The 56646-nt window shown below is 70.6% G+C and carries 50 protein-coding genes and 2 pseudogenes (2 of these 52 running past the window's edge); 24 read left to right on the plus strand and 28 right to left on the minus strand.

Going from position 1 to position 56646, the window contains the following annotated elements:
* The 4 genes from ABD230_RS15850 to ABD230_RS15865 all read left to right on the plus strand — a co-directional run.
* Window positions 1-24 carry the end of a zinc-dependent alcohol dehydrogenase gene (locus tag ABD230_RS15850; RefSeq protein WP_344376569.1) on the plus strand. It extends 996 nt beyond the left edge of the window, so only the last 24 of its 1020 coding nucleotides appear in the window; the start codon falls outside the window, past its left edge; the stop codon is at window positions 22-24.
* Between the two features lie 108 nt (window positions 25-132).
* On the plus strand, window positions 133-1155 hold the full coding sequence (locus ABD230_RS15855; RefSeq protein WP_344376572.1) for a sugar ABC transporter substrate-binding protein: 1023 nt from the start codon (window positions 133-135) through the stop codon (window positions 1153-1155).
* Complete coding sequence (locus ABD230_RS15860) at window positions 1152-2717, plus strand: sugar ABC transporter ATP-binding protein (RefSeq protein ID WP_344376574.1); 1566 nt, start codon at window positions 1152-1154, stop codon at window positions 2715-2717. The genes ABD230_RS15855 and ABD230_RS15860 overlap by 4 nt, the downstream gene beginning before the upstream one ends.
* A complete protein-coding gene (locus tag ABD230_RS15865) occupies window positions 2717-3763 on the plus strand; it encodes an ABC transporter permease (RefSeq protein ID WP_344376577.1) in 1047 nt (348 codons plus the stop codon). Before ABD230_RS15860 ends, ABD230_RS15865 begins: the two co-directional genes overlap by 1 nt.
* 72 nt (window positions 3764-3835) lie before the next feature.
* On the opposite strand, the gene ABD230_RS15870 is transcribed toward ABD230_RS15865, so the two are convergent.
* The gene (locus tag ABD230_RS15870; RefSeq protein ID WP_344376579.1) at window positions 3836-4621 is read right to left on the minus strand and encodes a GntR family transcriptional regulator; all 786 of its coding nucleotides are present in this window, start codon (window positions 4619-4621) and stop codon (window positions 3836-3838) included.
* Window positions 4622-4809: 188 nt separating this feature from the next.
* On the opposite strand from ABD230_RS15870, the gene cofG reads away from it, so the two are divergent.
* Genes cofG through cofC form a run of 4 tightly spaced genes read left to right on the plus strand, consistent with a single transcriptional unit; the run spans window position 4810 to window position 10386 of the window.
* The gene (gene cofG / locus ABD230_RS15875; RefSeq protein WP_344376581.1) at window positions 4810-7176 is read left to right on the plus strand and encodes a 7,8-didemethyl-8-hydroxy-5-deazariboflavin synthase CofG; all 2367 of its coding nucleotides are present in this window, start codon (window positions 4810-4812) and stop codon (window positions 7174-7176) included.
* Window positions 7173-8648 (plus strand): flavin-containing monooxygenase, encoded by a 1476-nt coding sequence (locus ABD230_RS15880; RefSeq protein ID WP_344376582.1) that lies wholly within the window; start codon window positions 7173-7175, stop codon window positions 8646-8648. Before cofG ends, ABD230_RS15880 begins: the two co-directional genes overlap by 4 nt.
* Window positions 8645-9667 (plus strand): glucose-6-phosphate dehydrogenase (coenzyme-F420), encoded by a 1023-nt coding sequence (gene fgd / locus ABD230_RS15885; protein ID WP_344376584.1) that lies wholly within the window; start codon window positions 8645-8647, stop codon window positions 9665-9667. Before ABD230_RS15880 ends, fgd begins: the two co-directional genes overlap by 4 nt.
* Window positions 9664-10386 (plus strand): 2-phospho-L-lactate guanylyltransferase, encoded by a 723-nt coding sequence (cofC, locus tag ABD230_RS15890; RefSeq protein WP_344376587.1) that lies wholly within the window; start codon window positions 9664-9666, stop codon window positions 10384-10386. The genes fgd and cofC overlap by 4 nt, the downstream gene beginning before the upstream one ends.
* A 30-nt stretch (window positions 10387-10416) precedes the next feature.
* Here the strand turns inward: cofC and ABD230_RS15895 are convergent, their stop codons facing one another.
* On the minus strand, window positions 10417-11640 hold the full coding sequence (locus tag ABD230_RS15895; RefSeq protein ID WP_344376590.1) for an MFS transporter: 1224 nt from the start codon (window positions 11638-11640) through the stop codon (window positions 10417-10419).
* Window positions 11641-11947: 307 nt separating this feature from the next.
* On the opposite strand from ABD230_RS15895, the gene ABD230_RS15900 reads away from it, so the two are divergent.
* Complete coding sequence (locus ABD230_RS15900; protein ID WP_344376593.1) at window positions 11948-12709, plus strand: GntR family transcriptional regulator; 762 nt, start codon at window positions 11948-11950, stop codon at window positions 12707-12709.
* Window positions 12710-12742: 33 nt separating this feature from the next.
* Here the strand turns inward: ABD230_RS15900 and ABD230_RS15905 are convergent.
* Window positions 12743-13609: pseudogene (locus ABD230_RS15905) on the minus strand (sugar phosphate isomerase/epimerase family protein).
* Window positions 13610-13859: 250 nt separating this feature from the next.
* On the opposite strand from ABD230_RS15905, the gene ABD230_RS15910 reads away from it, so the two are divergent.
* Window positions 13860-14816: an LLM class F420-dependent oxidoreductase gene (locus ABD230_RS15910; protein WP_344376596.1), complete on the plus strand. Its 957-nt coding sequence runs from the start codon at window positions 13860-13862 to the stop codon at window positions 14814-14816.
* Window positions 14817-14933: 117 nt separating this feature from the next.
* Here ABD230_RS15910 and ABD230_RS15915 read toward each other — a convergent pair whose 3' ends face one another.
* Entirely contained in the window at window positions 14934-15407 is a 474-nt protein-coding gene (locus ABD230_RS15915) for a heme-binding protein (RefSeq protein WP_344376599.1), read from the minus strand.
* 328 nt (window positions 15408-15735) lie between these two features.
* Here ABD230_RS15915 and ABD230_RS15920 point away from each other — a divergent pair, with 328 nt between their 5' ends.
* Window positions 15736-16764: an LLM class flavin-dependent oxidoreductase gene (locus ABD230_RS15920; protein WP_344376602.1), complete on the plus strand. Its 1029-nt coding sequence runs from the start codon at window positions 15736-15738 to the stop codon at window positions 16762-16764.
* Between the two features lie 192 nt (window positions 16765-16956).
* Here the strand turns inward: ABD230_RS15920 and ABD230_RS15925 are convergent.
* Both ABD230_RS15925 and ABD230_RS15930 read right to left on the minus strand, forming a co-directional pair.
* A pseudogene (locus tag ABD230_RS15925) lies at window positions 16957-17139 on the minus strand (RNA polymerase sigma factor); the annotation flags it as partial.
* A 107-nt stretch (window positions 17140-17246) separates the two neighbouring features.
* On the minus strand, window positions 17247-18341 hold the full coding sequence (locus tag ABD230_RS15930) for a transaldolase family protein (protein WP_344376606.1): 1095 nt from the start codon (window positions 18339-18341) through the stop codon (window positions 17247-17249).
* A 122-nt stretch (window positions 18342-18463) separates the two neighbouring features.
* Between ABD230_RS15930 and ABD230_RS15935 the strand changes: the two genes are divergently transcribed.
* The 4 genes from ABD230_RS15935 (at window position 18464) to ABD230_RS15950 (ending at window position 22609) form a co-directional block, all read left to right on the plus strand.
* Window positions 18464-19225, plus strand: a complete 762-nt coding sequence (locus ABD230_RS15935) for a GntR family transcriptional regulator (protein ID WP_344376611.1) — start codon at window positions 18464-18466, stop codon at window positions 19223-19225.
* Window positions 19226-19387: 162 nt separating this feature from the next.
* Window positions 19388-20773: an ABC transporter substrate-binding protein gene (locus ABD230_RS15940; RefSeq protein ID WP_344376614.1), complete on the plus strand. Its 1386-nt coding sequence runs from the start codon at window positions 19388-19390 to the stop codon at window positions 20771-20773.
* Window positions 20774-20852: 79 nt separating this feature from the next.
* Window positions 20853-21698 (plus strand): carbohydrate ABC transporter permease, encoded by an 846-nt coding sequence (locus tag ABD230_RS15945; RefSeq protein ID WP_344376618.1) that lies wholly within the window; start codon window positions 20853-20855, stop codon window positions 21696-21698.
* Window positions 21695-22609 carry a carbohydrate ABC transporter permease gene (locus tag ABD230_RS15950; protein ID WP_344376620.1) on the plus strand — a complete coding sequence of 305 codons (915 nt, stop codon included), beginning with the start codon at window positions 21695-21697 and terminating at the stop codon, window positions 22607-22609. The genes ABD230_RS15945 and ABD230_RS15950 overlap by 4 nt, the downstream gene beginning before the upstream one ends.
* Before the next feature lie 131 nt (window positions 22610-22740).
* On the opposite strand, the gene ABD230_RS15955 is transcribed toward ABD230_RS15950, so the two are convergent.
* From ABD230_RS15955 to ABD230_RS15990, 8 genes are all read right to left on the minus strand, one after another.
* The gene (locus ABD230_RS15955) at window positions 22741-23769 is read right to left on the minus strand and encodes a Gfo/Idh/MocA family oxidoreductase (RefSeq protein ID WP_344376623.1); all 1029 of its coding nucleotides are present in this window, start codon (window positions 23767-23769) and stop codon (window positions 22741-22743) included.
* Between the two features lie 165 nt (window positions 23770-23934).
* Window positions 23935-24936, minus strand: coding sequence for a proline racemase family protein (locus ABD230_RS15960; RefSeq protein WP_344376625.1), 1002 nt, complete (start codon window positions 24934-24936; stop codon window positions 23935-23937).
* 1 nt (window position 24937) lies between these two features.
* Complete coding sequence (locus ABD230_RS15965; RefSeq protein ID WP_344376631.1) at window positions 24938-25864, minus strand: dihydrodipicolinate synthase family protein; 927 nt, start codon at window positions 25862-25864, stop codon at window positions 24938-24940.
* 1 nt (window position 25865) lies between these two features.
* A complete protein-coding gene (locus tag ABD230_RS15970; protein ID WP_344376634.1) occupies window positions 25866-27341 on the minus strand; it encodes an FAD-dependent oxidoreductase in 1476 nt (491 codons plus the stop codon).
* The gene (locus ABD230_RS15975) at window positions 27338-27715 is read right to left on the minus strand and encodes a (2Fe-2S)-binding protein (RefSeq protein ID WP_344376637.1); all 378 of its coding nucleotides are present in this window, start codon (window positions 27713-27715) and stop codon (window positions 27338-27340) included. The genes ABD230_RS15970 and ABD230_RS15975 overlap by 4 nt, the downstream gene beginning before the upstream one ends.
* Window positions 27712-28911: an NAD(P)/FAD-dependent oxidoreductase gene (locus ABD230_RS15980; RefSeq protein ID WP_344376640.1), complete on the minus strand. Its 1200-nt coding sequence runs from the start codon at window positions 28909-28911 to the stop codon at window positions 27712-27714. The genes ABD230_RS15975 and ABD230_RS15980 overlap by 4 nt, the downstream gene beginning before the upstream one ends.
* Window positions 28912-29035: 124 nt before the next feature.
* Window positions 29036-29710, minus strand: a complete 675-nt coding sequence (locus ABD230_RS15985) for a GntR family transcriptional regulator (RefSeq protein ID WP_344376641.1) — start codon at window positions 29708-29710, stop codon at window positions 29036-29038.
* Window positions 29711-29829: 119 nt separating this feature from the next.
* A complete protein-coding gene (locus ABD230_RS15990) occupies window positions 29830-30756 on the minus strand; it encodes a lytic transglycosylase domain-containing protein (RefSeq protein WP_344376644.1) in 927 nt (308 codons plus the stop codon).
* Between the two features lie 209 nt (window positions 30757-30965).
* Here ABD230_RS15990 and ABD230_RS15995 point away from each other — a divergent pair, with 209 nt between their 5' ends.
* On the plus strand, window positions 30966-31352 hold the full coding sequence (locus tag ABD230_RS15995) for a TIGR03618 family F420-dependent PPOX class oxidoreductase (RefSeq protein ID WP_344376651.1): 387 nt from the start codon (window positions 30966-30968) through the stop codon (window positions 31350-31352).
* Window positions 31353-31372: 20 nt separating this feature from the next.
* On the opposite strand, the gene ABD230_RS16000 is transcribed toward ABD230_RS15995, so the two are convergent.
* Complete coding sequence (locus ABD230_RS16000; protein ID WP_344376657.1) at window positions 31373-31756, minus strand: bleomycin resistance protein; 384 nt, start codon at window positions 31754-31756, stop codon at window positions 31373-31375.
* Window positions 31757-31869: 113 nt separating this feature from the next.
* Between ABD230_RS16000 and ABD230_RS16005 the strand changes: the two genes are divergently transcribed.
* Together ABD230_RS16005 and ABD230_RS16010 are read left to right on the plus strand one after the other, a co-directional pair.
* The gene (locus tag ABD230_RS16005; RefSeq protein ID WP_344376663.1) at window positions 31870-32349 is read left to right on the plus strand and encodes a MarR family winged helix-turn-helix transcriptional regulator; all 480 of its coding nucleotides are present in this window, start codon (window positions 31870-31872) and stop codon (window positions 32347-32349) included.
* A gap of 65 nt (window positions 32350-32414) precedes the next feature.
* A complete protein-coding gene (locus ABD230_RS16010) occupies window positions 32415-33392 on the plus strand; it encodes a zinc-binding dehydrogenase (RefSeq protein ID WP_344376682.1) in 978 nt (325 codons plus the stop codon).
* Between the two features lie 24 nt (window positions 33393-33416).
* On the opposite strand, the gene ABD230_RS16015 is transcribed toward ABD230_RS16010, so the two are convergent.
* The 5 genes from ABD230_RS16015 to ABD230_RS16035 all read right to left on the minus strand — a co-directional run bounded on the left by ABD230_RS16015 (window position 33417) and on the right by ABD230_RS16035 (window position 39602).
* Window positions 33417-34262, minus strand: coding sequence for an aldo/keto reductase (locus ABD230_RS16015; RefSeq protein WP_344376731.1), 846 nt, complete (start codon window positions 34260-34262; stop codon window positions 33417-33419).
* Window positions 34263-34354: 92 nt separating this feature from the next.
* Window positions 34355-36448: an alpha-L-rhamnosidase-related protein gene (locus ABD230_RS16020; RefSeq protein WP_344376737.1), complete on the minus strand. Its 2094-nt coding sequence runs from the start codon at window positions 36446-36448 to the stop codon at window positions 34355-34357.
* A gap of 3 nt (window positions 36449-36451) precedes the next feature.
* Window positions 36452-37282, minus strand: a complete 831-nt coding sequence (locus tag ABD230_RS16025; RefSeq protein ID WP_344376756.1) for a carbohydrate ABC transporter permease — start codon at window positions 37280-37282, stop codon at window positions 36452-36454.
* Entirely contained in the window at window positions 37279-38214 is a 936-nt protein-coding gene (locus ABD230_RS16030) for a carbohydrate ABC transporter permease (RefSeq protein ID WP_425546248.1), read from the minus strand. Before ABD230_RS16030 ends, ABD230_RS16025 begins: the two co-directional genes overlap by 4 nt.
* 65 nt (window positions 38215-38279) lie before the next feature.
* On the minus strand, window positions 38280-39602 hold the full coding sequence (locus ABD230_RS16035; RefSeq protein WP_344376776.1) for an ABC transporter substrate-binding protein: 1323 nt from the start codon (window positions 39600-39602) through the stop codon (window positions 38280-38282).
* Between the two features lie 232 nt (window positions 39603-39834).
* Between ABD230_RS16035 and ABD230_RS16040 the strand changes: the two genes are divergently transcribed.
* Window positions 39835-40860 (plus strand): LacI family DNA-binding transcriptional regulator, encoded by a 1026-nt coding sequence (locus ABD230_RS16040; protein ID WP_344376782.1) that lies wholly within the window; start codon window positions 39835-39837, stop codon window positions 40858-40860.
* Between the two features lie 50 nt (window positions 40861-40910).
* On the plus strand, window positions 40911-43592 hold the full coding sequence (locus ABD230_RS16045; protein ID WP_344376786.1) for a family 78 glycoside hydrolase catalytic domain: 2682 nt from the start codon (window positions 40911-40913) through the stop codon (window positions 43590-43592).
* Between the two features lie 173 nt (window positions 43593-43765).
* On the opposite strand, the gene ABD230_RS16050 is transcribed toward ABD230_RS16045, so the two are convergent.
* A complete protein-coding gene (locus ABD230_RS16050; protein WP_344376789.1) occupies window positions 43766-45970 on the minus strand; it encodes a beta-glucosidase family protein in 2205 nt (734 codons plus the stop codon).
* A gap of 319 nt (window positions 45971-46289) precedes the next feature.
* Between ABD230_RS16050 and ABD230_RS16055 the strand changes: the two genes are divergently transcribed.
* Window positions 46290-46616: a YciI family protein gene (locus ABD230_RS16055; RefSeq protein ID WP_344376792.1), complete on the plus strand. Its 327-nt coding sequence runs from the start codon at window positions 46290-46292 to the stop codon at window positions 46614-46616.
* A gap of 12 nt (window positions 46617-46628) precedes the next feature.
* Here the strand turns inward: ABD230_RS16055 and ABD230_RS16060 are convergent, their stop codons facing one another.
* The gene (locus ABD230_RS16060; RefSeq protein ID WP_344376793.1) at window positions 46629-47579 is read right to left on the minus strand and encodes a LysR family transcriptional regulator; all 951 of its coding nucleotides are present in this window, start codon (window positions 47577-47579) and stop codon (window positions 46629-46631) included.
* Between the two features lie 77 nt (window positions 47580-47656).
* Between ABD230_RS16060 and ABD230_RS16065 the strand changes: the two genes are divergently transcribed.
* On the plus strand, window positions 47657-49405 hold the full coding sequence (locus ABD230_RS16065) for an L-aspartate oxidase (RefSeq protein ID WP_344376795.1): 1749 nt from the start codon (window positions 47657-47659) through the stop codon (window positions 49403-49405).
* A gap of 19 nt (window positions 49406-49424) precedes the next feature.
* On the opposite strand, the gene ABD230_RS16070 is transcribed toward ABD230_RS16065, so the two are convergent.
* From ABD230_RS16070 to ABD230_RS16080, 3 genes are read right to left on the minus strand one after another with little or no spacing between them, the layout of a single operon-like run.
* Complete coding sequence (locus tag ABD230_RS16070) at window positions 49425-50105, minus strand: SDR family oxidoreductase (protein WP_344376798.1); 681 nt, start codon at window positions 50103-50105, stop codon at window positions 49425-49427.
* Between the two features lie 22 nt (window positions 50106-50127).
* Window positions 50128-50658 (minus strand): hypothetical protein, encoded by a 531-nt coding sequence (locus ABD230_RS16075; protein ID WP_344376800.1) that lies wholly within the window; start codon window positions 50656-50658, stop codon window positions 50128-50130.
* 53 nt (window positions 50659-50711) lie between these two features.
* Window positions 50712-51452, minus strand: a complete 741-nt coding sequence (locus tag ABD230_RS16080; RefSeq protein WP_344376802.1) for a Pr6Pr family membrane protein — start codon at window positions 51450-51452, stop codon at window positions 50712-50714.
* A 377-nt stretch (window positions 51453-51829) separates the two neighbouring features.
* Here ABD230_RS16080 and ABD230_RS16085 point away from each other — a divergent pair, with 377 nt between their 5' ends.
* The gene (locus tag ABD230_RS16085; protein ID WP_344376804.1) at window positions 51830-52660 is read left to right on the plus strand and encodes a hypothetical protein; all 831 of its coding nucleotides are present in this window, start codon (window positions 51830-51832) and stop codon (window positions 52658-52660) included.
* Window positions 52661-52669: 9 nt separating this feature from the next.
* On the opposite strand, the gene ABD230_RS16090 is transcribed toward ABD230_RS16085, so the two are convergent.
* On the minus strand, window positions 52670-53155 hold the full coding sequence (locus ABD230_RS16090) for a nucleoside deaminase (RefSeq protein ID WP_344376806.1): 486 nt from the start codon (window positions 53153-53155) through the stop codon (window positions 52670-52672).
* Window positions 53156-53312: 157 nt separating this feature from the next.
* On the opposite strand from ABD230_RS16090, the gene ABD230_RS16095 reads away from it, so the two are divergent.
* Entirely contained in the window at window positions 53313-54806 is a 1494-nt protein-coding gene (locus tag ABD230_RS16095; RefSeq protein ID WP_344376809.1) for a PxKF domain-containing protein, read from the plus strand.
* Window positions 54807-54869: 63 nt separating this feature from the next.
* Here the strand turns inward: ABD230_RS16095 and ABD230_RS16100 are convergent, their stop codons facing one another.
* Window positions 54870-55511, minus strand: a complete 642-nt coding sequence (locus ABD230_RS16100) for a response regulator (protein ID WP_344376813.1) — start codon at window positions 55509-55511, stop codon at window positions 54870-54872.
* Window positions 55505-56646, minus strand: partial view of a sensor histidine kinase gene (locus ABD230_RS16105; protein ID WP_344376818.1) — the 3' portion only. Its footprint extends 337 nt past the window's final position; 1142 of the gene's 1479 nt are visible here — the last part of the coding sequence; the start codon falls outside the window, past its right edge; the stop codon is at window positions 55505-55507. The genes ABD230_RS16100 and ABD230_RS16105 overlap by 7 nt, the downstream gene beginning before the upstream one ends.

Here is a 56646-nt window from a genome sequence, read left to right on the forward strand (position 1 = left end):
AGTGATCATCACTCGACCGTGTGACAATGTCTTGACATATGAACAAGGCGTGGTGATACTGGTCGTCATGGAGCGAAGTGGCTCCCCAACCGAGAAGAGGACAACGTGAGTCCAGTTCGCAAGTCACAGCAGATGATGCGAGGCGCGGTGCTCGGCAGCGCTGCGCTGCTCAGCATCGGGATGGCCGGGTGCGCGTCGACCGGCCAGACCTCCGGCTCGGACGGAGACGGTGACGTCGTCATCGGCATGTCGGTCGCGAAGCTGACCGACCCGTTCCAGCTCGCCATGATCGACTACGCCGAGCAGTTCGCCGACGAGGAGGGCGCGTCGATCATGTCGCCCACCAACGCGGACTCCGACCCGGCCAAGCAGACCACGGACATCCAGACGACGCTCACGCAGTCGCCGAGCGCCATCATCGTGGCGCCGGTCGACGCGAAGGCGATCGTGCCGTCGATCACCAAGGCGAACCAGCAGAACGTCCCCGTCATCTCGATCGACCAGGCGCCCGGTGGCGGCGAGGTCGCGATGGTGGTCCGTGCCGACAACGAGGGCATGGGACGGACGGGCTGTGAGGAGATGGGCCGCCTGCTCGAGGGCAGCGGCACGGTGCTCGAGCTCCAGGGCGAACTGAGCTCCGCCAACGGCCTCGACCGGTCGACCGGGTTCTCGGAGTGCATGGCGGAGAACTTCCCCGACATCACCGTGGTGCAGAAGCCGACCGACTGGCAGATGGACCGAGCGACCGACGCGGTCCAGACCGTCGTGAGCACCCAGGACGTCGACGGCATCTTCATGGCCAGCGACTACTTCATCCCGGGCGTCCAGAAGGTCCTGACCTCGCTCGACCGCTGGGTCGCGACCGGCGAGGACGGCCACATCACGCTCGTCGGCATCGACGGCGCCCCCGATGCGCTGCAGCTCATCCGCGACGGGTACCAGGACGCGACCGTCTCGCAGCCGGCGAACCTCTACGGCGAGTGGGCCGTGAAGTACGCCATCGCGGCGGCCGCGGGCGAGACCTTCCAAGCCGGGCCCACCGACCACGACAGCGAGATCATCGAGGTCGAGACCGGCCTGGCCGACCTCCTCCCCGCTCCGCTCGTCACGAGCGAGAACGTGGACGACGACATCCTCTGGGGGAACGCGAAATGACCACCGTCGAGGGGCGGCCGGAGACGCAGCGGACCGCGCTGCGCCTTGAGGGGATCACGAAGCGATTCGGGACCACGCTCGCGCTCGACTCCGTCAGCATGGAGGTGGCCGAGGGTGAGGTGCGAGCCCTGCTCGGCAGGAACGGCGCGGGCAAGTCCACCCTCATCTCGGTCGTGACCGGCCTCCTCACGCCGGAGGAGGGCACGCTCGCCTTCCCCGCCGGCGAGGAGGACGGCCTGCGGTCGGACCAGCGGGTCGCCTGCGTGTACCAGAAGAGCACGCTCGTCCCCTATCTCACGGCTGCGGAGAACATCGTCCTGGACGCCTACCCGAAGAACCGGGCCGGCCTCGTGGACTGGAAGGCCGCGCGCGAGAAGGCCCGGTCGCTCCTCGATGAATGGGGCGCCGAGGACATCGTCGACGCCCTGGTCGAAGACCTCGAGCCGTTGCAGCGGAAGATCGTCGAGGTCTGCCGTGCGCTCGGCACGGGCGCCCGCATCCTCCTCCTCGACGAGCCCACTGCCGGGCTCGACGGGGATGCGACCCGCACGCTCTTCCATCGGATGAGCGAGCTCACTCGACAGGGCATCACGATCATCTACGTCTCGCACTACCTCGAGGAGGTCTTCGAGGTCTGCCGGACCGTGACGATCGTCCGGGACGGCCGCGTCGTGATGACCGATTCGCTGGAGGGCCTGCGCGTTCCGGACCTCGTCGACGCGATGGTCGGCGAGGAGGCGGCCGCACGTGAGAGCCAGGTCCCGGCGCTCGAGCCGGCCGACCCGGATGATGCCCCGATCCTCTCCGTCTCGCGTCTCGGGATCGACGACGTGGTCACCGACTTCTCCGTCGAGATCAGGCCGGGCGAATGCGTGGGACTCGTCGGGCTGGAGGGCTCGGGCCTCTTCGAGGCGGCTCGCGCGATCGCGGGCCTGGATCGGTACGACCAGGGCGCCATCAGCGTCCGAGGACGTCCGGTGCCGCGAGGCGACGTGATGCGGGCCATCAGGGCCGGGATCGGCTTCCTTCCGGAGGACCGGCACGCGAGCGGATTCGTTCCGGAGATGGCGAACGAGGAGAACGCCACGATCAGCGTCCTCAACCGCCTCACGAGTCGGATCGGACTGATCAGGCCGTCGGCCCGGCGCGCCGTCTACGCGGATCTCTCGAGTGCCTGGGAGATCAAGCAGTCCTCGTTCGACCAGTACACCAAGGAGTTGAGCGGGGGCAACCAGCAGAAGGTGGCGCTCGCCCGGGCGTTCGCGTCGAAGCCGGACGTGCTCGTGCTCGCGAACCCCACGGCCGGCGTCGACGTCTCCGCGAAGGCATCGATCGTCGAGTCGATCGCGGCTCGCGTCGCATCCGATCGAACGGCGTGCCTGATCGTCTCGACGGACGAGTCGGAGTTCGAGCCCTGCAGCCGCGTCCTGATCATGTACCGGGGCCGACTCATCGGCGAGCTGGAGGCTCCGTGGACCGAGCACGTGCTCGCCGCCGCCGTGCAAGGCGACCTCGGCGAAAGCCAGGGCGCGTTCGAGAACCCCGAGACAACGGAGTCATGATGTCCTACTCAGCCCTCACGAAGACCGTCGAAACGGTCCCCGCCGCGCCGAAGCCGGTCAGCCGGTGGCGTCAGATCCTCCGCGACCTCGCGCTGATCCCGGTCATCGTGATCGTGTTCATCGTCGGCGCCGTGTTCGTCCCCAACTTCGCGACACCGAACAACATCGTCTCGAACATCCTGAGCGTCTCCGCCGTGCTCGGCGTGGCCGTGGTCGCGCAGAGCATCGTGCTCATCGGCGGGTACTTCGACCTGTCAGCCCAGTCGGTGATCGGCCTGGCGCCGATGCTGATGGTCTGGCTCTACACGACCGACGGTGGCGTCGGCGTGGTCTCGAACCCCTGGCTCGCCATCCTCTCGGCGCTCGTGCTCGGCGCCATCGTCGGCCTCGTGAACGGGCTCCTGGTCGGGCGGCTCGGCATGAACGCCTTCATCGTCACGCTGGCGATGCTGATCCTCCTGCAGGGCTTCACGCTCGGGATCTCCGGCGGCCAGACGTTCACCGACCTCCCGCCGGCCGTGGCCGCGCTGGGGTTCGCGAACGTCCTGGGCATCCCCGTCGATGTCCTGATCCTCGTGCTCGTCGTCGCCATCGCCGCGGTCTTCATGCGCTTCGCCCCGACCGGGCGCAGGATCTACGCGATGGGCGGCAACAAGGAGGCGGCGAGGGCCGCGGGCATCAACACGCTCCGCATGACCATCGGCCTGTTCATCTTCTCCGGCGTCGTCGCGGCCTTCGCCGGCCTGATGCTCTCCGCGCGGATCGCGGCGGTCACCTCGAGCCAGGGCAACAACATCATCTTCACGGTGTTCGCGGCGGCGGTCATCGGCGGCATCAGCCTGGACGGCGGGAAGGGCACGATCATCGGAGCGGCGACCGGCGTGCTGCTGCTCGGCATGATCCAGAACATCCTGGTGCTGTCCGCGGTTCCGTCGTTCTGGATCGACGCGACGTACGGCGCGATCATCCTGGGCGCGCTGCTGATCGGGAGCCCCCAGGTCCGTGGGATGTTCTCGAAGCTGATTCCCGCCAGGATGCGTCGCTGATCCTCGCGGGAGCACGGAGGCGGTGGCCGGACTCGTCCGGCCACCGCCTCGCTCGTCTCGGGCGGAAGACGGTCACCACTCGGCGAGCGTCATCTCGAACGACATGATGTCGGGGCGGTAGCAGACGCGGCCGAATTCGATCGGCTCGCCGACATGATCGAACGCCGCGCGCTCGAGGGCGAGCACCGCGCTCCCGTGCGGCACGCCGAGGTACTCGGTCTCCGTCGACGTCGCCGTCCGCGCGCCGATCCGCTGCCTCGTCTCGTGGACCTCGACTCCACGACCGCGGAGCAGGTCGTAGAGTCCCCGCCTGGCCAGGGCCCCCAGGTCGAGGTCGACGAACCTCGCCGGGAGGGCGTTGTCGAGGATCGCGATGGGGATGCGGTCCGCCGTGCGAAGGCGTCTGATGCGGAGGATGCGGCTCCCGGCGTCCACGCCGAGCGCGACGGCGATCGTGGCATCCGCCTTGCAGATCTCGGTCGAGAGGATCATGGTCGCCGGCGCACGCCCCGATCGCTCGAGGTCGTCGTACAGGCTCGCGACCTCGATGCTGCGGGCGACCGTGCAGTGGGCCACCACGGTGCCGACGCCGCGCTGCCGCCGCACGAGCCCTTGGTCGACGAGCAGGTGGATGGCGCGCCTGACCGTCGCCCTGGACAGTCCCAGCCGACGACTGAGGTGCACGTCGTCCTCGAGGAGCGCGCCGGGGAGGAGCGTCGCCGAGCGGATCGCATCCTCGAGTCGTCGGGCGATCTGTCGATAGATCGGCATCGGACCGCCCCGGTCGAGGTCGAGGAGGAGATCGCTGGACCGGACCGCCGCTCCGCGGTGCGGTCCGGAACCGGTCGAGGATGTCATGAGGTCCCTCTCCCCACGAGACGAGCGCGTCGATGCGCATATTGTCGATACATTCTAATGTGTGTACTAATACCCAGGTCAAGGGACGCGGACGCCTGTCCCGAGTGCTTGACAGCCGCATGATCGCCGGACGTATACTCAGTTCTTACGTTCTAATGTCCGCACAAATACCCGTAGGCCGAACAATGATGTCATCGCGCGTACACGCCCACCTCGCCGTGGACGAAGCCGAACGCCTGCTCTCCGCACGGGGTCGCGAACTCGACGAGCTGCTCGCTCGCGCCGCCCGTTGCCGCGACGAGGGTCTCGTCGCCGCAGGCCGTTCGAAGTCGGTCACCTACTCCCGCAAGGTGTTCATCCCGCTCACGACGCTCTGCAGGGACCGGTGCCACTACTGCGTCTTCGTCGACACGCCCGCCCAGCTCGCGAAGAAGCACCGGCCGGCGTACATGTCACCCGACCAGGTGCTCGCGGTGGCGGCCCAGGGTGCCGCACTCGGCTGCAAGGAGGCGCTCCTCACACTCGGGGACCGTCCCGAGGACCGATGGCCGGAGGCTCGCGCGTGGCTGGACGACCACGGATACGCATCGACCATCGACTACGTCGCCGCGATGGCGGAGCTCGTCACCGCGGAGACGGGCATGCTCGCGCACGCGAATCCGGGTGTCATGAGCGCCGACGAGCTCGCGCGACTGCGCAGGGTCGCACCCTCGATGGGCATGATGCTCGAGACGACGTCACGCGACCTGTTCGAACGGCGCGGCCAGGTCCACTACGGCTCCCCGGACAAGGACCCGGCCGTGCGGCTCGGGGTCATCGAGGAGGCGGGCCGCAGGAAGATCCCGTTCACGACCGGCATCCTCGTCGGCATCGGCGAGACGATCCGCGATCGAGCCGAATCGTTGATCGCCATCCGCGACGCCCACGCCCGGCACGGCCACGTGCAGGAGGTCATCATCCAGAACTTCCGCGCCAAGCCGCACACCGCGATGCGGGACGTCCCCGATGCGGCCACGCAGGAGTACCTCGCCGCGATCGCCGTCGCACGACTGGTCCTCGGCCCCGACATGCGCATCCAGGTCCCGCCCAACCTGACCGATCCGGACGACGTCCGCCTCCTGATCCGCGCGGGTGCGGACGACTGGGGCGGTGTGTCGCCGCTCACTGCGGATCACGTCAACCCCGAGCGCCCGTGGCCGCATCTCGGCGAACTGGCCGCCGTGACGGCGGAGACCGGATACACGCTGCGCGAGCGGCTCACCGCGCAGCCGGAGTTCGTCCGCGCGTCGTCGGAATGGATCGACGAGCGCCTGCACGATGCGGTGCAGCGACTCGCCGATCCGAACACCGGGCTCGCGAGGCTCGCGGCCGACGGAAGCCCGCTGCATCCCGCTCATGGACGCCGGTCCGAGCGGACCGCGGACTCGCCGACCCCCCGTGCGGCGGTTCGCACCGGCGCCGGCGCACCCGCGCAGGCGCTCCGTCGCCTCGTCGATCGGGCCGTCGCCGAGCCTGAATCCGTGGACGACGAGGAGTGGTCGACACTCCTTCGTGCGGACGGCGACGGACTCGATGCGCTGGCGCGGGCCGCCGACGACGTCCGACGGTACACCGTCGGCGAGGCGGTCAGTTTCGTGGTCAATCGGAACCTGACGTCCTCCGGTCTGGGACCCGAGTCCTCGGACGTGGACGGAGCGTTCCGGCTCTCCGACGTGGCGGCGATCGCCCACGACGCCTCCGACCTCGGCGCAACCGAGATCTGCGTCCAGGGTGCGCTGGGCCAGGAGGAGGACCCTGCCGGATATCTCGAGATCGCGCATGAGATCAAGCGCGCCGAGCCGATGCTGCACCTCCACGCCTACCGCCCGAACGACATCGCGGATTTCGCGGTCCGAACGGGCCTGGACCTCGAGGGCGCGCTCGTGGCGCTCCGCAATGCCGGTGTGGACACGTTGCCCGGGACGGGCGTGAAGATCCTCGACGAGCGGATCCGCGAGCGCATCGCACCCGACGACCTTCCGATCGAGCGGTGGAGCGAGATCGTCGCCGGTGCGCATCGACTGGGCTTCCGGACCTCTTCCGTCATCTTCTACGGTCACGTCGAGACCGCCGACCAACGCATCTCGCACCTGCGCCGCCTCGCGCAGATGCAGGCTCAGGCGATCGCCGCCGGCGGCCGAGGATTCACCGAGCTCGTTCCGATCCCGCTCCCGGGAGGCGGTGGTCGACTGGTCCCGGGTCGGGCGCTGATCGACGAGCATCGGGCGATGTTCGCCGTGTCCCGCCTCATGCTCGTCGGGAGCATCGCGCACATCCAGGTGCCGTGGACACGCGTCGGATTCGACGAGGCCGCAGAGCTCCTCAGGTGCGGTGCGGACGACCTCGGCGGAACCCTCTTCGACGGTCGCGTGCTGCCGAGGGCCGGCGTCGAGTTCGGCCGTGAGATGCAGGTCCACGACGCCCGGGTCATCGCCCGGAAGCTGTTCCGACCTCTCCGGCAGCGGACGACGGACTACGGCGAGCCGCCGACGGCACGGAAGGCGGCCCTGCGGTGAACCACGTCGAGGTCGCGATCGTGGGCGCCGGCTTCGCGGGCATCGCCATGGCGATGCGCCTCCGCCGTGAGGGACGGGAGTCGTTCGCGATCCTCGAACGGGGCGCGGACATCGGCGGGACCTGGCGGGAGAACACCTACCCCGGGATCGCGTGCGACGTGCCGTCGCACCTCTACTGCTTCGCCAACCATCCGAATCCCGCGTGGGAGCGTGTCTACGCCCGCGGTCCCGAGATCCAGGCGTACCTTCGGCGCGTCGTGCGCGACGAGGGCCTGCACGACCACCTCGCACTCCGTTCTCCGCTGATCGGTGCAGCGCGCGCGGAGGGAGTCTGGCAGCTGGATGTCGGCGGTGCCGCTCCGCGCCGGATCACGGCCGACAGCCTGATCCTGGCGTGTGGACGGCTGAGCGAGCCGCGGGTGCCCGCGATCGACGGCCTGGAGACCTTCCCGGGTCCCATCTTCCACTCCGCTCGTTGGGATCACTCCGCTCAGGTACGGGGCACGCGGATGGCCGTCGTCGGAACGGGTGCGAGCGCGGTGCAGCTCGTCCCCGAGCTGGTCCGCCGCGGCGCGCACGTGACGCTCTTCCAGCGGACGCCGGCGTGGATCATGCCCCGCGGGGATCGCGCGTACCACGCGGGCGAGCGAGCGGCGTTCGCCTCGGACCCGGGAGCCATCGCGCAGCTCCGCCAATCGCTCTTCCTCGAGGGTGAAGCACGCTACGCCGCCCGTTCGGGCGAGGCGATCGCGGCGCGAGCGGCCCGCGAGATCGCGCTCGCCCACCTGGCCGCGCAGGTGTCCGATCCGGACCTCCGCAGGGACCTCACGCCCGACTACGCCTTCGGCTGCAAGCGGGTCCTCCTCTCCGACGACTTCTACCCCGCCCTCGATTCCGGCGAGGTCGCCCTCGAGCCCACGGCGCTCCACGCCATCCGCGGCCGCACCCTGGTCGCCGCCGGCGGAACTCGACACGAAGCGGACGCGATCGTGCTCGCCACGGGTTTCGAGACCACGCGACAGCCGTACGCGCAACTCGTTCGCGGCAGCGATGGCACGACGCTCGACGACCACTGGGCCACGGGGATGCGCTCGTTCGCCTCGACCCTCGTCTCGGGCTTCCCCGACCTCTACATCCTGAACGGACCGAACGCGTCTCTCGGCCACAATTCCGCGGTCCTGATGATGGAGGAGCAGGCCGAGTTCGTCGTCCGGTGCCTCGCGGCTCGCGATCGCGCTCCCGGCGCGTCGGTCGAGGTCGACCTCGAGCAGGAACTCGCCTACACGGCCGAGATCGAAGACCGGTCGGCGCCGACTCCCTGGATCACCGGCGGATGCCGGAACTGGTACGTGGACGATCGGAGCGGGCGACTGACGCTGCTCTGGCCGGGCACCGTCCAGATGTTCCGCGAGCGACTCGCTCGGGCGGACATCGCCTCCCTGACCCGCGCTCACTCGAGAGGAAGCAGATGAGCACCCCACCAATCAGGTTCGGATACAAGGCCTCCGCCGAACAGTTCGCGCCGGCGCAGCTGCTCGACTTCTCCGTGCTCGCGGAGGAGATGGGATTCGACTCCGTCTTCGTGTCGGATCACCTCCAACCGTGGGTGCACGACGGCGGTCATGCCCCCGCGTCGCTTCCCTGGCTCGGTGCGCTGGGGCAGCGGACGTCCCGCATCATCATGGGCACCTCGGTGCTGACTCCCCTGTTCCGCTACCATCCCGCCGTCATCGCCCAGGCGTTCGCGACGCTCGGTGTCCTGTACCCGGGCCGCGTCGTGCTGGGCGTCGGCACCGGCGAGGCGCTCAACGAGGTGACGATCGGCGCGGAGTGGCCGGAGATGAAGGAGCGATTCGCCCGGCTCAAGGAGTCCATCCAGTACATCGAGGCGCTGTGGGCGGACGAGCGGGTCGACTTCGAAGGCCAGTACTACCGCGCCCACGCCGCGACGATCTACGATCGCCCCTCGGCGGACCAGCGAGTCCCGATCTACATCGGCGCGTCCGGCCCGGCGGCGACACGGCTCGCCGGACGCATCGCGGACGGATACATCACGACGTCTGGCAAGGACCCCTCGCTCTACACCGACACCCTGCTCCCGGCGCTCCATGACGGCATCGAGCGGGCCGGTCGCTCAGCGGATGACGTCGACACGCTCATGGAGGTCAAGGTCTCGTTCGATCCGGACCGCCACCGTGCACTGGACGACACCCGGTTCTGGGCCCCGCTCGCGCTCAGCGCGGAGGAGAAGCGCGAAGTCGACGACCCGATCCAGATGCAGCGTCTGGCCGACGCGCTGCCGATCGAACGGGCGGCGTCGCGGTTCATCGTGTCGGACGATCCCGACGAACACGTCGATCGCATCGGGCAGTACCTCGACCTCGGATTCCGTCATCTCGTCTTCCACGGGCCCGGACACGACCAGGAACGCTTCCTCCGGCTCTACGGGAACGAGATCCTGCCCAGGCTGCGCACGCGATGGGGCGGATGAGTCCCCCCTCGATCACTGCGCGTCTCGGCGAGGGACCGGTGGGCCGCCCGAGTCCGGACTGGACCGTCATCATGCCGGTGAAGCCGCCGAGCCTCGGGAAGACCCGGCTCGGCACGACCGTTCCGGTCCGGGCAGCGCTGTCCCGCGCGATGGCGGTCGACACGATCGAGGCGGTCTCACGATGTCCGGCCGTCGATCGGATCATCGTCGTCACGGAGGATGTCGACGTCGCCTCGGAGGCGGCCTCGGTGGCTCGATTCGTGGACCCGCTGTTGATCGACGTGCATCCGCGGCCGGGTCGGACCGCAGACGGGGCGGAGCCCGCACTCATCGCGGCCGTCGACCGCGGTGCCGAGGTCGCCGGCAGGAGCTGCCATCGGGCCGCCCTGCTGGCCGACCTCCCCTCCCTGGCACCGCGTGACCTCGCGAGGGCGCTCCGTGCCGCGATCCGCGTCGAGCGTGGCATCGTCGCCGATGCCACGACGTCCGGTACCACCCTGCTCACGGCCCGAGCCGATGTCGAGTGGCGCAGTTCGTACGGCCGTCATTCGTACCTGCGACACCTCGCACTCGGCCATGTCGACCTGCCGACCGAGCCGGGGTCGACGCTCCGATTCGATGTGGACACCCGCCGCGATCTCGAGGCCGCCCGGCGACGCGGCGTCGGACCCCGGACCGCGGGCGTGCTCTCGACGGCGCCGGAGGCGGCGTGGACCTGAGCCGAGGACGAGCCCACGCGGCCTCGTCGATCAGCCCGGCGACTCCGCGGCGGGCCCTCGTCTGGCCGACGTCGCGCCGTCGACGACGACCACGAGCAGGATCGCCACGTAGCAACTCACGAGGAGCCATGGGAGCGCGGCGATCCCCTGCCACCCGGCGACCAGTGCGCCGACGACGCTGCCCAGGGCGACGCCGACGTTCCCTCCCATGGCCTGCAGGGCGCCGGCGAGGTGCCGGTTCCTCGGCGAGGCCGTGCGCATGAGCTTGGCCTGGAGGATGCCGGGGATGCCGCCCTGGGCGAATCCCCAGACGGCGATCGCGAGCACCACGACGACCGTCGACGCCGGGACCATGGCAAGGGCGCCGACGGCCACGCCGACGAGTGCGGCGCACGCGACGAAGACGCGTCTGGGAGCGAGATCGGCGAGGGGCGTGGCGATGAGCAGCCCGAGGCCGGAGGCGGCACCGAAGATGAACAGCACGATGGGCAGCGAATGGTCGGCGATCCCCAGTGCTCGGGTCATCCACGGGTTCACGTACGTGTAGAGCGCGAAGTGACCGGCCATCGAGGTCACTGCGAGCAGGCTGACCGCGAAGAGCACCTGGAGCTCGGGGTCACGGAGCCACCACGTCCAGCCGACCCGCGAGCTGGGGGCCGCGGGGCGGGAGTCGCCATCGACCGACGGGCCGATCGCGGGCAGCAGCCGCGCGAGGACCGCCGCGACGGCAAGGAGCGAGGCGGCCGAGAGGAGGAAGGCGGCGCGCCACCCGAGGAGGTCGCCGAGCGCCGCACTCCCGGGGATGCCGAGGATGAAGGTCAGCGTCCCCCCGGCCGTGGTGATCGCCACCGCACGGCCCATGTGCTCCTTCCGCACGATCGAGCTCATCATCGCGACGGTCGTCGCGGCGCACAGGGCGTGCATGGCCCCTCCGATCACCCGCGCGATGAGCAGCACGGTGAAGTCGGGTGCGGATCCGGAGAGGATCGCGGAGCACGCGATGCCGGCCATGGAACCCAGGAGGACCAGCTTCGGCGGCAGGAACCGCGTCGCAGACGCGAGCGGAATGCTGAACACGACGAGCGAGATCGCGAAGACCGTCACCAGCTGCCCGACCGCGCCGACACCCACGCCGAGGTCCTCGGCGATCGTCGAGAGCAGCGCGACGGGGAGGAACTCGCTCGTCGAGGCGACGAAGAGCCCCGCGGCGAGGAGGACGAGGGCCCCTGCGGGGAATCGCTGGATGTCGTGCATCGATGCTCCGAGAGGTGAGGGTCGACTCGACGAGCCGGGGTCGGGGACGACGCAACTGACGGCGGCCGGACCGGTTCTCGGAGTCCGCGCCGCCGTCAGCATGCGAAGCCATCACGCTAATGCCCATCGGACGATCTTGTAAAGACATTCGAACTGCATCCCGCACACCTCGGCCGATCCCGCCGCCGTCCTTCGCGATTCCGTCGCGGACGCGCCGCCTGGGGGGCGGCCTGGGAGGTGCGGATGAAATAATGTCGTACCGACAGGCACGGCGATGACCGCCGCACCGGAACCTCGGAAGGACGGCATGGCGAGCGAAGAGATGGTCTGGCCGGACGAGCTCTTCCTCGACCTGGACCGCAACGGCCCCGTCCCCCTGTACTTCCAGGTGTCCAGCCGACTCGAAGCGGCGATCCGATCGGGCGCGATCCCGCCGGGCTCGCGACTCGAGAACGAGATCGCCATCGGGCAGCGCCTCGGGTTGTCGCGGCCCACCATCCGGCGCGCCATCCAGGAACTCGTCGACAAGGGGCTCCTCGTCCGCCGTCGGGGCATCGGCACGCAGGTCATCCAGGGCCAGGTGACCCGACAGGTCGAACTCACGAGCCTCTACGACGATCTTCGGAATTCCGACAAGGAACCGAGCACGACGGTCATCAAGCACGCGGTCATCCCCGCGACCGACCTCGTGGCGAACATGCTCGGCCTGCCGGCGGGTGCCGACGTGCTGTATCTGCGGAGGCTGCGGAGCACCGACGACGTGCCCGTCGCCGTGCTCGAGAACTACCTCCCCCCGGAGTTCGCGGACATCTCCCCCGAGAACCTCGAAGCGCGCGGCCTGTACCAGATCCTCCGGAGCCGCGGCGTGGGGATCCGGATCGCGCAGCAGAAGATCGGTGCGCGTCGCGCTCAGCGCGATGAGAGCCGCCTCCTCGGCATCGACAAGGGCGGACCCGTGCTCACGATGGAACGCGTCGCCTACGACAACACGGGTCGCGCCGTCGAGTTCGGCCATCACTGCTACCGACCGGACCTCTACGGATTCGAGACGACGCTCGTCGCGAAGTAGTGCGTCCGCGCCCGCCCCAGCGCGCCCGACGCCTCATGCAAGCAGGAAGGCGATCGTGTTCCGAAGGGTTGCCGCGACCGTCGTGTCGTCGAGCTGGGCGATCTTCCGGCTGAAGATCTCCGGACAGTAGTACCCGTCGAAGCCGGTCGACCTGCACGCATCGACCCACTCCTGCAACGGGATGAGGCCTCCCCCGATCCAGACATTGCGTGAACCGGGCTGGTCGGGGACCTCACCGGGTGGGACGGCGAGCCCGTCGCAGACGTGCACCGCGGCGATGAGGTCGGCCGGCAGGCTCGCGACATCCTCCGGCGTGTCACCGGACACCCAGAAGTGCTAAAGTCGACGCACAGCTTGACGTTCGGTCGATCGATCCGATCGAGGACCTGCAGCGCCTGCGACACGCGGTTCACCGGGGACCAAGCCCAGCGGTTCGAGGTAGATCCCCACGCCGTGGTCCGCGGCGATGTCGGCCGCGAGCGCGACGTTGCGCGCGGTCTGGTCGAGGGTGTCCCGCTCAGAGAGCCCGAGGGCGCCCCGATAGCGCGGATCGTCGGCCGCCAGCGTCCCGGCCCGGAACGCCTTCACGACCTCCTCGTCGACCGGCCCCGTGCACATCTGCACGTAGGGCGCACCCAGCGCGCTCGCCGCCTCGGACAGGCGCGTCGCATCCCGCCGGAACTGCTCCTCTGGGGCCTCCTGGATCGCGCCCACGCCGGAGACCGGGAAGCCGTCCAGTGCCGGGAGCAGGTCCTCGGCCGAGTATCCGGCGTCGAGGAACCGGAACAGCTTCGGAGTCTGCAGCTCGACTGCGTCGTAGCCCGCAGCCCTCGCGACCTGGACGTCACGGAGGGTGGTGCCGAAGAAGGCCGCGGTGGAGTTCATCGAGATCTTCGCCATGGTGTCTCCCTGAGTGGTCGAGCACGCCGACGCGTTCCCCGACGGATGGGGTTGGGGGGCCGACCGTCCCACGGCATCGCGCTCCCCCGTCGGCGCGCACGTGCAGTATTGTCATAACATACTCTCATTAGGAGCGTCGTCGCGACGTTCGGCCGGCTTCCTCCGCGTCGGTGCATCGAAGCCCGACTCGGCGAGCGTGGAGGCGCCGGTGCGCCTCGCTGACGCTCCGTTCGGAAGGAAGGTTCGAGACATGGAATTCTGCATCACCACCGAGCCGCAGCAGGGCGCCACCTACGACGACCAGCTCGAGCTCGCCCGCAGCGCCGAGGCCCTCGGATTCACCGGCTTCTTCCGCTCGGACCACTACATGCGGAACGATCCCGGCGACCCGCTGCCCGGACCCACCGACGCGTGGACGACGCTCGCGGGGCTCGCCCGCGAGACGAAGCGGATCCGACTCGGCACGCTCATGACCTCCGCCACCCATCGCGTCCCCTCGATCCTGGCGATCCAGGTCGCGCAGGTCGACGCGATGTCCGGCGGTCGGGTCGAGCTCGGGATCGGCACCGGATGGTTCGAAGGCGAGCACCGCGCATACGGCATCCCGTTCCCCGTGCGGCGGTTCGATCGGTTCGAGGAGCAACTGGAGGTCATCACCGGACTCTGGCGCACGCCGGTCGGGCGCACGTACTCCTTCGATGGACGCCATTACTCGCTCTCGGAAGCGCCGGCACTGCCGAAGCCGGCGCAGGACTCCGTGCCGCTGATCATCGGTGGCCCGGGTACTCGCCGCACACCGGAACTCGCCGCCCGGTTCGCCACCGAGTACAACATCGGCAACCAGCCCGATGACGTCGTCGCCCGCCAGTTCGCCCATGTCCGCGCCGCCTGCGAGCGGATCGGTCGAGACCCGGGGACGTTGAAGTTGTCGGCCGGCATCACGACCGTCGTCGGCGAGACCGAGGACGAGCTGGCCTGCCGCGCCGCCGAAACGGGCGAGACGCCCGAGGACCTGCGGAATGGCGCGTCGCTCATCGGGGACGCCGCCGTCGTGATCGAGCGGGTGGAACGATTCCGCGCGCTCGGCGCGGAGCGGGTCTACTTCCAGTTGATGGATCTGCAGGACGTGGCGCAGGTCGAGTACCTCGGCCGCGAGGTGCTCCCGGCGTTCTCCGCGGATCGCGCCGACCTCACCGAGGTCGGCTGAAACGAGGTCGGATGAGCGCCGACGGGGTGACGCGTTCCGCGTGGGCCGCTCCGCAGTCCTCATCGGGCTGGGGTGCGGTCGGATCCGCGCCACCCCGTCACGGGGCGATCGATCGCGTCAGCGGCGCGCCGCGGTGAACACGTCGAGCGCCGCGACGGCCGTGGCGTGATCCACCGTGTCCGGCTCGCCGGACAGGGTGAGGGTTCCGACCAGCTCGTCCGCGACGTACAGGGGTACCGAACCCCCCGCCGCGCGGAGCGTCACCCCGTCGACGGCGCGTTCCTCGAACGGCGCCCCCTCTGCCTCGTGCCGGAGCCGGACGAGGAGCGAAGGCGCCGCGTACGTGCGGGCGGTGGCGGCCTTCCCGGCGAGCCACGGGTCGTTGTCCGGTCCCGTACTGCCGAGCTTCGCCCGGAACACGAGGTCGCCATGCAGGACCACGTCGACGGCGAGGTTCAGCGATCGCTCCCTGATGAGGTCCACGGCCGCGAGGCCGAGCGCCACGGCGTCCTCGTTGGTCAGCGACTCGAACGCGGCGATCGGGGCGGACTCCAGATCATCCAGGAGTGCCTGGTCGGCGAAGTCGGTCATTCGTTTCCTCTTCTCACTCGAGATCGTCTTCGATCTTTGTACGATTGACTTCACATGAAACCGTGTCGGCCTCGACGCGTCAATGACCTGCGACGAACATGACGACGACCGGGCTCCGATCGAACCGTGGCCATCCGTGTCCGCTCCCGACCCAGCGGAATCATTTCCGCCATATGTCCGGACATTAACTTGACAGGCCTGCCAAGCCCCGTAGACTCGAATCGCGGCGTACCTCGTCCGGGCGGACGGAGTCCGATCCGCACGCCTCGCCGTCGCACCCCAGGCTTCTGGATCTCAGAGCAGAGCAATCCATATGAAAGGGAAGGCCATGAAGGTATTCGTCTCGATCACGAGGTTCACCTCGTCGCGGAGCGCACGAGACCTGCGCAATCTCGTGAAGCGCATCGAGGACTCCGGCGCCGACGGCGTGAACATGTTCGATCACGTGTTCCACAGCTTCCATGCTCCGCGGCAGTATGCGGAGTGGCGACTCAGCGACCCGCTCACCGTGCTCGCCGCGGTCGCCGGCATCTCGGACCGGCTCGAGCTCATGACCGGAATCCTCAACTCCGATTGGTTCAACCCCGGATTGCTGTTCCGCCAGTACTCACAGCTCGCCGTCCTGGCGAGCGGCGACCGCGTGACGGCGGGCATCGGCGCCGGCTGGAGCACCGAGGAGTTCAAGGCGCTGGGCATCGACATGGATCCACTGTCGAAGCGATTGGATCGACTCGAGGAGACCCTGCAGGTCGCGACCCAGCTCTACAACAACGGATTCGCGAACTTCGAGGGCGAGTACCGCAAGGCGGTGAACCTGCCGCTCGCACCGGTGCCGCCGCTCGGGACGAAGCCGAAGCTCGCGATCGGCGGCGGTTCCGACCGGATCATGCAGATGGCCGGCCGCTACTGCGACATCGTCGACATCCACGGCACGCCGAAGCGCGGCGCGATGCGCGGCAAGGGCACCGAGGAGAAGCACTACAACGACGTCCGTCGGCGCGCGATGACCACGATCGACGACGTTGCCGAGCGGCTCGGCGTCGCACGGCAGGCTGCGAGCGAGGTCGGCCGGCCGGAGCGGGACATCACCGCCTCGGCGTTCGTCCTGCGATGGGTCGACGGCTCGAAGAAGAACATCGACCGCGCCCAGGAAGATCTCTGCGAGCACTGGGGCCACATCCCGAGCCAGTCGCTGCTCGACAACCCCTACCTGCTGTTCGGCTCCCCCGCGCACATCGCCGACACGCTGAAGGAGCGCGAGGAACGAGGCGGGATGAGCCGGATCATCATCCACGACGAGCTCGGCATCAACGAGACGCTCGACTTCGTGGAAAGGCTGATGCCGCACATGAAGTGAGTTCGGATCGGCCAGCCCGTATCACGGGCCGATCCATGGGGCGACCATCGGGCGGGGAGTGCATCTCCGCCCGATGGTCGTCTCCGCGTCGCGGACGGCATCCTGACGGGGCGCACCTCACTCGAGGTACTCGCGAAGCGGCTCCGAACGCGAGGGATGACGGAGCTCGGCGAGCGCCTTCGACTTGATCTGGTCCTGGAGCATCCGCCGTTGCACGGCCGCGAGCGTGTTCATGACCTCGACCAGGTGCACCGGGATCCTGATCGTCCGCGCCTGATCGGCCATCGCCCTCGTGATCGCCTGCCTGATCCACCACGTCGCGTCGGTGGAGAACGTCCACCCCTTCGCGTGGTCGAACTTCACTGGTGCTCGCAGGTGCCACGCGGTCGAACGACTCGCGGACGCGCTCCACGCCACGGCCGCCGGTGCGCTCCACGTCGCCGTCGTTCATGCCGCGCTGCATTCCCGCACCCGATCGCCCCCTAGAGCGGCGGCAGAAGGATGTCGCGGACGACCCGGTCGAGCTGCTCGTCGGCCTCGAGGAACTGCCGGAGCGTGCGGACGGTCGCCCCGAACGTGTCGAACTCCTCGACGCTCAGGCCGTCGGGCTCGTATGCGCGGCGGAACTCCGGCACCTTCTCGAGCAGGAGCTCGACGATGCGCGGGTCCACGGGGACGGAGATCCGGTCCTCGGCGCGGAGGTCGTTCTCGTTGATGCGCGCCTGCCAGTCGAACGGCGGCGAGACGACCAGGTCGCCTCCCTGGAGCTCCGACCAGTGCATGTGATTGCGGAACGCGGCGGACAGGATCCGCGACCGGTAGCCGCGCTCGACGAAGATCCCATGGGCACGCTTGAGCGCGGCGACGCCGGCCCATTCGAAGGCACCCGGATCGATGAGGATCCGCTGCTTGGCGGCCCACGCCTTCAGCCAATCGTCGAGGCGGCCGCCCATGATCGTGACGACCGAACCGAACTCGTGGTCCGGCAGGCCATCCGCGGAACGTCGGTCCAGTCCGCGCTCGATGGCCTGCGCAGCGGCGATCGCCTGCGGAACGGTGAACGAGACCGTCACGTTGATGCTGACGCCGCGGTAGACGGCCTCCTCGATCGCCCGGATCCCGACCGACGTCGCGGGGATCTTGACGATGATGTTCTCGGCGAGGCGACTGAACCGGACGGCCTGCTCGACGAGCGCCTCGGCGTCACGATGCAGCCTCGGGTCGGTCTGCACCGAGAGCCGTCCGTTGCGGCCTCCGGACTCGCGGAACGCCGGCTCCAGCAGCTCGGCCGCCCGGACGGAGAGCTCCTCGACCACCTTCCATCCGAGTTCGGACTCGCTCGCAGACGGGAACCGCTCCGCGAGTGCGGCGATCCTCGGGCCCCAGACGTCGAGGTGTGCGGTGATCGCCGCGAGGGCGATGACCGGGTTGCACGTCGCGCCGACCGCGCCGAACTCGATGGATCGAGCGAGCTCGTCCGGGTCTGCCGAGTCGTTCCAGAGGACGGTCGGGAACCGCTCGACCGCATCGCGAAGGGGCGGCACGCGCGTCGTCGTCGTCGTGGCCGTCGGATTCATGACAACTCCTTTTTGTTCGGACATTCGTATGTTAGTTCACAAATGTCTCGTTTCGCACCTGACATGAAGCGAATGCTGTAGTATTGTCCGAACAAACATCCGCTGATGGCATGGGGTGGGACATGGCACAGGCCGAAACGCTGCTACCGGGCGACTTCTTCATCGACATCGATCGGTCGAGTCCGGTCCCGCTGTACTTCCAGGTCTCGACCAAGCTCGAGCAGGCCATCCAGGACGGCCAGCTGCCGGCGGGCTCGCGCCTCGAGAACGAGATCTCGCTCGGCCAGCGCTTCGGACTCTCCCGCCCGACGGTGCGCCGCGCGATCCAGGAACTCGTCGACAAGGGCCTCCTGGTGCGACGGCGCGGGATCGGCACGCAGGTCGTGCACGGGCAGGTCACGCGGAACGTGGAGCTCACGAGCCTCTACGACGACCTCGGCCGGACCGGCCAGAAGCCGACGACGAAGGTGATCTCCTATGAGATCGGCGAGGCGGATCAGGCCGTCGCGGATTCGCTGGGGATCACCGAGGGCGACACGGTGCTGCATGTCCGCCGCCTCCGCAGCGCGGACGGCGTTCCGATCGCCCTCCTCGACAACACCCTTCCGGGCGACTTCGCCGATCTCACCGTCGACGACCTGGAGCAGCGCGGCCTCTACCAGCTGATGCGCGCGCGCGGCGTCACGATGCGCGTGGCCAAGCAGCGCATCGGCGCGCGCACGGCCACCGCGACCGAGAGCCGCCTCCTCCAACTCCCGAAGGGGGCGGCCCTGCTCACGATGGCGCGGACCGCCTTCGACAGTTCGGGTCGGGCCGTGGAGTTCGGGCAGCACTGCTACTCACCCGACCTGTACTCGTTCGAGATCACGCTGGTCGACAAGTGACCCGCGAATCGACCGATCTTGCAACCACCTATTGACGATATGTCATTACATAGTAGGATCAGGAGTGACGAGGGCGTCCCCACGGCCTCGGAACATCAAGCAGTGATACATGAAGCGCCGAGCCCGTGACTCGGGCCCGGCCATAGCAGCAAGGAAGCTCCTATGAATCACAATCCTGTCCCCGATACGCGCCCCACCCGCCTGCGACTCGGCGGCCGGCGAGCCGTCGCGCTCGTGGCATCCGCCGGGCTTGCGGTCTCACTCGCCGCCTGCACCGGCGGGCAGCAGAACACCGCATCCAACGAGCCGGCATCGACCGAGATCCCCACCGACCCGGTGGAGCTGTCCCTGTGGACCGTTCAGATCGGCCCGGCCCAGGAAGCGCTCCAGAACCTGATCGACGAGTACGAGGAACTCCATCCGAACGTCACGATCAACCTCGAGTACACCGAGAGCGCGGCGTTCAGCGACACGTTCAAGCTGAGGATGAGCGAGCAGGACGCCCCCGACCTCATCGAGTGCAGCCAGGGCAACTACATGGGTCCGCTCGTCGAGGCCGGCCTGATCATCTCGCTCGAGCCGTACGACGAGCTGTACGGCTGGTCGGACCGGATCGCGGAGGGCTTCCTCGGACCGTCGCGGATGTCGGACGACGGCCGCAGCCTCGGAGCCGGGCAGCTCTACGGCCTCCCGTTCGCCGGGCAGCTCACCGGTCTCTACTACAACCGGGAGAAGGTCGAGGAGCTCGGCATCGACACGGACTTCGAGACCATCGACGAATTCACGGCCGCACTCGACACGGCCAAGGAGGCCGGCGAGACCGGACTCATGTTCGGCAACCTCGACGGCGACCCCGGGAAGAACGTCTGGGAGCAGGTGCTCTCCGGCTACGAGGACAAGCAGATCCAGCGCGAGTTCGTCCAGGGCAAGGAAGGCACCGACCTCGTGACGGACAAGGCGATCGAGTCGGTCGAGCAGTACCAGGACTGGGGCAACCAGGGGTACTTCTACGACGGCGTCGAGGGCACGAGCCGAGCCGACGGGTACGCGCTGTTCACCGGCGGCGAGGGCGTCTTCGCCCTCGACGGCAACTACGTGCACGGGACCTACAGCGAGGCGATGGGCGACAACCTGGGCTTCACGCTGTTCCCGCGTGAGAACGCGGCCGACGACCCGCAGGCGAACGGCGCCACCGAGAAGCCGTACTGCATCTCGTCGATGTCCGAGAACCCGGATGTCGCAGCCAACTTCCTGGACTTCATCGCCCAGGAGGACAAGGCCCAGGTCCTGTGGGACGGCGGCTTCGTCCCGCTGCTCGGTGCCGACTCCGTGGTGAGCGACCTCCCGGCGGACGAGGAGCTGCTCGCCGCCTGGCAGACGCTCAGTGACGTCGACGGCATGACCTACCACCTCGGATGGGCGACCCCGTCGTTCCAGAGCATCGAGATGCCGAACCTGCAGGAGGTGCTCGCGAACCGGATGGAGCCGGAGGCCTTCGTCGAGAGCCTGCAGCAGAACTGGGAGGAGTTCTACGGCGCCGCGCGATAGAACGCACGACGACCGACGACGAGCAGCGAGGCTGGGTGCAGGTGGAATGAACACGAGATCGAAAGTCAAGAACAACAGGTTGGCGTATCTCTACGTTCTTCCAGCTCTCTCAGCCTCGCTGCTCTTCGTAGCGTTCCCGCTCCTCCAGACGGTGTGGTACTCGCTCCACCGGTGGAGCGGGATCGGAACCCCGGTGTGGGTCGGGCTCCAGAACTACGTGACGCAGCTGTCGAGCCCGCGCGTCCAGTCGGCGCTCTACCACTCCCTCATCCTCATCGTCTTCTTCGCACTCATCCCCGTGTGCCTCGGCCTGATCACGGCGAGCATGCTGTCCTCGAGCCGGCTGCGGGGCCTCGGGTTCTTCCGGACGGTCCTCTTCCTCCCGCAGGTGATCGCACTGACGGTCACCGGGATGGCGTGGCGGTGGATGTACAACCTCGACGGCCCGATCAACGAGACGCTGCGCGCGATCGGCCTCGACTCGCTCGCCAGGCCATGGCTCGGCGACTTCGACTGGGCGCTGTACGCAGTCGGGCTCGTGGGGACCTGGCTCACGGCCGGATTCTGCATGATCCTGTTCCTCGCGGGCATCTCCCGGATCGACCCGGGACTGTACGACGCGGCGAAGATCGACGGATCGGGACCGATCCGCGAGTTCTTCGCGGTCACGCTGCCGGGCGTGAAGCCGGAACTCGGGGTGGCGCTGACGATCACCGTGATCGGCGGCCTGAAGAGCTTCGACGTCGTCTACATGACGACGCGAGGCGGCCCCGGCACCTCGACGACGGTTCCCGCGCTCGAGATCTACCGGCTGGCGTTCGTCGACGGACAGGTCGGTTCCGCAGCAGCCATCGCCATCGTCCTCGTCCTGCTGATCGTGATCGTGGGGCTCGGCATGGCTCGACTCTTTAGGACCAGACAATGAGCATTCTCACCGAACGTCCGGAGGTCGCGCCGGACACCGAGGCGATCGTCACTTCGCGCCCGCCGTCGCGCCGGTTCCGGTCGGTCCGGCGCGCGGGGGTGTCCGGTGTCGTCGCCAAGTACACGATCCTCGGACTGGGCGCCTTCCTGGTGCTCGTTCCGCTCTACAGCATCCTGGCGGTCTCGCTGCAGCCGCGGGGCATCCCCGTCGCCGGCCTGAGCTGGCCTGCCGACCCGCAGTGGTCCAACTACGTCGACGCCTGGAACACCGGCGCGTTCAACGTGCTCCTCTCCAACAGCGTCATGATCGCGCTGCCGGTGGTCGTGATCGCGGTCTTCCTCTCGGTCCTGAGCGGCTACGCCTTCGCGACCATGAAGTTCCGGGGCAAGGAGTTCATCTTCGCGGCGCTGCTCATCGGGCTGATCCTCCCGTTCGAAGGCATCATCGTCCCGCTCTACTACACGCTGCGCGCATTGAACCTGACGAACACGATGTGGGGCGTCGCACTCCCCGAGATCGGGCTCTACGTCTCCTTCGGCACGTTCTGGATGCGTGTCGCGTTCTCGCAGACTCCGCCGAGCCTGGTCGAGGCGGCGCAGATCGACGGGGCGCGGCCCTGGCAGGTGCTGTGGAAGGTGCTCTTCCCGATCTCCTGGCCAAGCGTCATGACCATCGTGATCCTCTTCTTCATCTGGAGCTGGAACGAGTTCCTGATCGCCCTCGTGATCCTCCAGGATCCCGCCTCGAAGACGGCACCGGCCGGACTCGGCGCATTCGTCGGGAAGTACGTCTCCGACGTCCCCCTCCTGGCTGCGGCCGCGGTCATCGTCGCGGTCCCCGTCGTCGTGACGTACGTCCTGCTGCAGGGTCACGTGATCCGAGGCATGACCCAGGGCGCCGTCAAGGAATAGCGGGAACCCGCGTCCCACCGGCGTCGACCGCGGCGGCGAGGACCTCCGGGACGATGCGAGTGTCGCGCTCGCATCGTCCCGGAGGTCTCTCCCGTGCCGCGGTCGGGACGGGATGGTCCGGCCCGATGCTCTCAGAGGATGACGGTGCGATCCTCGGCGGCGCTGAGTCGTGCCGCGTCGAGCACGCGGAGGACCGCTACCCCCTCGAGGGCGGGAACCGGCTCCTGCCCGTCGCCCTCGACGGCCGCCGCGATCCGGTCGTAGAACAGCGCGTAGTCACCCTGCAGCGACGGGATGGGTCGCGTTCCGTCGCTCGTCGAGAGCGTGCCCCACCGCGACTCGGTCTCGTATCCCCAATCGGTCCGCGCCCCTTCCGGACGTCGCCCGCTCCGCACCGCCTCGAACTGCACATCGGTGTAGTCGGAGACGTAGGACCCGAGCTCCCCGTGCACCCGAAGCTCGCGCGACGACAGGTGATTGATCTTGCTGGCGGAGATGTGCGAATGCGCACCGCTGCGATGGAGGACGGTGATGACGAATCCGGTGTCGGTCGGGCCGGCAGGCAGCTCGAGCCAGTCCATCTGCGCCGAGACCGCGCGGGCGGGACCCAGCAGGTCGAGGGCCTGGTCGATGACGTGGCTTCCCATGTCGCGGAGCAGGCCGCCGCCCGGTCCGCCCTCCAGCGTCGATGCATCCTCCTGGTCGCACCGCAGGTCGAGCCTCGTGATCCGACCGAGTTCACCGGACGCGATCACCGAGCGGGCCGTGACGACATCGGTGTCGAACCGGCGGTTGTGGAAGACGTTCAGGATCACCCCGCGGGCTGCGGCGGCGTCGGCGAGCTCCTGTCCCGCCGACGCGGAGGGGGCGAAGGGCTTGTCGGCGACGACGTGGACGCCTCGACCGATCGCCTCGAGCACCAGTGCCTGACGGGTCTCGGGGGGCGTCGAGATCACGACCAGGTCGGCACCGGCGTCGATCAGCTCGCCCATGCCGGAGAAGACCGGGACCTCGGGGTGATCCCGACGGGCAGCGGCGACGCGCGCGGCCGACCGTGCCACGATGCCGACCAGCTCGCAGCGTTCCGACGCAGTGATGTACGGCGCGTGGAACAGCTGTCCACCGACGCCGTACCCGATGAGGCCGATCCGGATCGTCATGTCTGAGGCTCCCGTCATTGGTGTGCTCCGCCGAGGATCGGCGCTGCTGTAAGAATGACCGAACATGATACGAGCGTCAACTCGCAGCTCACGCATGCGTCGACGTGCGTCGTCCCCCCTCGACGTGCGAATGGGAGATGTCCAGGTGGTGCGGCGCCCTCCGCGTCAGAACTCGAAGCCCTCGGGGAACGGGTCCGTCGGGTCGAGCAGGTACTGCCCGATGCCGGTGACCCAGGCCCGGCCCGTGATGGTCGGGACCACGGCGGGAATGCCGGCGACCTCGGTCTCGCGGACGAGCCGACCGGTGAAGCTCGAGCCGATGAACGACTCGTTGCGGAAGTCGCGGTCGAGCGGCAGCTCGCCGCGCGCCCAGAGCTCGGCCATCCGCGCCGAGGTCCCCGTCCCGCAGGGCGACCGGTCGAACCAGCCCGGGTGGATGGCCATGGCGTGCCTGGAATGCACGGCGTCGGAGCCCGGGGCGATGAACTCGACGTGGTGGCAGTGGTCGACGCCCTCGATCTCCGGATGCGACGGCGGCGCCTGCTCGTTGACGGCCGCCATGATCGCGAGCCCGGCGTCGAGGATGTCCTGCTGCCGGTCGCGGTCGAACGGCAGTCCGACGGCGTCGAGGTCGACCATGGCGTAGAAGTTTCCGCCGAAGGCGAGGCTGTACGGCACCGTGCCGAGCCCCGGCACCTCGATCTCGGCATCCAGGCGCACCGGGTACGACGGCACGTTCTCGATCGTGACGGAGTCGGCGTGCCCGTCGCTCACGGCGACGCGCGCGATGACGAGGCCGGCCGGGGTGTCGAGCCGGATCTCGGTGACCGGCTCCACGACCTCGACCATGCCGGTCTCGACGAGCACGGTCGCGACGCCGATGGTGCCGTGCCCGCACATCGGCAGGCAGCCCGAGACCTCGATGTAGAGCACGCCGTAGTCGGCATCCGGTCTCGTGGGCGGCTGCAGGATGGCGCCGCTCATCGCGGCGTGCCCGCGCGGCTCGTTCACGAGGAGCTTCCGGATGTGGTCGAGGTGCTCGATGAAGTGCAGCCGGCGCTCGTTCATGGTCGCCCCGGGGATGACGCCGATGCCGCCGGTCACGACGCGCGTCGGCATGCCCTCGGTGTGCGAGTCGACCGCCGTGTAGAGCCGCGAGGACCGCATGTCAGGCCGGCACCGAGCGGCGGTTCGCGAGCGCGTCGATCGCGCGCTGCATGTCGGCGCGCACGGCGGCCTCGTGCTCCGCGGTGAGCGGCCCGCGGGGCGGGCGGCACGGGCCGCCGTAGCGCCCGACCATCTCCATGCTCAGCTTGATCGCCTGCACGAACTCGGTGCGCGAGTCCCACCGGAAGATCGCGACGAGGTCGCGGTACAGGTCGCGAGCCTCGTCGATGCGGCCCGCCCGCACGAGGTCGTAGATCTCGACCGACTCGGCGGGGAACGCGTTCGGGAAGCCGGCGAACCAGCCGACCGCGCCGTCGAGCAACAGTTCGAACACGACGTCATCGGCGCCGGCGATGACGTCGATGTCGCAGCGCTCGGCGATCTCGAACGCGCGCCGCACATCGCCCGAGAACTCCTTGATCGCGACGACCTGGTCGATCTGCGCGAGCTCGGCGACGAGGTCGGGCACGAGGTCGACCTTGGTGTCGATGGGGTTGTTGTAGGCCATGATCGGCAGGCCGACCTCGGCGATGCGCGAGTAGTGCTCGACGACCTGCGACCGGCTCGCCCGGTACATCGTCGGGGGCAGCGAGAGCACGCCCTTCGCGCCGTCCTCTGCGGCGAGTTCGGCCCAGTGCTTCGCCTGGTGCCATCCGGGTCCGTGCACGCCGGCCACGACGATGCCGCGGTCGCCGACGGCCTCGACGGCGACCTGGATGACGCGGCGCCGCTCGTCGTCGGTGAGCGACGAGTACTCGCCGAGCGAGCCGTTCGGCCCGACGCCGTCGCAGCCGTTCGCGACGAGCCAGTCGCAGTGCTCGGCGAAGCGGTCGTAGTCGACGGCGAGGCCCGCGGGGGCGCTCGCGTCCTCCCTGTACGGCAGGGCGGTGGCGACGATCACGCCGCCGAGGATGCTCTTGGGTTCCATGTCAGGTGTCCTTTCCGGAGGTCTCTGGGGGGTCGTGGGGTTCGAGGTCGGCCTGCTCGCGGTCGTCGGCTTCGCGGACGATCGCGGCCAGGTCGCCGAGCCGCTGCGGCACCGCGATCGGCCGCCGGTCGGTGCCCGCCAAGTCCGGGAAGCGGTCGGCTCCCGACGCGTCGAGCAGCAGCTCCTCGACGGTGCGGCCGCACACGCGGCCCTGGCAGGCGCCGAGGCCCGCGCGCGTGGTGAGCTTGAGGGATCGGAGGCCCGCGCCGTCGGTCTCCGCGGCGGTCGCTCGGAGCCGGCCGACCCCGACCTCCTCGCAGCGGCAGACGAGCGTGTCGTCGTCGAGCCAGTCCCGCCAACCCGGGCGGATGCCGTGGGCCGCGGGGATGCGCGCGGCGAACCCGGTGAACGCGGCCCGCCGCCGCACGGCGGCGCGGTCGGGTTCGGCTCCGGCCGCCGCCGCCCCGGCGATCGCGCCCTCGGCGAGCGCGAGGTCGACGCCGCCGATCCCCGTGATCTCGCCGGCCGCGTACACGCCCGGCACGGTCGTCTCCTGCCGGTCGTCGACGACGACGAAGCGGCGCGTGTCGACCGTGCACCCCGCGGCGATCGCGAGCTCGAGCCGCGGGGTGAAGTCGTGCGTGACGCAGACGGCGTCGACCGCGATGCGGCGCTCCGTGCCCGGCCGCGGGCGCCAGTCGGCGTCGAGCCGGGCGAGCGTGACCGCCTCGACGCGGTCGGTGCCGTGCGCCGCGATCACGACGGTGCCGGTGCGGTACGGAATCCGGTGCCGGAGGAACGCGCCGACGTACCCGAGCAGTTCGCCGGCCTTGGACGCGGTGCGGAGCAGCCGCCACGGCCGGGCGGACCAGCCGCGAGCGATCCGGCCGACCGCGCTCGCCTCGGCCACGGCGAGGACCCTCGCCCCCGTGCCGGCGACCGAGACGGCGACCGGCAGCAGGAACGGGCCGGCACCGGCGATGACGACCCGGTCGCCGACCCGCACGCGCTCGCCCTTCGCCAGGGCCTGCGCGGCGCCGCCCGTGAACACCCCGGGCAGCTGCCATCCCGGGAACGGGAGCGTGCGATCATGAGCGCCGGTGGCGAGCACGAGGGCGTCGGGGCGGAGGCGTTCCATGCGTGCGCCGACGGCGTCGACCCGGCCGGTCGCGAGGTGCACGGCGAGCCCGCACGGCGACACCGGGTCGGGCTCGATCGCCCAGACCTGCGCGCCCAGCCGCACGTCGCAGCGCGGGTCGCCCTCGACGCGCTCGTGCAGCGCGAGGTAGCGCGTCCATCCGTGGTGCCCTCGTGCCTCACGCGCGTCGCCCCGCTCCGCGGGCGGGTGGCGCCAGTACTGGCCGCCCGTGAGGTCGGCGCCGTCCACGAGCGTGACCCGGGCGCCCGCGTCGAGCGCGGCCTCGGTCGCCGCGAGACCCGCGGGCCCGGCGCCGATGACCAGGATGCCGCGGCTCACGGCGTCTCCTCGCGCGCCGCGTCGGCGCCGCCGGCATCCGTCGCCCCGGGCTCGTCGCGCACCGGTGTCGGCAACGCGTCGTGCTGGGTGACGACCCGATCGCCGTCGACGGCGCGCCGCCGGCAGAGCCGCACGTCGCGCTCGCCGTTCACCTCGGCGATGCAGTCGAAGCAGACCCCGATGCCGCAGAACATCCCTCGCGGCTCATCGCGGCCCGAGCTGCGCCGCCAGGAGGGTCGGCCCGCGGCGATCAGGACGCCGGCGAGCGTCTGGCCCGCCGTGCCGCCGATCGGCTGCCCGTCGAGGTGGATCTCGATGCGCGTGCTCGAGTCCGCGGGGACGACACCGCGGCGCCTGGGCATGCCGGCGGTCATCGGGCGTCCTCCGCGAGGTACGGCGCGAGCCCGGGGCGCGCGACGGCGAACGGTGCGGCGTCGATGGGCGTCGCGGTCCCCGCGATGAGCGCGGAGAGGATCGCCGCCGTGCCGGGCGCCAGCCCGATGCCGGCGCCCTCGTGGCCGACGGCGTGCCAGAGGCCCGGGCACCTGGGGTCCTCGCCGATGACCGGCAGGTGGTCGGGCAGGTACGGCCGGAAGCCGCTGTAGCTGCGCATGACCGACGCACCGGCCAGGAAGGGGAAGAGCAGGATCGCCTTTCGCGCGAGTTCTCCGACGATCGCCGCGCGGAACTCGTCGCGGAACCCGACCTGCTCGCGCGAGGAGCCGATGAGCACGGTGCCCGAGGCGGTCGACTCGACGACGCTGCTCGTCTGCAGGTCCGCCGACGACGAGCCGACGGCGCCGACGTAGTCGGCGTCGTACACCTTGTGCCGCACGCGGTGCGGCATCCGCGTCGTGACGAGGACCATGCCGCGCCGGGGTCGCACGGGAACGGATGCGCCGAGCACGCGCCCGGTCTCCGCCGCCCAGGGCCCCGCGGCGTTCACGACGAGGTCCGCCGGAAGGCGGCGCTCGCCGCCGACCGCGGAGCGCACGGCCACGCCCGCGATCGCGCCGCCCGAGTCGCGCAGCGCTCCGACCACCTCGACCCCGGTCTCGACGCGGGCTCCTGCGCGACGGGCTGAGGCGAGCAGCGCCTCGGTCGCGATCACGGGCTGCACCTGCGCGTCGTCGGGATAGTGGACGGCCGCCGTGACGGCCGCCGTGAGGTGCGGCTCGAGGGCGTGCGCCTCGGCGGCGGTGACGACCTGTGCGTGCACGCCGGCCTCGCGCTGGACGCGGGCGAAGTCGAGCAGCGGGGCCGCGCCTGCGTCCGTGGTCGAGACGACCAGTCCGCCCTTCGGCTCGAACTCGATCGCCGGGAACCGGTCGCCGAGCTCCTCGCGCAATTCGTGGGCGAGCGCCGACCAGCGGCGGCGCGAGAGCTGGGCCAGCTCGAGCTCTGCACCCGGCGCCTTGTCGCTCAGCAGGATGTTCCCCTCGCCGCGACCGGACGTGCCCGCCGCGGGCGCCGCCCGGTCGAGCACCGTGACGTCGTGTCCGGCGCGGGCGAGCTCGCGCGCCGTCGCGGCGCCGATGACCCCCGCACCGATCACGGCGATCCGACTCATCCGCACCCTCTCTATCGGCGATGGCGTGGCAGTACTATGTCACACATTTCTATCGGAGGGAATGCCGGGACCCGCCCGTTCGGGCGACATCCGCATCGGAGGACGGCGGGGACGGCGACGTCCGTCAGCCGTCCTCGGGCCGACCCGCCCACCAGCCGATCACGTGCGCCAGGTGACGGCGCATCAGCTCCTCCGCCGCCTCGCCGTCGCCCGCCTCGAGCAGTTCGAGCAGTTCGAGGTGCTCGTTCGCCGACGCCGAGAGCTCCTCGGTCGCGATGAGGTCCGCGAGCCCGGGGAGCCGGGTCTGGGCGCGCAGGTCGCTGACGACGGCGCTCAGCCGCGGATTGCCGGTGAAGTCGGTCACCGCCCGATGGAACTCGGCATCCGCCTCGAGGTAGTCCGCCAGGCTCCCCCGCGCCGCGCCGTCGACGATCCGGCCTGCGAGCGACCGCAGGCGCGGGTACTCCTCCGCCGGGATCCGGCCCGCGACGAGCCGGGCGACCGGCGGCTCGAGCAGCTGCCGCACCTCGACGAGGTCCTGCAGGTCCCGGTCGCTCACGCGCGTGACGCGGAACCCCTTGTTCCGCACGATCTCGACGAAGCCCTGCTTCTCGAGGTTGAGCATCGCCTCGCGGACGGGAGTGGCCGACACGTCGAAGCGGGCCGCGAGCGTGGGCGCCGAGAACAGCTCGCCGGGCTTCATCTCGCCGGACCGGATGGCGGAGGCGAGGGCCGCCTCGACCCGCTCGCGCAGGCTCGGCGGCTGCGCGATCGGCGTGACGCTGAGTTCGTTCGACATCGGCCTGTCTTCGGGGCGGCTGTGCCATGCGACACAGCACTGCCCTGAGCCTACCGACGGCGGTCGGAACGGACCAGTCTGAGCGCATGGCCCCCGGGCCCGCCCACCCCGGCGCAGCCTCAGCCCAACGCCGCGAGGTACCCGCTCGCGATCCCCGCCACCTTGTCGACGTAGTCGCTGTCGTGGTTGTACGAGTAGACGGCTCCGCGCCACCCCTCGGCGCTCGTCATCGGGCCGGACGCGCACAGGTACCGTGCTGCGGCGAGCGCGGCGTCGTCGATCTGGCTCGGGTCGGCGATGCCGTCGCCGGAGGCGTCGCTCCCCCACATGTCCCAGGTGGACGGGATGAACTGCATCGGTCCGACCGCGCGGTCCCAGGTGCTGTCGCCGTCGAGCAGGCCGTCGTCGGTGTCGTGGATCGCCGCGACGCCGTTCCCGTCGAGCGCGGGGCCGACGATCGTCGGCCGGGCTACGCCGTTCCCGTCGAGCTCCGCGCCGCCGTGGCTGCCGTGACCGGACTCGACCGCACCGATCGCCGCGACCGTCGTCCAGTCGATGCCGCACTCCGGTCTCTCGGCCGCGATGACGACGTGCGCGAGCGCATACGCCGAGAGCGCCCGCTCCGGGATGCCGGTCGCCGCAGCCACGGTCGACAGCCAGTCGGCGTCGACGTGCGGCGTGGGATCCGGGACCGGCTCGGACTCGGGTTCGGGCTCCACCATCGGGGCGAGTTCCGAGCCGCTCGCGGCCGTGGAGTCCGTCGACGACGAACCCGCCTCGCCCGACGATCCGCCCTCGTCGTCTGCGGCGGACGTCACGGGAGGCAGCGGAGCACCTCGTCCCTGCGCCGACGGCGCGGCGAATCCCTCGGGGTTGGTCGCGACGCCGAGCATCGTCACGCCGAAGACCGCGCCGATCACCAGCGCGACGACGGCCGCGACGAGACCGACGTAGCCGGCGACCTGCAGGGCGACCCCCCGCCAGGACAGGCGGCGATCGGGATCGCGAGGGCGACCCCCATACGCATCGTCGTCGTCCCAGGACATCCGTCACCCACCCCGCTCGGGTGCGGACCGGTCCGCACCCTGCGGGTCGGCACCACCGAGTCCGAGGAGCTCGTCGGCCACACCCGCTCGCCCAGACTAGCCGCGCGGCGGAGCGCGGAGGCTGGGAAGGTGCCGGATGTCCGGTGTCGTGCGGATGGCAGACTGGTGCGCGCCCCGATGCCCGCCGATCCCCTACGAGGAGTGCGACCGTGATCACCGATGCGGCGCGCGCGTTCCTGGCCGAACGCCATCTCGCGACCCTCTCGACGCTCGACCGGTCCGGCCGGATCCACTCGGTGCCCGTCGGCATCACCTACCTCGACGGGGTCGTCCGCGTGATCGGCAGCGGCGGTTCGCAGAAGTTCGTCAACGCGGAGCGCAGCGGGCGCGCGAGCGTGAACACCGTCGACGGCGCACGCTGGATCAGCTTCGAGGGTCCGGTCCGCGTCCTGACGGATCCGGAGTCGGTCGCGTTCGCCGTCGAGCTGTACGCGGCCCGGTACCGGCAGCCGCGCCCGAATCCCCAGCGCGTGGTGCTGGAGCTCACGGTCGAGCGCGTGCTCGGGTCGACGGGCATGCGAACGGATGCCGGCTGACGCGGCCGATCACGAGCGGGTCAGGTGCCGGGCTCCTCGATCAGCGTGAGCAGGTTGCCGTCCGGGTCGAGCAGGTGTCCGGCACGGAGCCCCCAGTCCTGCAGGCGCACCTCGTGGAGCCGCGGGAAGCCGGTCTCGCGGACGGGAACGCCGGCTGCGGCGACCGCCGAGGCGAGCTCGTCGACGTCGGCGACCCGGATCGTGCAGCGATGCGAGCTCGTCGCGGGATCGAGCCCGGGAAACGGGAAGAACTCGAGTGCGACCTCGCCGCGTCGGAGGATCATCCATCCCTCGTCTCGGAAGGCGCGCTCGAATCCGAGCCCGCCGTAGAAGGCCTCGGTGGCGTCGAGGTCGCGCGAGGGCAGGTTGGGCACGGCGCGATCGCGCGACGTCGGTTCCGGCATACCTCGCATCATGCCCTCGATCCCCGCGCGCGCCGATACCGGCGCGCGACGCGTCACGGCCTCGACGCGTCATTGAGTTGTGCACAATTCAATTGTGTGCCATCCTCTTCTCCATGGTCGTGACGGACGAGATGGTGTGCTTCTCGCTGTACGCCGCCTCCCGGGCGACGACGCAGCTGTACCGCACGCTGCTCGAGCCGTGGGGTCTCACGTACCCGCAGTACCTCGTGCTCGTCGCGCTCTGGCGCGAGGGCGAGCAGACCGTCAGCTCGCTCGGCGACCTGCTGCAGCTCGACTCGGGCACGCTCTCGCCGCTGCTGCGCCGCATGGAGCAGTCCGGGCTGGTGGTCCGGTCCCGGAGCGCGCACGACGAGCGCGTGGTCACCGTCGCCATCGGCGAGCGCGGCACCGCGCTGCGCGCCGAGCTGGCGCACCTCCCCGCCCGGATCGCCGAGGCGGCCGGTGTGCGCGAGGGCGATGCGGAATCGCTCATCCGCACGCTGCAGGGTGTCACGGCGTCGATGCACGCGGCCGCGGCATCCGCGCCCGCGCCCGCGCCCGCGCCCGACACGACCTCTCCCGCCGGCGGCTGAGCCGGCTCATCAGACCTCGCCCGCCGTCGGCGGGCCGACGAACGCGAAACGAAAGGAGCCGCATCATGCGCGCCCTCATCCACTCCACCTTCGGCGCCCCGGAGACCGTGCTCGCGGTCGAGGAGCGTCCGCTGCCCGAGCCCGGGCCGGGACAGGTCCGCGTCCGCACCCTGCTCGCGACGATCCACAACCACGACCTGTGGACCGTGCGCGGGACGTACGGCTACCAGCCCGAGCTTCCCGCCGCCGCGGGCACCGAGGCCGTGGGCGTCGTGGACGCCCTGGGCGACGGCGTGACCGGGCTCCAGGTCGGCCAGCGCGTGGTCACCGGCGGCACCTTCGGCGTCTGGGCCGAGTACTTCGTCGCCGGCGCGGCGGGGCTCATCCCGGTTCCGGACGGACTGCCCGACGAGGCGGCCGCGCAGCTCGTCTCGATGCCGTTCAGTGCGGTCAGCCTGCTGCACTCGCTCGACCTGAAGCCCGGCGACTGGATGGTGCAGAACGCCGCCAACGGCGCGGTGGGCCGCATGGTCGCGCAGATCGGTGCGGCGCGCGGGATCAACGTCATCGGGCTCGTCCGGCGCGCCGAGGGCGTCGCCGAACTCCGCGAGCAGGGCATCTCGAACGTAGTGTCCACCGACGCGGACGGATGGCGCGACGAGGTCGCCGCGCTCACCGGCGACGCGCCGATCGTCGCCGGCGTCGACTCCGTCGGCGGCGACGCGTCGGCCGACGTGGTGTCGCTGCTCGCCGAAGAGGGCACCCTCGTGGTGTTCGGCGCGATGCAGTCGCCCGACATGCGCATCCCGTCCGGCGACGTGATCTTCAGGCAGCTCACTGTCCGGGGGTTCTGGGGCAGCCGCGTGAGCCGCGACATGGACGCCGACACCAGGTCGATGCTGTTCGGCCGGCTCATGGGACACGTCCTCGCGGGTGAGCTCACCCTGCCGGTCGCCGGTACGTACGCGCTCGACGACATCGCGGATGCCGTCGACGCGAGCACGACGGCCGGCCGGGTCGGCAAGGTGCTGCTGCGTCCGTAGCCTAGGGCCTGACCTCCGTCCGCGCTAGACGGCGACGCCGCGCGCCCGGAGGTCGCCGGCGAACGCCGCACGCAGTTCGTCGTCGACCGTCAGGTCGACCGCCGCGAGCGAGTCGATGACCGAGTCGATGCGCGTCGAGCCGACCACCGGCCACGCGCCGGGCATCGCGTCGAGCATCGCCGCGAGCGCGGCGCGATGCACCGAGACGCCCCGATCGAGTGCGATCGCGGCGACGTGGGGCACATGCGTCGCGAGCGGGTCCGCCTTCGGCCCGCCGAACGGCGCGTACGCGAGGAACGGGATGCCGGCGTCACGGCAGTAGCGGTACTCGGTCGCCTCGTCGATGCCGAGCGCGAACCGGTTCTCGACGGCGTCGAGCGGCGTGATCGAGCGGGCACGGTCGAGCTGCTCGCCCGTCGCGTTCGACAGGCCGATCGCCCGCACGATGCCTTCCTCGCGGAGCGCCGCGAGCTCGCGGACGGATGCGTCGAGATCGTCCACCCGATCGGTCCGGTGCAGGAGCAGCAGCGACGGCGGGCTGCCGAGCACCTCGCGGCTGCGCAGCGCGTCGGCCCGCACGCGCTCCGCACTCGTGTCGGAATCCCAGGCGGCCCGGCCGAGCCGGAAGTGCCCGGCCTTGGTGATGATCGGGATGCCCGGCGACTGCATTCGGGCCGCCTGCGCGATCCGCTCCCCCGCCGCATCGTCGTCGACGGTGGCGTAGGCCCGGGCCGTGTCGATGGCGGCCGCGCCGGCGTCGACGGCCGCGCGGACGACCGCGAGCGCCCCGTCGATCGTGGCGCCCTCCTTCAGCACGAGGGAGGCGATGCCGAGCACGATGCCCGGAGTCGGCAACGCGAACCCCGTCATCCGGTGCCTCGCTGCGATGCGGACGCCACGCCCGTAACCTACCGCGATCCGGCGGCCGTCGGGCGGCCGAGCGGCCGGAGGCTCCCCCGGCGCTACAGCGATCCGGCCGCCACCGAGGCGACCGACCCGGGAATCGCCCACTCCGCCACCGCGGGTCCGACCTCGGTGCGCCCGCCTCGAACGAGCGCGGCGCCGGCGGGCACCTCGACCCGCACCCGTTCGGCGTCCGTGTGCACCACGACGTCTCCTGCGGGCCCCGGGACGACCGCGGACGCCCACGAAAGCCCGCCGAGGCGCGGCTCGACCTCGAAGCGGGCCCACCCGTCGTCGAGCGGCCGGAGGCCGAGCACCGCCTCCGGGAGGAGTGCGGCGGGGCCGGCCGCCCAGGCGTGGCAGAGGCTGCGACCGAAGGGCCGCCCGTACATCGCCAGGTCGTCGCCGCCGGTCGGCATCTCCTCCCAGAACGTGCCCGGCCCGATGTCGAGCATCGCTCCCCAGCGCCGTGAGATCTCATCCAGGACGGCCTCGTGCTCCCCGGCGGCGAGTCTCGCGCGCAGCCGGAACGCGGTCATGAACGGTGTCCCTGCGGTCCCGGTCCGGATGGAGGACGAGACCCCGTCGGGCACGCCGTCCGGGTGGAGGCCCGCGAGTACCGCGAGGAAGTTGGCGTACGGCGCCGGTGACGCGCTCGCGGCATCCGCTCCGAGGTAGTCCGCCCAGCGATCGGTGGCCTGGAGCCATCCGTCGGACCGGACGGTCGCCTCGACCCGGTCGGCGAGCGCCGCCCAGCGAGCGCCGCCCCGGTGATCGACCCGCCCGAGCAGCCGTGCCGCGCTGCGCAGTGCCCAGCTCCAGAGCATCTGCAGCGCGACCGGGTCGCGGCCGTCCTCGATCGCGAGCCCCCAGTCGAGGAAGACCGAGCCCGGTCCGGAGTCGACGAAGCCGCCGCGCTGAGCCTTCGGGCGGAAGATCCCGCGATCGTCGGCGAAGCGCGCGAGGTCGGCGACGAAGGCATCGACGTGATCCGCCTCGCGCGCGGCGAACGCGAGGTCGCCGAAGTACCGCACGTAGAGGTCGGCGTTGACGACCCACCAGAGCGAGTAGTCCGCGATGCCGTTGACGTAGCCGTGATCGGGTCGCCCGAGGGCGACCAGCCCGTCGGCCACCACGCCCCCGTCTCCCAATGCGAACGCGTTCGCGAGCGTGCTGAGCGCCTGGTCGCCGGCCCACGGCATCCGGTCCCGCTTGATCCCGTCGACCATGAGGCCCTGGTCGCAGGCGCGGAGCGTGTACTGCGCCGACGCCCAGATGCGGGTGAGGCGGTCGTCGGAGCATGCGAAGGCGCCGGGCCGGGCGAGCGGGGCGATGTCGGCGTCGACCCGGACCAGCTCGGGGGCCTCGCCCGTCGCGACCGTCAGGTACCTGAAGCCGAGCGGATGCCGCGTGGCCCAGCCCTCCGCGGTGCGGATGACGTCGTGGCGGGTCTCGCGATCCGCCTCATCGGCACGGGCCTCGGCGGGGCTCTCGCCGCTGCCGACCTCGGGCTCGGCGCCGGGCGGGAACCGCGGCGTCCCGAGGATCGGGGCGCCGAGGTCGTAGAAACCCCCTGGCATCCGGGAGGCGACGACCTCGACGCGACCGGGCGGATCGAGGTGGGGCGGCCGGTCACCTCCGGCGCGGAGGTCGATCGACCGCCATGGCCCACCCCGGAGGCCGGCGGCCCACCGGCCGAGCAGCGCGTCCACCGGCACGCCGACCGCCGGGACCTCGCCCGGCCGCGCGGTCACGTCGAACTCGACGACGGCTCCCGGGCCGGGGAGATCGATCACCGCGTCCGAGTCGGCGCCGTCCGCGACGTCGGCCGACCGCCCGGCATCCGTGCGCATCGACACCTCGAATCGGCCGACGATCCGCACCGTCACCCGGCCTCGGCCGGTCGCGATCGCGCGGAAGCGCGCCCTCGGCAGCGGCCTTCCGTGGTTGCGCGGGTAGTGCACGTGGCGGTTGGCGGCGAAGCCCTCGTCCACGAGGCGGCCGAGGAGGGCGAGCTCGTACTGGTCCGGGCCGTACGCCCAGCGCCGATGCGATTCGCGGGGGACCACGTCGGCGTCGTCGAACGGCTGCGGCGAACGAGCGCGGACCCAGCGCCGCACCTCGGCCGCCGACCGCGGCGGCTGCTGCGGCATCCCTCAGCCCTTCACGGCGCCGGAGGTCATGCCGGCGACGATCTGGCGCTGGAAGAAGATGTACATGATCAGGGGCGGGATCGTGATGAGCAGGACGTCGGCGAAGAGCAGGTTGAACGAGCTCACCGACTGCGAGATGTAGTTGAACGTCGTCAGCTGGACCGTCGCGTTGTCATCGCCCGGCAGGAAGTACAGCGCGTACGTGAAGTCGTTGAACACGAAGACGGCCTGCACGACGATGACGGTCACGATGACCGACCGCAGCAGCGGGAACACCACCCGGAAGAACAGCTTCACCGGTCCGGCGCCGTCGATGATCGCCGCTTCGTCGAGTTCGCGTGGGATGGTCGCGACGAAGGCCCGGAACAGCAGGATGCAGAACGAGAGCCCGAACGCGACGTGGACCGCGATGAGTCCGACGAGCGTCTTGAACAGGCCGAGGCCCTGCAGCACCCAGATCGTCGGCACGACGGCCGGCGGGATGATGAGGCCGGCGAGCACGAGCGAGTTCACCAGCGGGTTCCACCGCGACTTCCGCCGCTGCAGCACGTAGCCGACCATGGCGCCGAGGACGACCATGATCGCGACGGCGCCGACGGTGAGGAGCGTGCTGTTGACGAAGGCGCGGACGAGCAGCCAGTCCCGGTTCTGCAGCACGGTGGCGAGGTTCTCGAAGAACACCCACTCGGTCGGCCAGCTGAACTGGAGGAACGACGCCTCGGCCTGCGTCTTGCCGGCCGTGAAGACGATGAAGAGGAACGGCACGATGAAGACGACGATCGCGACGAGGATGGCGACCGAGCCGCCGCCCCATTTCCAGGCGACGCTTCTCATTGGTCGGCCTCCTTGCGGTTGAGCCACCACGAGAGCGGGAAGATGATCGCGGCGACGACGACGAAGAGCACGACGTTGCCCGCGGTGGAGAGGCCGAAGAACCCGGCTTGGTACTGCTTGTAGATCACCGACGCGAGCACGTCGCTCGTGAAGCCGGGGCCGCCGCCGGTCATCGCCCAGATGAGGTCGAACGAGCGCAGTCCGCCGATGAGCGAGAGCAGCACGACAGTGACCGTCGCGGGCCGGAGCAGCGGCAGCGTGATGTGACGGAAGTTGTTCCAGGCGCCTGCACCGTCGACCTTCGCGGCTTCGAAGTACTCCTGCGGGATCGCGACCATGCCGGCGATGTAGATGAGCGTCGCGAGTCCGACCCCCTTCCAGATGTCGACCAGCGCCACGGAGAGCAGGGCGATCGACGGATCGGTCAACCACGCCGGACCCTGGATGCCGACCACGGCGAGCGTCTGGTTGATCGGACCGTCGAACGGGTCCATCAGCACCTTGAAGAGGATGCCGACGCCGATCGTGCTGACGAGCACGGGAAAGAAGATGGTGGCGCGGAGGAACCCGCGCCCGATGATCTGCGAGCTGAGCAGGACGCCGAACAGGAGGCCGAGGACGACCTTCGCGCCGGAGGTCAGGAACGCGTAGATGAAGGTGTTGACGAAGCCCGTGACGAGCTGCGGCTCCTGGAAGAACCGGACGAAGTTGTCGAACCCGATGAATTCGACATCGAAGAGCGTCCACCGCGTCAGCGAGAAGTAGAACGACGCGATCGTCGGGATGAGGAACAGCACGACGTAGAAGACGCCGGCGGGGATGAAGAACCAGCTGGGGTAGGGGCTCTTCATGGGCTTCCGCTTGCGGGTCGTCGGAGGCGACGTCGCGTCCGATCCCGTCGCGGTGCGGCCTGCGGCCGTCACGGTGGTCATGGTGTCTCCCGGGTATGGCTGCGGGGCCGGGCGGGCGGCCCGGCCCCGCAGTGCGGTGGTACGGCTTACCAGCCCTCGATGCCGAGCTGCTGGGCCTGCTTCTTCACATCCTCGTCGTACTGCGATGCGCCGTCAGCCGCCGAGGTGATGCCGGAGCCCACGGCGACGGTGATCTGCTCGAGGGCCGGTCCCTTGATGGGCGAGAGGAACTCGAGCGCGAGGTTGGTCTTGCCGTCGTCGAAGTACGGCTGGAGGTCGGAGACCATCGCCGGCACGTCGTCCGGCAGGCTGCAGCCCTCGACGACGAACGGACCCTGCGGGGCGTTGGCCTCGGACTCGATGTCGCAGGCCTCGGGCGTCGTGAGGAACTCGAGGAACTGCTTGGCGGCGTCGAGCTTCGCACCCTCGGTCGACTGCGGGACGAAGACCGTGTAGGTCGGCATCCAGACGGTCAGGCCGAACGTCGAGGCGTCGTCGCCGGGGATCGGGAAGGAGCCGACGGTGTCGGCGGCCTCGGGGTTCGTGGTCGCGAGCTGGGAGGCCGCGAACGTCAGCATCGGGTAGTGGGCGCCCTCGCCGGTGGCGACCATCGAGACGCCGTCGGCGTAGGTCGCGGAGGCGAAGTCCTCGTTGAAGAGCCCGGCGTCGTAGGCCGCCTGCAGGTGCTCGAAGCCCGCGAAGGCCGGCTGGTCGACGTACTTCGCCTGGTTGTTCGTGTACTTCTCGGCCCAGTCCGGGTCCTCCGCGAGGACGTTGTTGAAGTCGCCGAGCACGAAGAGCTGCGAGGTCCAGGTGTCGCCGTAGGTCTGCACGATCGGGGCGGCCACGCCGGCCTCCTTGATCGCCTCGCTGTTGGCGATGAACTCGTCCCAGCTCTCGGGGATCTCGAGCCCCAGGTCGGCGTAGATGTCCTTGTTGTAGAGCATCGCGCCGGCCATCGACTGGCCCATCGGCACGCCGTAGACGCCGTCGTCGGTCGCGACGCTCTTGATGAAGTTCTCGTCGAGCTTGTCGACGTACGCCTCGTCGGCGATGTTCACGAGCGTCTGGTCGGGATTCAGCGCCTGGAGGAGCGAGCCCGAGTTGTACTGGAACAGGTCGGCCATCTCGCCTGTGGCGAGGCGGGTCTTCACGACGTTGTCGCCGTCGGCACCCTGGGGGCGGGTCTCGACGGTGATCGTGATGTCGGGGTTCTCCTCGTGGAAGGCATCCGCGAGGGCCTCGGCCGTGGCGACCGTCGACTCGCCGTTGTCGACGAGGAACGAGAGCTCGACCGCTCCGCCGTCGGACTCGGAGTCGCCGGCGCTGCAGCCGGCCAATGCGAGCGACAGGGCGAGACCGCCTGCGCCCAGGGCGACGATCGAGCGTCGCGTCGTACGGGGGACCATCTTCTTTACCTCCATGTAAAGCAACTGCGCTGTCGGGTGCGCCGAAGTTCTCGGTGCTGTGGCGCCTGCCACGTTAGGAGCGTGCCGAGCGTTTGTCAACCGATCTACACACTCGTGACGTAAATCGGTCTACATCAGACCGCCCTAGGCGTAGATCGATCTACCGTTTTCGGCGGGAACGTGTACAGTGACAACGAGTTCGCTCCTGACGACGACGCGAGAGGAGGGCGGGATGACCGACGCGAGGGCGGCGACCATCGAGGATGTCGCGCGGCAGGCGGGGGTCTCCCGCGCTGCGGTCTCGAAGGTCATCCGCAACGCCTACGGTGTGAGTCCGGCGATGCGCGAGCGCGTGAACGCCGCCATCGAGGCGCTCGACTACCGGCCACGCGTCGCCGCCCGCGCGATGCGCGGCTCGAGCTTCACCCTCGGGATCGAGCTGCCGCACATCGGCAACCCGTTCTTCACGAAGATCGTCGCCGGCGCCACGACCGCATTGCAGGGCACGGGCTACCAGCTCATCATCGCGCCCGCCGACGAGAACGGCGACGAGGGCATCCGCGCGCTCGGTGCGCTCGCCGACCGGCAGGTCGACGGCATCATCGCCATCTCACCGCTCGTCTCGACCGAATGGCTCGAGCGGCTCGGCGCGCGCATGCCGGTCGTGATGATCGGTCGGCACGATCGCTCCGAGCACTACGACACGGTGACCGGCGACGACGCCGAGGGCACGCGTCTGGCGATGACCCACCTGTTCGAGCTCGGCCACCGCCGGATCGCGCACCTCACCCGGAGCGAGGACGTGACCGAGCCCGGCTCGGGCACGCCGCACGCCATCCGGCTCGACGGGTACCTCGCCGGCATGCGTTCGGCCGGTCTCGAGGACGAGATCCGCGTCGTCCGGACCGGCATGACCGAGGATGCCGCGCGGCTCGACGTGCTCTCCCTGCTCGGCGACGACCGGCCCACCGCGATCTTCGCTGGCAACGACGAGCTGGCGCTCGGTGCGCTCCGCGCGGTCGGCGAGGCCGGCCTGTCGCCGGCGGACGTCTCGGTGGTCGGCTACGACGACGTCGACATCGCCAGCCACCCCGCGATCTCGCTCACGACCATCGACCAGTCGGGTGTCGAGATGGGCGACCGCGCCATCCGCCTGCTGCTCGAGCGCATCCGCGACGCACGGACGGAACCGACGCACTTCTCGGTCACTCCGGCCCTGAAGGCGCGCGGCTCGACCCGCGCCGTCCCCGCCGGATAGCTCAACGATCCATCTCCGGCCCAGCCGGCCGCTCCCCCGGAAGGACGTCGATGTCTCCGACGCTGCCACCGTTCGACCTCACCGACGCGAACGCGCGCGTGCACTCGGTTCGCACCCAGTACCCGGACGGCCTCCTCGGCGTCCCCGGGCGTGGCATCCGGCTGTCCTGGCGCGCACAGGGCGGCGCACCGCAACTCGGCTTCCAGGTCCGCTGGGCGGGCGACGCCGACGGCACGTCCGAGGCCGTCGAATCCGACGACTCGATCGGCATCCCCGCGCCCGGCGGCGACGTGGCTCCGGGCGCCGAGCGGCGCTACGCCGTGCGGATCGCCACCCGCGACGGCTGGTCGGACTGGAGTGACGAGAAGGCGGTCGAGGCGGCGGTGGACCCGGCCGAACTCACCGGTCTGCCCATCGGCGGGCCGGGTCGCGTGGACGACCCCGTCACGCTCCTGCGTACCGCGTTCCACCTTCCGGCGGAGCCCGTCCGCGCCCGACTCCGCGCCACGTTCTGGGGCGTCGGCGAAGTCCGGATCAACGGCGCGAGCGTGCTCGGCGAGCACCTGGCTCCCGGCTGGACCGCGTACGACGAGCGCATCGTCCTCGGCACCTGGGACGTCACCTCCTCGCTCACCGCGGGCGAGAACGCGCTCGGAACGCTCCTCGGCGACGGCTGGTACCGCGGCCGGCTGGGCTGGGAGGACGAGGTCGAGCACTACGGGCCGGAGACGGCGGCGCTCGTGCAGCTCGACGTCGACTGCGCCGACGGCACCCACGTGCGCGTCGCCAGCGGTCCGGACTGGCGGCGATCCGTGGGGGCCGTCCGCATGGCGAGCCTCTACGACGGTGTCGACATCGACCTCGCCGCCGACCCGACCGGGTGGGACCGGCCCGGCTTCGACGATGCAGGGTGGGCGCCGGCGCAGGAGGTCGACGTCGACACCTCCGTCGTCGAGCCCCGGATCACGACCGGCGTCCGGACCGTGGGCGAATGGGCGGTCGAGGTGCAGCCGCGCGGTGGGCACGTCTTCCTCGACCTCGGCCAGAACATCGCAGGATGGCTCCGGCTGACGGTCCGGGGCGACGCGGGCGACCACGTCGTCGTGCGCCACGCCGAAGTGCTCGAGGTCGACGGCACGCTGCACACCGCCGCGCTCCGCACCGCCCGCGCATCGGACACCTACGTGCTCGCGCACGACGGCGAGAGCGTCCTCGAGCCGCTGTTCACCTTCCACGGCTTCCAGTACGCCGACGTCGCGGGTGCGGAGGTCGTCGCCGCGACCGCCGTCGCGATCTCGAGCGCCGACCGACCGCGCTCGACCTTCGAGTGCGCCGACCCGCGCCTCGGGCTCCTCCACTCGAACGTCGCGTGGTCGCAGCGCGACAACTTCGTCTCCCTGCCGACGGACTGCCCCCAGCGCGACGAGCGTCTCGGCTGGACCGGCGACGCGCAGGCGTTCGCGCCCACCGCTTCCACCCTGTTCGACGTCGAGTCGTTCTGGCAGAGCTGGATGCGCGACGTGGAACTCGACCAGGACACCGACGGCGCCGTCGCCGCGGTCGTACCGAACATCCTCACCCGCGACCAGTTCCCGGCCGACGGCGGTGCGCACAGCGTGATGGGCCGGGCCGGCTGGGCGGATGCCGCGACCATCGTGCCGTGGGCCGTCTACGAGTCGTACGGGAGCGAGGAGATCCTCGTCCGCCAGCTCGACTCCATGCGTCGGTTCGTCGACAGCCTCGAGCGACGAGCCGGCGAGCGAGGGCTGCTGCCGACCGAGTTCCAGTTCGGCGACTGGCTCGACCCGGATGCGCCGGGCGACCAGCCGTGGAAGGCCAAGGTCTCATCGGACTTCGTCGCGAACGCGTTCTTCTCCCGGAGCGCCCGCCTGCTGGCGGACGCCGAGCGCGTCGTCGGCGACCCCGCGCGCGCCGACCTCGCCGAGCGCCTCGCCGATCGGGTCGCGGCGGCGACCTGGGCGGAGTGGGGCGAGGCCGCCGTCGAGACGCAGACCGGCGCGGCGATCGCGCTCGAGTTCGACCTCGCGCCCGCCGCAGACCGCGAGCGCATCGGCGAGTCCCTCGCCCGGAACGTGCGCGCCGAGCACGGCCGCATCGCGACCGGCTTCCTCGGCACCCCGCTCGTGCTGTTCGCGCTCGTGCACACGGGTCACGTCGATGAGGCGTACCTCATGCTCCTCCGCCAGGCCCCGCCGTCGTGGCTCTACCAGGTGGAGATGGGCGCGACCACGGTCTGGGAGCGCTGGGACGCGATCGGGCCCGACGGCAGCATCCACTCCGGCGAGATGGCCACCGGCGACAGCTCGGGGATGATCTCGTTCAACCACTACGCGTACGGCGCCGTCGTCGACTGGATCTACCGGTACGTCGCGGGCATCGCCCCGACGCCCGAGCGACCGGGGTATCGTCGCATCGTCGTGTCGCCGCGCCCGACCGCGTCAATCCCGTGGGCTCGCGCCTCGATCGAGTCGCGGCTCGGGCCCGTCGCGATCGACTGGACGCTGAGCGACGGCGACCTCGCGATCGACCTCGAGGTCCCGTACGGCGCCGAGGCGGTGCTCGACCTGCCGCTCACGGATGCGTCGGAGGTCACCGTCGACGGCGAGGCCCTCGTGTCGGACCGGCTCGGCCCCGGCCGCCACCGCATCACGGCGACCGCCGTCCGCGTCGCGGAGGTCCCGTCGATCGAGACGAGCGCGGCGGCCGGCTGACGCCTCCGTCGCCTCGGGTCCTCACCCCGCGCAGAGCAGTGCCGGTGCGGCTTCCGCCGCACCGGCACTTCGTTCGTCGAGGCGCTGGATGACGCCTGGTCGGTGATCCGGCCGTGCACGCCGAAGCCGGGTGGGCGGGAGACTCGATCCCGCCCACCCGGCGTTCGTCGTGGCTACTTCACGGCGAAGGAGGCCGCGGCATCCGCGTCGACCGATCCGCCGACGGTCACCTCGTAGGTGCCGGGCGCGGTGGCCCAGTCGCCGGCCGCGGTGTCCCAGTACTCGAGCAGGTGCATGTCGGCGAGGTCGTCGGCGGACAGCGTCACCTGCACGTTGCGGTGCTCGCCGGGCTCGAGCGTCACGCGCTCCCACCCGATGAGGCGCTTCGAGGGCTCGCCGGTCGAGCTCGGCAGCTCGAGGTAGACCTGCGCGACCTCGGTGCCCGCGACGTCACCGGTGTTGGTGAGGCGGAACCGCACGCGGATCTCCTTGTCGCCCGAGGTCGACTTCGGCGTGACACTGACCTTGTCGTACGCGAACTCCGTGTAGCTGAGGCCGTGACCGAACTCGAACAGCGGCTCGATCTCCTCGGCCTCGTACCAGCGGTAGCCGACTTTCAGGCCCTCGCTGTAGTCGACCTGGAGGGTGCCATCGGCATCGGCGATGCCCGGGTACTGCGCCTCGGACTGCGCCGTCGGCGTGTCCTCGACGGAGACCGGGAACGTCATCGGGAGCTTGCCCGACGGGTTCACGTCGCCGTACACGAGCTCGGCGAGCGCCGGGCCGAACTGCTCACCCGAGTGCCAGGCGTGGAACACGGCGTCGACGTCGTCGATCCACGGCATCTCGACGGCCGAGCCCGCGTTGAGCACCGCGACCGTCTTCGGCGCCGATGCGGCCACGGCCTCGATCAGCTCGTCGCCGTTGCCGTCGAGTCGCAGGTCGGGCAGGTCCTGGCTCTCGCCCATCGTGTAGTGGCCGAAGACGATCGCGACATCGGCGGCGGCCGCGACATCCGCTGCCTGCGCCGGGTCGGCGCCGTCGTCGAAGACCACGGATCCGCCGGCCTCGCCGACGCGCTCGGTGAGCGCGGTGAGCGGGTCGACGAGCGCGTCGCAGTTCAGCACGGTCCCACCGGGTCCGAACGGGAAGTCCCACGCGCAGCCGGTCTCGGCGCTGACGCCGTCGGTCGGTTCGGTGGACGCGGTCTGGCCGATCACGGCGACGGTGAGGTCGCCTTCCGCGAAGGGGAGCACGCCGTCGTTCTTCAGGAGCACCGTGCCCTGTTCGGCGATCTCCTTGGCGAGCGCCTTGTGCTCGGGGGTCGACACGTTCGCGACCGGAGTCGCGGGCACCGGGTGGTCGAAGAGCCCGCCCGCGATGTACGAGTGCACGACTCGGAAGGCCGCCTCGTCGATGCGCTCCTGGGTGATCTCACCCGCCGCGAGCGCGGCATCCAGTCGAGCCGGGCTGAACCAGCGCGGCCGGTTCAGCTCCTGGTCGAGCCCGGCGTTCAGCGACGGCGCGGTCGAGTGCACCGAGCCGAAGTCGCTCATGACGTAGCCCTCGAAGGGGTAGTCCTGACGGAGGCTCGTCGTGAGCATGTCGTTCTCGCACGCGTAGACGCCGTTGACCTGGTTGTACGAGCACATGAGGCTGCCCGGGTCGCTGTTGCGGACGGCGATCTCGTACGGGAGGTCGTAGATCTGCTTGAACGTGCGCTCGTCCATGTTGGACGAGCTCGACTGCCGCGCCTCCTCCTGCTCGTTCGCGACGTAGTGCTTGAGGTTGGCGATCACCGGCTTGTCGGGGTTGCCGTCCTCGAGTCCGCGCACGTTGGCGGCGGCCATGAGGCCCGACAGCACGGGGTCCTCGCCGAAGTACTCCGAGCCACGGCCCGAGAGCGGGGTCCGGCCCGAGGCGATGCCCGGTCCGAGGATGACGGCGCTCCGCTTGTCGAACGACTCGCTGCCGTGCGCGATCGCCTTCTCCTCGCCGAGCTCGAGGTTCCACGTCGCCGCGACGGCGATCGGGCCCGGCCATGCGGTCGTGCCGGCCGAGAGGTACACGCCGTCGGGTCCGTTGGCATAGACCACGACCGGCGTGCAGGGCAGCTGTGCGGGGTACACGACCGGGTCCTCGCCGTTGAACGCGGGGTTCCACGTCGTGCGGGTCGGGTCGTTCGCCGGCTGCTCCGCGAGCCAGCGGTACTTCTGGTGCTGGCTGCTCGCGTCCAGCAGCGCGTTCGCGCGCTGCTCGGCGCTGAGCGACGTGTCCATCCACGCCACGGCCGCGCAGTCGACCTCGTCGGCGGCCGCCGGAGCGGCGACCGTGAAGAGCACGGGAACGGCGAGCGCGGATGCCGCGAGTGCCGCCACCGCACCGCGGCGCCGGCGAGCCGACCTCGGCGGCGCCTCCGACGTGTGGGATTGATTCGTTTCACTGCCACGCACGCGTCGTGGGGTGATGGGCAACTTCATGGTGGATTTCCCTCTTCCTCGAAGGCATCGATCGTAGATCGATCTACACTTTGTTGACCGTTCTACAGTGTCAAGCGCGGCGATCGGATGTCAAGGGGGTTACGCCGAGCGGCCGGTGCTGCGGCATCGCGGTCACCGGAGTACGGTCGGCCTCGATGGCGCGCGCCCGGGCTCGTCATGGCACCGGTGCCGCCCTCCTGTCGAAGGGGAAGATGAGATGGCGAAGTACCTCGTGCTGTACCGGGCCGACGTGAGTGCGGAAGAGCAGATGCAGCAGTCGCCCGAGGAGGGCCAGGCTGAGATGCAGGAGTGGATGGCCTGGGCCGGCAAGGTCGGCGGCGCACTGACCGACTTCGGCTCGCCGGTCGGCAACGGCCGCACCGTGGCCCCGTCGGGCGCGTCTGCGTCGTCGTCGGACGTCGCCGGCTACTCGATCGTCGAGGCAGCGGATGCCGATGCCGCCGTCGCGCTCATGGACGGCCACCCGCACCTGAAGACCGGCACGATCGAGGTGCTCGAGGCGCTCGAGATCCCGGGCATGTGATCCCCGGTTCGGTCATGCGTCGCCGACCGCGTCGCCCGCCTGAGCCACCCGCATCGTCTCCCCCGCCCGCGCAGCGAACGCCGTCGCCTCCGCCGCGATCGTGCGTCGCATGACCTCCACGGCCGCGGTCGGTGCGACGTCCGCCGGCCGCGCCAGGCTGATCGTGCGGTCGAGCGCGCGCTCGGCGAGACGCACCGCGCGCAGCCCGGGGCGGTCGATGAGCACGAGGGCGGGCACGATTGCGACGCCGAGCCCGCGCTCGACGAACCGCAGCACCGCGTCCATCTCGGCGCCCTCGAGCACGACCTCGGGTTCGAGCGTGGCCGCGCGGAACGCGGCATCCGTCGCCGCCCGCAGGTCGTAGGTCGAGCTGAAGACGACCTGCGGAAGGCGAGCGACCTCGGCGAGCGAGATCGTCGCGCGCGACGTGACCGGCGGGGCGGCAGCGGATGATACGACGACGAGCTCCTCGACGAGCAGCGGCGTCACGGTGAACCGGCCGGGGGCCGTGGCATCCGTCGTGGTCACGAGCGCGAGGTCGAGTTCGCCGCCGGCCAGCTGGTCGAGGAGTGCCCGCGAGCCCTGCTCCGAGAGGTGGAGCTCGATGGCCGGGTGCTCGGCGTGGAAGGTGCTCAGCACCTCGGCGACGAGGCTGATGCAGAGGGTCGGCGTCGCGCCGAGTCGCACGCGACCGCGCTCGAGGCCCGCCAGTTCGGCGAGCTCGCGTCGCACCGACTCGGCGTCGGCGAGCATGCGCCGGGCGAGCGGCAGCAGCGACTCCCCGGCGACCGTGAGCGTCGAGCCGCCGCGGGCCCGGTGGAAGAGCTCGGCGCCGAGGTCCTGCTCGAGCGCGGCGATCTGGCGGCTGAGCGACGGTTGCGCGAGGTAGAGCTCCTCGGCGGCGCGGGTGAAGTTGCCGAACCGCGCGACCTCGACGAACGACCGGAGTTGCTCGAGGTTCATATCAATAGCCTACGTGCATCGTTACGACGCTGGAGATGCATTGGACGGATGCAACCGGCCGACCTAGCGTGGTTCGCATGCCTGCATTCACCCCAGCTCCGGAACGCCAGTTCTCCACGACCGTCCTCGTCATCGGCACGGGCGGATCGGGACTGCGCGCCGCGATCGAGCTCGCCGAGGCCGGCGTCGACGTGCTCGCGCTCGGCAAGCGCGCGAAGTCCGACGCGCACACCTCGCTCGCGGCGGGCGGCATCAACGCCGCACTCGGCACCATGGACGCCGACGACAGCTGGCAGCAGCACGCCGCCGACACCCTGAAGGAGAGCTACCTCCTGGCCGACCCGCGCACGGTCGAGACCGTCACGAAGGGCGCCGCTCGCGGCATCCAGGACCTCGAGCGCTACGGCATGCCGTTCGCCCGCGAGGAGGACGGCCGCATCTCGCAGCGCTTCTTCGGGGCGCACACCTTCCGCCGCACGGCGTTCGCGGGCGACTACACGGGCCTCGAGATCCAGCGCACGCTCGTCAACCGCGCCGCGCAGCTCGGCGTGCCGATCCTCGACACCGTCTACGTCACGCGCATCCTCGTGAACGACGACGGCGCGGTCTTCGGCGCCTACGGCTTCGACCTCGAGGACGGCACGCGCTACCTCATCCACGCCGACGCCGTCATCCTCGCCGCCGGCGGCCACAACCGCATCTGGCGCCGCACCTCCTCGCGTCGCGACGAGAACACGGGCGACTCGTGGCGCCTCGCCGTCGAGGCCGGCGGTCGCGTGCGCGACCCCGAGCTCGTGCAGTTCCACCCCTCCGGCATCCTCGAGCCCGAGAACGCGGCCGGCACGCTCATCAGCGAGGCGGCGCGCGGCGAGGGCGGCATCCTCACCAACGCCCTCGGCGAGCGCTTCATGGCCAAGTACGACCCCGAGCGGATGGAGCTCTCGACGCGCGACCGCGTCGCCCTGGCCGCGTACACCGAGATCAAGGAAGGTCGCGGCACGCCGAACGGCGGTGTCTGGCTGGATGTCTCGCACCTGCCGCGCGAGACGATCATGCGGCGCCTCCCCCGCGTCTACCAGACCATGCTCGAGCTGCAGATGCGCGACATCACCAGGGAGCCGATCGAGATCGCGCCCACCGCGCACTACTCGATGGGCGGCGTCTGGGTGCGTCCCGACGACCACGGCACGGATGTCCCGGGGCTGTACGCCATCGGCGAGGCCTCCTCGGGCCTTCACGGCGCGAACCGGCTCGGCGGCAACTCGCTCATCGAGCTGCTCGTCTTCGGCCGCATCGTCGGGCAGGCCGCCGCGGCCTACTCGCGCGGGCTCGACGCGCAGCGGCGCTCGGCATCCGCGGTCGAGGCCGCCCGCACCGAGATCGACGACCTGCTGGCAGCGGATGGCGCGGAGAACGTCCGCGCGCTGCAGCGCGCCATCCGCGACACCATGACCGAGCACGCCGGCGTCGTCCGCGACGAAGCCGGCCTGCTCGCCGGCCTCGCCGAACTCGACGCGATCGAGGCCCGCATGGCCGACATCGGCGTGCACCCCGACCTCGCCGGCTACCAGGACCTCGCGCACGCCTTCGACCTGAAGTCGGCGGCGATGGCCGCGCGCGCCACCCTCGAGGCCGCGCTCGAACGACGCGAGACCCGCGGATGCCACAACCGCTCCGACTTCCCCGAGGCGGATGCCGCCCTGCAGGTCAACCTCGTCTGGTCGCCGTCGACCGGCGTGACGTGCGAGTCGATCCCGCCGATCCCGGACGAGATCGCGGCGCTCATGGAGCGCGAGGTGTCGACGGTGGGCAAGCTCGTGGAGTAGTCGCGCCCGCGGCGTGCAGTCAGAGGTGGGTCACGCCGAGCACGCGGTGTCCGATGTTGATCACCTCGCCGGAGATGGCGGCGGCACGCGGAGAAACCAGGAACGCGACGAGGTCGGCGATCTGCTCCGGACTGGACTCGCCGCCGTGGGCGAGCTGGACCTCGCTCGACGGCGTGTCCGTCACCAGGCCCGGACTCACGACGTTCACGGTGACCCCTGTGCCGGCCGCCGCATCGGCGAGGCCCTTGGCCGCGATCGTCAGCGCGGCATTGCGCACCGATCCCGTGACGTTGCCGGTGAGCAGGGCGTTCTGACCGCTGATGCCGACGATCCGGCCGAACCCGGCCTCCCGCATCGGCCCGAGCGCCGCGTTCGCGAGGCGCAGGAAGGTCATCGCCTTCCGGTCGACCCCCTCCAGCACCTGGGCGGGGTCCGAGTTCATCGACTGGTCGAGGGTCCGCGCCGACGGCGCCGCCGTCACGACGAGCGCATCCAGCCGCCCGTGGTCCTCCATGAGCCGGGCGAACCCGGCGGCGACGGAGGCGTCGTCGCCGCCGTCGATCACCAGGTCGGCGGTGTCGCGACGCGACGCCGCGATGACCTCAGCGCCCTCCTCGCGCAGGCGGGAGACGATCGCGGAGCCGATGTAGCCCGCCCCGCCGACCACGAGCACGACACGACCCTGCAACTGGAGATCCATGCCCGCGACGATACCGCTCGGCTCAGTCCCGGCCATCCGCACCGCGATCACGGGCGAAGAACGCCGTCGCGGACGGGGTGAAGGTGAGGACGGTCGCGGTCACCGTGGCGGCGACCACGACGGCGTCCCGGGCGATCACCGGGGCGAGCGATGCGAGTCCGCCCTGCTGCGAGGCGATCGTGCCCGAGCCCGGCGAATACACCTGGACCAGGGAGAGGTCGTATCCGATCATGCATACGACGGCGACCGCCGCGAGGACCGCGAGGATCACGCGGGCGCGACGGCTGCCGCCGCGGAGGCGGAAGAGCTGCCTCGCCTCGAGGACCGTCACCACCGCGAGCGGAATGCCGATCGGCACCGCGTAGATCAGGATGTCCCACGCCGGCCCGCCGATGAACGCCGCGAGCACGGTGCCGAGCGCGAGATTCGCGACGACCTGGGCCTGGAAGACCAGCTGGGGCCACCAGAGCCAGAAGGCGACGGTGACGGCGCGAGGACGGACCGGGCCGGCATCCGTTCGCGTGGCGGCCGGCGGGGCATCTGCGTTCGACATGGTTCGGTTCCCTGCTCTCGACGCGGGTGGGTGTGGTGCGCGACGCCGCGCGATCAGATCGCCAGGCGGCTCATCGGCGGTGGCGGCGTCGACGTGTCATCGGGAGCGGCGTGGCGCGCGCGAACGCGCCCGATGCCGATGATGGCGATCCCGAGCAGCACGAACGCGACGAGGATGCCGCCGATGTAGGCGAACGCCGACCCGTAGCCGGCCGTGTGCGGGTCGAGGAACCCGTACGGGTACCACCAGGGCGCGCTGCCGTCGGGAGCGACGACGCGTTCCCCGCGGATCATCGTGTACGTCGTCCAGACGAGCGGATAGCCGATGATCACGAGCAGCGACGACCACGGCAGTGCGCGGCGCCGGTCGGCGAACAGCAAGTCGAGCACGAAGTAGACCGGCAGGGCGACGTGGAGCGTCTCGGTGGCCCACGAGTCCAGGAACGCGACCCAGCCCGGGTCGGTGGCGGCGATCGCGGGCGGATCGCCGCGGAGCAGCACGTTGAACACGATGCCGAGCAGGATCACCGGTCCGGTGACCGCGGCGATGGCCATCGCGATGCCGACGGGTTCGGGCGACGTTCCCGGATGCCGCCGCATCCATCGCGCGGCCGTGACCAGCACGAACACGCTGAGGATCGACGACACGATCGTGAACATGCTGAAGTAGTTCGCCAGTACGTCGCTGCGATCCTGGCCCTCGCGCATCGCGCGATCGATGTTGACGAGCAGCCCGGCGACGACGCCGGACGCCGCGATCATCGCGGCGGCGACCCTGAACCTGAACCAACGCATGAGACCCCCCAGTTTCGATGCGAATCACTTCGGGCTGAGGTCGTTGTACTGGATCGCGGCGCCCGTCCGTCCGAAGTCTGGCGCTGATATTGAGGAAATCTCGATGGAATGAGCTGATCGCTGTCGAATAGCTCCAAAGGCAGCGGTCATGGCGGTCGCTCAGGTCAGGAGCGCGTCCGGCTGAGCCGATCTGAGAGAGTGTCCACGTGCCCGAGCCGACCTCGTTCCCCCCGCCCGAAGCGCCGCCCGCTCCACCCCCGCCGCCGGTGTCGCCCGCATGGGGATCGGTCGCCCCGCCGGATCCTGCGCAGGCCCGGACCGCGCCCGGTCTGCCGACGACGCCGGCTTCCGCCTCCCGGGAGCCGATCGGTGCTCCGGTGGCGCCATCGCCGTCGCCGTCGCCGTCGCGGACGAACGGACTCGGGATCGCATCGCTCGTGCTCGGCGGCGTCGCGCTCCTGCTCGCCGTGATCCCGATCCTGAACATGCTCGGAGTCCTGGTCGGGCTCGTCGGCATCGTGCTCGGCGTCGTCGCCCTGCTCCGGCGCGGCAGGGCGAAGGTCACCGCGATCATCGGCGTGCCGCTCTCCGTCGTGGCGCTCGCCCTGTCGGTGCTCCTGGTCGCCACGTACGCGGCTCCCTTCACGGGCTGGGTCGAGGCCATCCGGGACGCCGGCGGCTCCACGTACATCGTCGGGCCCGAGCCGCTCGTCTTCGAACCCGACTCCTCGGTGCCGGCCGACGGCGGGCTCGGGCTGAGCCCCGAGGACCCGGCCCCGCTCGGGTCCACCGTGCAGTACGACACCGACCCGCGCGACTCGATGCACCAGGGCTGGGAGGTGAGCCTCGGAACTCCGAACCTCGACGCGACCGCCGAGGTCGAGGCCGCCTACCCGTTCTCGGACCTCGAGCCCGGCGAGCAGTACGCGTCCGTGCCGGTCACGTTCACCAACCTGGGCTCGCTGCGCGCGACGCCGGCCGTGCAGATGACGTTCGAGTACGTCACGCCGGGCTTGCAGGTGGTGGAGAAGCCGTGGATCAACATGCCGGACACGATCGAGGCGATCGGGGGGCTCGAGCCGGGCGAATCGGGCACCGGCAACGTGATCATCCCGATCCCGAGCACGGACGCCGACCACGGCCTGTGGAGCGTGCGCTTCTACCTGAACTCGCAGCCGGTGTACTTCGGCACCCCCTCGGCGGGCTGACGCCGCGGCCTAGGACGAGCGGACCGCCCGCTCGATGAGCGCCCGAACCTCGGGAACGAGCTCGTGGACCGGCCCCTCGATCGGCAGGCCGGGCGCGACCACGCCGATCGGCAGCACGCTGACCGCCGCCGGCGATGCGCCGAGGTCGCGCCGCCACCCCGCGATCAGCTCCGCCGAGGCCGCGTACACGATCCGGCCGAGGCCGACCCAGGCGTGCGCCGCCGAGCACATCGGGCAGTGCTCCCCCGACGTGTACACCGTGGCCGTCGCGCGCTCGTCGGCGGTCAGGTTGGTCGCCGCCCACCGGGCGATCTCGAACTCCGGATGCCGCGTGGCATCCCCCGTCGCCTCCTCCCGGTTGCGGTCCGCGAACCGCTCGACGCCGGCGGCGTCGACGAGCACCGACCCGAACGGACCGTCGCCGGCGTCGAGCGCCTCCCGCGCGAGGTCGACCGAGCGGCGGAGATGGATGAGATCGGTGCCAGAGATCGCCATGATCCCAGCATGGCCCACCGGCGCACCCCCCGTTCGGGTCCATGTTCAGGGATTTGAACGCGCGACGACTTCCCCGCCCTTCCGGCCCTCCCTAGCGTCGAACGGACGGCCGTCCCGGCATGGGCCTGCCGGACGGACCCAGAGAGCGGAACCACCCATGAAACGAAGCCTGACGCGCGCCGGCACGACCGCCGCCGCCGCCATCCTCACCGCCGCCGCGGTGTTCGGCAGCGCCCTGGTGGCGCACGCCGACAACATCCAGGACACCATCTCGACCACCGCCGCAGCCCCGCTGGAGTTGCAGGCCGGGAGTTCGACGTCGAAGAGCGCAGGCATCTTCGTCGTGCACACCGGCGGGGATGGTGACGACGGTTGCAACATCGACGCCAACGAGACCCTCTGGCTCGACGTGATCACTCCCGCAGGCATCACGGCGTCGCCCAACCCGCTTAAGATCACGTCGTGTGGAACGGCATTTCCAGTAGCGTTCACCGCGAGCAGCACCGCCGTGAGCGGCACCGTGACGGTCGACCTCAACGCGGCAACGAACACCGGCGGCGACTACAAGCGACAGGTGGCGATCCCGATCACGGTGACCGCGCCGACCAACACCAAGCCGACCGTCTCGGTGCAGGGCGTCTCGGCCGGGACCTACGAGGCCGGCGCGGTCCCGACGGCGACGTGCGCCGTGACCGACCTCGAGGACGGCCCGAGCTCGTTCCCTGCGGCCCTCTCGGACACCCTGGTGCACAACGTCGGCACGCAGACTGCCACCTGCAACCACACCGACAGCGGCGGACTCGCTGCCGACACGGCATCGGTGGAGTACACCGTCGTCGACACGATCGCGCCGACCATCGGCCACCTGCTCTCCCCCGCCGCGCCGAACGGCAACGCGAACTGGTACACCACCCCGGTGAGCGTGACGTTCACGTGCGCCGACGGCGGGTCCGGCATCCAGTCGTGCGGGCCGGACACCACGGTGTTCGAGACCGCGGGCACGTCGGTGACGGGCACTGCGGTCGACTGGGCGGGCAACACCACGACCGACACGGTCCCCGCCCTCAAGGTCGACCTGACGAAGCCGACGGTCGGGTTCGCAGGCTCGTTCGGCTCGTCGTACTACTTCGGCGCGGTGCCGGCCGTCCCGGCGTGCGACGCCTCCGACGCCACGTCGGGTCTCGCCTCGTGCGACGTCACCGGGTACAGCACGGCCGTCGGGCCGCACACCCTCACCGCGACGGCGAAGGACGTCGCGGGCAACGTGGCGGTGGCGACCCTCTCGTACACGGTCCTGAACTGGACGCTCGCAGGCTTCACGGCCCCGGTCGACATGGGTCGCACCTGGAACACGGTGAAGGGCGGCAGCACGGTCCCGCTGAAGTTCGAGGTGTTCGCCGGCGACACGGAGCTCACCGACGTCTCGGTGGTCGACCGCTTCACCGCGACGCCCACGATGTGCCCCGGCGCCGACGCCCTGACGGATGCCATCGAGTTCACCACCACCGGCGGCACCTCGCTGCGGTACGACACGACGGGCGGCCAGTTCATCCAGAACTGGGCGACCCCGAAGAAGCCCGGCGCCTGCTACACGGTCACGATGACCACCGATGACGGCTCGACCATCACGGCGGGCTTCATGCTCAAGTAGGCCGCACCACTCCTCCCCCGAGACCGAGGGGCCCCGGACATCATTCCGGGGCCTTTCGCGTCGTCACTCCTCGAGGAGCCGGAATGCGCTGGCCCGGTCGGTCACGGACAGCTTCCGCAGGACGGATGACACGTGCACCCGCACCGTCGTCGGCGACAGGTACAGCCGGGCCGCGACGTCGTCGGTACTGCCCCCGCGCCGCAGCAGGTCCATGACCTCCCACTCGCGGGTGCTCAGCTTGGATGCCGCGGCGGAGCCCCGCCCGAACCGGCGCCGCGCCGGCCCGCGGAACTCGTCGAGGATCCGCGCCACGAGCGCCGGCGGCATCGCCGCCTCGCCGGCCAGGACGCCGCGGAGCGTGTCGGCGAGCGACGGCGGCGCGGCATCCTTCAGCAGGTAGCCGGCCGCCCCGGCCCGCAGGGAGTCGAACAGGTCGTCGTCGTCCCGCGACTGGGTGAGCATGACGATCGCGGTCGTCGGCACGGCGCGGCTGATCGCCTCGGCGGCGCGGATGCCGTTGCCGGGCATGTGGATGTCGAGCAGCGCCACGTCGGGCCGGTGCTCGGTCACGAGCTCGAGGGCCTCGTCGGCGGTGGCGCCTTCGCCGACCACGCGGCATCCGCCCGACTCGAGCCCCCGGCGCACGACGGATCGCATCGCCGCGTGGTCGTCGGCGAGCACGACGCTGATCTCCTCGGCTACCACGTCACCGTCACCGTGCTTCCCCCGCCCGGCGCGGACTCGATCCGGATCGACCCGGGCAGGCCCTTCGCCCGGTCGCGCATGCTCACGAGGCCGTACCCGCCCGACGCCGCACCCGCGTCGACCTCGAACCCCGTGCCGTCGTCCGCGATCGTGAGCCGCCGTTCGCCGTCGGTCGCGACGAGGCGCACCCGGACGAGTCGAGCGCCGCCGTGCCGCACCGCGTTGACGACTGCCTCGCGCATGATGCGCACGAGCGCGTGCCGCTGGTCGCCGTCGACCGCGATCGAGTCGTCGACGTCGACCTCGAGGCGCACGTCGTAGCGAGCCGTGAGCTCACGTGCGGCACGGTGCAGCACGTAGCCGAGCGGCTCGTCGTCGACGCTGCCGAGTGCGTTCACGGCGGATCTCGCCTCGTGGAGCGCGCGCACCGCGGCATCCGTGATCTGCTGCTTCGACGCGGTCTCGTCGGGCAGCATCGCCGACTCGACGCGGATGTACGCGAGCTCCTGCATCACGCCGTCGTGCAGTTCGCGCGCGAGCCGGCGGCGGTCCTCGACGACCGCGACCTGCGTCTGCGCGATCCAGTAGAGGCGCAGCTCGCGCAGCGCGCCGACCAGCAGCAGGACGTAGCTCGCGGTGCGCAGCACGTCGCCCGTGTACAGCCAGTCGGTGTAGAGCGACGGGTACAGCAGGTAGTTCAGGCGCGCGAATCCGGCGAGCGTCGCGGCCGGCGCGAGCCAGCGGAGGAGTTCGTCGTTCCGGCGGGTCACCTGCCGCGCCACGAGGATCGAGGCGACGAGGAACGAGCATGCGGCGATCGCCTGCCCGACGAGCAGCAGCGGGTGCCCGGCGAGGACGGGCGCCACCGCCGAGTGCGCGGAGAAGTCCTCGCCCAGCGCGACCGGCAGCACTCCCGACGCGGCCCACCCTGCCGCGGCGACGACGACGATCAGGAGCACCGGCGCGGCGAGCGACCAGTGACGGAGACGCCGCGGGCCGATCCGGTCGCCGGCGAGTGCGGCGGCGAGCACCAGGACCGCCCCGATGACGCGCACGGTCAGAGGCACCCAGACGTTCAGGCGTCCGTCGCGGATGCCGGCGACATCCTCGACCAGGTACGTGACGATGAGTCCGG

It is taken from the genome of Agromyces tropicus (assembly GCF_039531345.1).
GTDB classification, from domain to species: Bacteria; Actinomycetota; Actinomycetes; order Actinomycetales; family Microbacteriaceae; genus Agromyces; species Agromyces tropicus.

Bases quoted from the DNA above. Each gene is read 5' to 3' on its own strand.
- ABD230_RS15855 (WP_344376572.1), top strand. From the start codon at position 133: ATGATGCGAGGCGCGGTGCTCGGCAGCGCTGCGCTGCTCAGCATCGGG.
- ABD230_RS15860 (WP_344376574.1), top strand. From the start codon at position 1,152: ATGACCACCGTCGAGGGGCGGCCGGAGACGCAGCGGACCGCGCTGCGC.
- ABD230_RS15865 (WP_344376577.1), top strand. From the start codon at position 2,717: ATGTCCTACTCAGCCCTCACGAAGACCGTCGAAACGGTCCCCGCCGCG.
- ABD230_RS15870 (WP_344376579.1), bottom strand. From the start codon at position 4,621: ATGACATCCTCGACCGGTTCCGGACCGCACCGCGGAGCGGCGGTCCGG.
- cofG (WP_344376581.1), top strand. From the start codon at position 4,810: ATGTCATCGCGCGTACACGCCCACCTCGCCGTGGACGAAGCCGAACGC.
- fgd (WP_344376584.1), top strand. From the start codon at position 8,645: ATGAGCACCCCACCAATCAGGTTCGGATACAAGGCCTCCGCCGAACAG.
- cofC (WP_344376587.1), top strand. From the start codon at position 9,664: ATGAGTCCCCCCTCGATCACTGCGCGTCTCGGCGAGGGACCGGTGGGC.
- ABD230_RS15895 (WP_344376590.1), bottom strand. From the start codon at position 11,640: ATGCACGACATCCAGCGATTCCCCGCAGGGGCCCTCGTCCTCCTCGCC.
- ABD230_RS15900 (WP_344376593.1), top strand. From the start codon at position 11,948: ATGGCGAGCGAAGAGATGGTCTGGCCGGACGAGCTCTTCCTCGACCTG.
- ABD230_RS15910 (WP_344376596.1), top strand. From the start codon at position 13,860: ATGGAATTCTGCATCACCACCGAGCCGCAGCAGGGCGCCACCTACGAC.
- ABD230_RS15915 (WP_344376599.1), bottom strand. From the start codon at position 15,407: ATGACCGACTTCGCCGACCAGGCACTCCTGGATGATCTGGAGTCCGCC.
- ABD230_RS15920 (WP_344376602.1), top strand. From the start codon at position 15,736: ATGAAGGTATTCGTCTCGATCACGAGGTTCACCTCGTCGCGGAGCGCA.
- ABD230_RS15930 (WP_344376606.1), bottom strand. From the start codon at position 18,341: ATGAATCCGACGGCCACGACGACGACGACGCGCGTGCCGCCCCTTCGC.
- ABD230_RS15935 (WP_344376611.1), top strand. From the start codon at position 18,464: ATGGCACAGGCCGAAACGCTGCTACCGGGCGACTTCTTCATCGACATC.
- ABD230_RS15940 (WP_344376614.1), top strand. From the start codon at position 19,388: ATGAATCACAATCCTGTCCCCGATACGCGCCCCACCCGCCTGCGACTC.
- ABD230_RS15950 (WP_344376620.1), top strand. From the start codon at position 21,695: ATGAGCATTCTCACCGAACGTCCGGAGGTCGCGCCGGACACCGAGGCG.
- ABD230_RS15955 (WP_344376623.1), bottom strand. From the start codon at position 23,769: ATGACGATCCGGATCGGCCTCATCGGGTACGGCGTCGGTGGACAGCTG.
- ABD230_RS15960 (WP_344376625.1), bottom strand. From the start codon at position 24,936: ATGCGGTCCTCGCGGCTCTACACGGCGGTCGACTCGCACACCGAGGGC.
- ABD230_RS15965 (WP_344376631.1), bottom strand. From the start codon at position 25,864: ATGGAACCCAAGAGCATCCTCGGCGGCGTGATCGTCGCCACCGCCCTG.
- ABD230_RS15975 (WP_344376637.1), bottom strand. From the start codon at position 27,715: ATGACCGCCGGCATGCCCAGGCGCCGCGGTGTCGTCCCCGCGGACTCG.
- ABD230_RS15980 (WP_344376640.1), bottom strand. From the start codon at position 28,911: ATGAGTCGGATCGCCGTGATCGGTGCGGGGGTCATCGGCGCCGCGACG.
- ABD230_RS15985 (WP_344376641.1), bottom strand. From the start codon at position 29,710: ATGTCGAACGAACTCAGCGTCACGCCGATCGCGCAGCCGCCGAGCCTG.
- ABD230_RS15990 (WP_344376644.1), bottom strand. From the start codon at position 30,756: ATGTCCTGGGACGACGACGATGCGTATGGGGGTCGCCCTCGCGATCCC.
- ABD230_RS16000 (WP_344376657.1), bottom strand. From the start codon at position 31,756: ATGCCGGAACCGACGTCGCGCGATCGCGCCGTGCCCAACCTGCCCTCG.
- ABD230_RS16005 (WP_344376663.1), top strand. From the start codon at position 31,870: ATGGTCGTGACGGACGAGATGGTGTGCTTCTCGCTGTACGCCGCCTCC.
- ABD230_RS16010 (WP_344376682.1), top strand. From the start codon at position 32,415: ATGCGCGCCCTCATCCACTCCACCTTCGGCGCCCCGGAGACCGTGCTC.
- ABD230_RS16015 (WP_344376731.1), bottom strand. From the start codon at position 34,262: ATGACGGGGTTCGCGTTGCCGACTCCGGGCATCGTGCTCGGCATCGCC.
- ABD230_RS16020 (WP_344376737.1), bottom strand. From the start codon at position 36,448: ATGCCGCAGCAGCCGCCGCGGTCGGCGGCCGAGGTGCGGCGCTGGGTC.
- ABD230_RS16025 (WP_344376756.1), bottom strand. From the start codon at position 37,282: ATGAGAAGCGTCGCCTGGAAATGGGGCGGCGGCTCGGTCGCCATCCTC.
- ABD230_RS16030 (WP_425546248.1), bottom strand. From the start codon at position 38,214: ATGACCACCGTGACGGCCGCAGGCCGCACCGCGACGGGATCGGACGCG.
- ABD230_RS16035 (WP_344376776.1), bottom strand. From the start codon at position 39,602: ATGGTCCCCCGTACGACGCGACGCTCGATCGTCGCCCTGGGCGCAGGC.
- ABD230_RS16040 (WP_344376782.1), top strand. From the start codon at position 39,835: ATGACCGACGCGAGGGCGGCGACCATCGAGGATGTCGCGCGGCAGGCG.
- ABD230_RS16045 (WP_344376786.1), top strand. From the start codon at position 40,911: ATGTCTCCGACGCTGCCACCGTTCGACCTCACCGACGCGAACGCGCGC.
- ABD230_RS16055 (WP_344376792.1), top strand. From the start codon at position 46,290: ATGGCGAAGTACCTCGTGCTGTACCGGGCCGACGTGAGTGCGGAAGAG.
- ABD230_RS16060 (WP_344376793.1), bottom strand. From the start codon at position 47,579: ATGAACCTCGAGCAACTCCGGTCGTTCGTCGAGGTCGCGCGGTTCGGC.
- ABD230_RS16065 (WP_344376795.1), top strand. From the start codon at position 47,657: ATGCCTGCATTCACCCCAGCTCCGGAACGCCAGTTCTCCACGACCGTC.
- ABD230_RS16070 (WP_344376798.1), bottom strand. From the start codon at position 50,105: ATGGATCTCCAGTTGCAGGGTCGTGTCGTGCTCGTGGTCGGCGGGGCG.
- ABD230_RS16075 (WP_344376800.1), bottom strand. From the start codon at position 50,658: ATGTCGAACGCAGATGCCCCGCCGGCCGCCACGCGAACGGATGCCGGC.
- ABD230_RS16080 (WP_344376802.1), bottom strand. From the start codon at position 51,452: ATGCGTTGGTTCAGGTTCAGGGTCGCCGCCGCGATGATCGCGGCGTCC.
- ABD230_RS16090 (WP_344376806.1), bottom strand. From the start codon at position 53,155: ATGGCGATCTCTGGCACCGATCTCATCCATCTCCGCCGCTCGGTCGAC.
- ABD230_RS16095 (WP_344376809.1), top strand. From the start codon at position 53,313: ATGAAACGAAGCCTGACGCGCGCCGGCACGACCGCCGCCGCCGCCATC.